Origin of the sequence: Bacillus sp. FSL E2-8887 (assembly GCF_038007205.1) — a bacterium.
Lineage (GTDB): Bacteria > Bacillota > Bacilli > Bacillales > Bacillaceae_G > Bacillus_A > Bacillus_A mycoides.
Genome location: NZ_JBBOWS010000001.1, coordinates 4,553,668 through 4,609,770, shown reverse-complemented (window position 1 = coordinate 4,609,770; position 56,103 = coordinate 4,553,668). Strand labels below are relative to the sequence as shown.

Below are 56,103 nucleotides of genomic sequence, written 5' to 3'. Positions count from 1 at the left end.
TCCGAAAAATGGTGGGTTGTATACGTATTTAGAGGAGATTTACGGAAGTTTTTGGGGGTATTTATCTGGCTGGATGCAAACAATTGTTTATGGACCAGCTATTATTGGAACGTTAGGTTTGTATTTTAGTTCTTTAATGATCAATTTTTTCTATTTAGATAAAGTCTGGAATTTACCAATCGCAATTGGAACAGTTGTGTTCCTAGGCGTTATAAATAGTTTTGGGACAAAATATGGGGGCATCGTCCAAACGGTTACGACAGTTGGGAAGATGATTCCAATTATATTAATTGTTGTGCTAGGGTTTTGGAAAGGGAATAGTGATATCTTCAACGTAGTTGTACCGATATCAGAAAATCAAAGTATCGGGATGGCAATTTTAGCAACTTTATTTGCCTATGATGGCTGGATTTTACTCGCTTCTATTGGCGGAGAAATGAAGAACCCAACAAAGTTATTACCGAAGGCAATGACAGTTGGGATTTTAATTGTAACAGCTGCTTACGTGTTAATTAACTTAGCGTTATTAAATGTATTACCAGCAGCGAAAATTGTAGACCTTGGAGAAAATGCAACAGCGACAGCTGCGGGTATGTTACTTGGAGAATATGGCGGGAAAATTATTAGTATCGGTATTATCATTTCTATTTTCGGTTGTTTAAATGGAAAGATTTTAACGTTCCCACGTATTCCGATGTCGATGGCAGAGCGTGGACACCTTCCGTTTTCTAAGTTTATTGCAAAAGAAAATTCGAGATTTAAAACACCAGCAAATGCGATTACTGTTGAAATCATTTTAGGAATTATTTTAATGCTTATTAGTGATCCGAATAAGCTATCTGAGATTTCCGTATTCATTATTTATATTTTCTACGTAATGACGTTTATTGGTGTCTTCATTTTACGAAGACGTAACAAGGATAAAGAGCGTGCATATAGTGTACCGTTATTCCCGATTGTACCAATCGTTGCGATTTTAGGGTCATTGTTTGTACTTGGAAGTGCGATTATTAACGATCCGGTAAGTTGTTTCTTATCAATTGGAATGGTATTTACTGGACTTCCGGTGTATTGGTACTTAAATAAGAAGAAAGAAACTGGAGTTTAATGATTGAAGGGCAGGCGTATAATACGCCTGCTTTTTTCGCTGTAAAAAAATTGTACTTGCGTCCACTTTCTCTTTTGGTTACTATAATGGTAGTAACCAAAAGAGAAAGTGTGGGGGAAGACTTGAATTTTCGTGTATATATTTTAGCTATTGCGGCTTTCGTAGTCGGAACGGTTGAGCTAATTATAGGAGGAACGCTTGATTTAGTTGCCAATGATTTAGGTGTGTCGATTAGTGCAGCTGGTCAGCTTATTACAATATTTTCAGTAGTATTCGCTCTATCAGGGCCAGTTTTATTAGCATTAACAGGCAAGTTTGAAAGAAAGAAATTGTATGTTGTGGCATTATCAATTTTCTTAATTGGAAATATCATTTCGGCATTTAGTGTGAATTACGGGATGTTAATGTTCTCGAGAGTAATTTGTGCAGCGAGTGGATCGCTTATTATTGCACTATCGGTTACACTTGCTTCTAGTGTAGTAGAGCCGCATTTTCGTGCGCGTGCAATTGGAATCATTTTTATGGGTATTAGTGGATCACTCGTACTTGGAGTACCGCTCGGTCTTGTGCTCGGAAATGCATATGGATGGCGTGCACCATTTGTATTAATTTCAATATTAACGGTTATGGCGATTGCTTGTATTTCGTTGTTCTTAACGAAAGTACCAGCGACATCGGTATTATCAATAAGAGAACAAATTGCTACGTTAAAGGATAAAAAAATTGTAAGCGCACAGTTAACATCATTTTTATTTTTAACAGGTCATTTAACGCTATACGCATATTTAACACCGTTTTTAAAAGATGTGATGCATGTTGAAGCAAATTGGATTAGTGTGTTTTACTTCATTTTCGGAATTGCAGCGGTACTTGGAGGTGGCCTTGGCGGCTTGCTTGCTGATAAATGGGGATCGAAGAAAAGTATTATTTCCATCATTATCGTATTTGCATGTGCAATCTTTATGTTGCCGATGATGACATTCTCATTCCCGCTTTTCATTATTATGATGGGGCTTTGGAGTATGCTGAGCTGGGCAATTTCGCCAGCACAGCAAAACTATTTAATTGAAATTGCGCCAGAATCAGCTGGTATTCAGCAAGGTTTAAATAACTCTGCACTTCATTTAGGAATTGCACTTGGCTCAACAGTGGGCGGAGTTGTTATTGAGAAATCATCTGTTATATATAACGCTTGGGTAGGCGGCGTTTTCATTATATTGGCACTGCTTTGTGCGGTTTTCTCTATTACGAGAGGACGCTCGAATCAGCTTACGAAAGAAGAATCTATCATTTGATAGGTTCTTTTTTGTGTAAAACATTGCAGGGGTTAGTAGAGAAATGGAGAAGGGAGTATATAGCGAGGTGATAGTATATGGAGTCTAATTTTTCAATTATTGGTTTTCTAATTTCTTTAGTCCCATTATTTCTTATTATTTTTGTATTTAGATGGATTCGTTTCATCTATCAAAATTCTGAGAAACAAGTAGAGCAAAATGAGAAGATTATTGAGCTTTTGATGGAGATAAAGGAGCAAAAGAAGTCGTGAAATGAACGTTCTGTATTTACACATCAAAACCATCCGAAAAACCAACTACATAAAATTAAATTAGCGAAAGCGTAAAAAAGAGCTGTACCAAATGAGTATGTAAAACTCCGTTTGATACAGCTTTTTTTGTATGAAAAATTATATTATCTATTCAAATGGTAGAATCGGTTTTGGGAATTGTTAATATCTCAACTTCATCAACAATTCCTTAATTTCCTCATCCTGCATAAAGAGATCATGGTGCTTCTCTGTAATCTTCGCAAGTGCAACGTCATGATAGAAGAACTCCGTAAAGAACTTCACGAAAGGTTGTGACATTGTTTTCATCGCTTGCCATGATTCTTGCTCTACACCAGCAAATAAAATTTCACTATCGTCAACGATGAGTAGTAAATAACGCTCTAATGCGTTAGGTTCTTGAGCTGGGATTAAAAAATGCATGTTTTCTAGGTCAGTTTCCACTTTTCCAACTATGAGGGACTCGACTTGGACGCCTTGTTTTTCTTTTTGTTCTAGTAAAGGAAGATATTCTAAAAGGGTATCGTTCCATGCGGAGATGCGTATGGATTCTTTCGCATCTTCTATAAGTTGCCTACTTTGTACTTTAATAGAAGACTGCATTTTTAAACTCCAAACGCGGTCATCTGTAAATGACTTTTTAGAAATATTATTTTCAAGTTCTTTAATATTAGATTGGAATTCTGTCGTTAACTTTTCAATTGCTAGCTTGAGTGGTAATGCTGTATACAATTTTTTCTTTTCAGAAACAGAATCCATTACCATCCCTTTATCAATGAGTCGTGCTAACACTTCGTATATTTTTGCTTTTGGAACACCTGAATGTTTAACGATAGTTGTTGCATCTAATGGGTCATTGCTTGATACGACAACTTCATAAGCTTGGCTTTCATATTGTGAGAAACCGAATTTTTGTAGCATAGTTCCCTCCGAACGAATGAGATTATATGTTAAGGATAATGAACTATTTGTTTTTACACAAGTGTTGAGATAACAAGTAAGTTGATTGAAATGAGAATAAATTTCAATTTTTTAAACTATATGGATTGAGCTTTCTAATTTATCTATTATACTTAATATAGTGATTAATACGATTAAATTTTACCGAGAAGGGGATGCTTGAGGGAATATGTTGAGAAGTTTACGTTTAAAAATTGCAGTAGTATTTTCGGTACTTATTTCTATGATGTTCGTAATATTAGGTACAGCTATGTATCAATTACAGAAAGAAAAGGAAGTGCGTTCCTTAGACCAGTATTCTCAAAATACGATGGACCTTGTGACAGAGCAACTTACGACATTTGTTCAAAGAACTGATGAAGATATGGGGTATTACGCGAACAGTGAGATGATTCGTAATATGATTCAAGATGGGGTTACTCCAGAAGAGGAAGCGTTTTTAACGAAAGAGTTTGCAGAGTATAAAAAGAATCATCCCGGTATTTTAGATTTATATATTGGTACGAAAGATAAAAAAACATTAAGTGCCAATCTTGCTGAAGGTGGGCAAGTGCCAGAAGGATATGATCCAACGACAAGAACGTGGTATAAAGATTCAGAGGCTGATGTGAAAAGGGTTCATTGGGGACAACCTTCTTATGAAATTGCGACAGGAAAGTTAAGTGTAGGGGTTTCTAAAGCAATTACAGCTCAAGATGGATCTGTATTAGGCGTTGTTGCGATGGATGTATCGCTCGGAACAATTCAGAAATTGCTTCACAATATTCAATACAATAATGACGGAGAAATGTTTATTATAAATGATAAAAATATGGCTCTTGTTTATCCAGAAAAAGTAGGGAAAGATGTTTCTAAAGAGCCACTTATGAAGAGTTTAAATAAAGAGGTAACAAAATATGCTGTCACTACATTAAAAGGTGAAGATGTAGTTGTTTATAGTCAGTCATTTGATGCGATGAAATGGAAGATAGGAATCTTTTATCCGAAACAAACGATTGATGGATTGTTAAGTAGTACGAGAAATACAGTTATTATAATGGCGTGTATTAGTTTATTAGTTGGAATAGTAGCATCATATTTATTCTCAAGAAGATTAGCAAGACCATTACAACTATTAACAAATCACGTTCAAAAAGTAGCGGAAGGTGATTTAACACTACAAATGAAGGTGACAAGTAAAGATGAGGTTGGTATGCTTACGACTCACTTTAATGATATGGTTGAGCAAATGAATGAAATGGTAAGTAAAATTAAAAATAGTGTATCGACAGTACAGAAATCGACTCACAATCTGCATTATTTAACGAATGAAACTGTAGCAGCTAGTAGAGAAGTTTCAGGTGCAATGGATGATGTGAGCGGAGGCGCGTCTACTCTTGCTAATAGTGTAGATGAAGTTTCAGAACAGCTCGAGAATATGGCGCAGTCAGTGGAACAAATGAATAACTCCGTTGGTGAAATAAAAGGAGTGGCTGGCAAAGCTGAAGAGGCATCTAAGCAGGGACTCAATACGATGCGTAATTTAGTTCGTACAAGAGAACAATCATCTTCTATCGTTGTTCATACGGAAGAAGCGTCCGGTAAGTTAGAGCAAAGGGTTGGATCGATTCAAAATGTGGTAGAACTTATAAAAGGTCTTTCGGATCAAACGAATTTACTGGCTTTAAACGCTTCAATTGAAGCAGCACGTGCAGGTGAGCAAGGTAAGGGCTTTGCTGTTGTTGCGGAAGAGGTTCGGAAATTAGCTGAACAATCAAAAGAGGCAACGGGTGAGATTACAATAATGATTAGCGATGTGCAGTTAGAAGTAAAACGAGTTGTGGAAGTTGTAAGTAAATTGAAAGACATTGCGGATATACAAAATAAAGTTACGACAGAGGCGGAGACAGAATTCCGCACAATTATGTCAGTTGTAAATACTATTAGTACCTCAGTTGAAAAAATTGTAGAAGAGGTAAATAACATAGGTCACGAGCAAGAAGAAATTACAGAAGTTATGCAAACAATTGGTAGCACGAGTCAAGAGAGTGCGGCTGTTTCTGAAGAGGTAAATGCAGCAACTGAGTCACAAGTGAATCATTTAGAAAAAGTAGCTCATACGATGGAAAGTTTGACAGAGAATATGCAGGACTTAGAAAGATTGGTTGAGCAGTTTAAAGTAGAAGAGTAACGTATTAGTAAAATGATGAGAATTTCGGTAAAATAGACAATGGATATATAAGAAGCAGTAATAGGAGGAAGATTATTATGGCAATTGTTGATGTATCGATTATTCCAGTAGGAACAGGTAATCCAAGTGTTAGTGAATATGTAGCAGAAGTACAAAAGGTACTAGAGAAAAATGCTGATCGCGTGAAGTATCAATTAACACCGATGAATACAGTAATTGAAGGAGATCTTCCTGTCATTTTAGAAGTCATTCAACAAATGCATGAAGTTCCATACACGAAAGGTGCACAGCGCGTTGCGACAACAATTCGTATCGATGATCGCCGTGATAAAGTAAGTACGATGGAGAAGAAATTAAACTCTGTTCGATCAAAATTATAAGAAAAAGCAGCGATCTTCGCTGCTTTTTTCATATAGGAGGAAAATAAGATGAGTGAAAAGTTTAATGAGCAGTTTGATGGCTTGCTAGAGAAATACACGGAACTATTACTTGGAGAGAGCAACGAAGAGCGAAAAGAGCAGGTACAGAAATGGGCACTTTATTCTTATATGGCTAAGACGATGCCAGCTTTAGTGAAACATTGGAATGAGACGTATCCAGATGCAAAAGAAGAGATGGTACAGTTAATTACGAATATTAAAAAGCTGAATGATGAGAAGCGAAATGAGAAGTAAGAAGGCTTGAGATAATGTTACCTCAAGTTTTTGTTATTAATATCCTTATATAATTTACATGAAATATAAATGGTTTTGTGAGCATGTCGAATATTTTCGGCATGCTCATTTTTTCCCTAGTAAACCCGTTTTTTCTGAATGTCGAAAAATAGTTTCTTCATATTTACAAACGAGAATATAGAGTTTTAAATGTTTTGATAGTATTTTATAAATTATCTAAATAATTATTTGTATCAAATAATTTTAAACAGTGATATAATTTCGAAGAGGGGTAAAAAACAGATAAATTATAGTCGTAGGGGTGAATTACATGGAACAATTAATGCGAAATTCGTTTCTTTTCTTATCTAAAAATAAAGCGCTAACAAAACTGGCTAAAAAGTACGGTTTACGCTTTGGTGCAGGTCGCTTCGTCGCAGGGGAAACGATTGAATTAGCGACAGCTGCAATTAAAGCATTAAATAAGCAAGGTCTTTGTGTAACAATCGATTATTTAGGTGAATTCGTTGATAACGAAGCGGAAGCAAATGAAATGGCTAGCGAATCGATTGAAGCGATTCGTGCAATTGGAAGAGAAGGTCTTAATTCACAGCTTTCTTTAAAGATGACTTCTATGGGATTAGATATCTCCGACGAAATCGTAATGAACAATATGCGCCGTATTTTAGAAGCTGCAAAAGAAAATGGTGTGTTTATTACAATTGATATGGAAGACTATACGCGCTGCGGAAAAACAATTGATATCTTTAAACAATTAAAATCTGAATACGATAATATTGGTACTGTTATTCAAGCTTATTTATATCGTACAGAAAAAGATATGGAAGATTTAAACGCTTATAATCCTAATTTACGTCTTGTAAAAGGGGCCTATAAAGAACCTGAAGAAGTAGCGTTCCCGGAAAAGAAAGATGTAGATGACAATTATAAAAAAATTATTAAAATGCACTTATTAAATGGAAATTACACTGCAATTGCTTCACATGACGAAGCGATTATTGAATATACGAAAAAACTTGCGGAAGAACACAACATTCCAAGGGATCAATTTGAATTCCAAATGTTATTTGGTATTCGTACAGAGCGTCAACTTGAGCTAGTAAAAGAAGGTTACAAAATGCGCGTTTACGTGCCTTATGGAAACGACTGGTATGGCTATTTCATGCGCCGTCTAGCAGAACGTCCAGCAAACGTTGCGTTCGTATTAAAAGGTATGATCAAAAAATAACCAAGGAGAAAATACTCCTTGGTTATTTTAATTGCTGAAATGCGTAGTGCGCCATTTTCTTCGTATCAGGATATAGCTGCGTACGAGTAGAAGATAACACGACGTTAATGACGCGTTTACCGTCTTTTTCATCAACTGTTACGACTGTGTATTTTCCGAGTGCTGATAAACCGCTTTTACTTCCAATCGCATATGAATCATCATATAGTTCTTCCCGTCCATAGTTTGCGATTTTCGGAGAACGCTCTGAAGTATGTAGTGTTGTATGTATTGAATTCATATATTCTAAAACGATCGGATACTTCAAGGCTTCTTTCGTAATAATAGCAATGTCATATGGTGATACTTTATTTCCAAGTGCATCAGCACCGCTTGCGTTTTTGAAAGTCGCATGTTTTGTCCCAAGTTCCTTCGCCCTAGCGTTCATCATTTTCACAAACTCATTTTTTGATCCTGCGATATGTTCTGCAATTGACTCAGCGATTGGGTCTGCACTAATAATAAGCATAAGTTTTAATGCCTCATCACGTTTTAATTTTTCACCCGCGCGAAGCTTAATCTTCTTACTTTGACTTTCCGTTTTAATCGCATTCTCTGTAACCGTAATTTCTTCATCTTCTTTCACATTTTCTAGTAAGAGTAAGGTAGTCATCATTTTCCCTATACTAGCCGGATAAGAGCGTTCATCTTCCCGTTTTCCATACAAAATTTCACCTGTGTCTGCATCGATTGTAATCCCGTATTGCCCAGTAATGTTAGGCTGATCTGCTCTTACAACTTGTTGCCTTTGTGCATAAGAGAAGAAAATCATCCCTGTAAATAGTGTGGCAATCATTACAATCATAATTATTGTTCGTTTCATCGTCGTTCCCTCTTTTGTTTTCCATATGTACAAATAAATTGGGCAGAAAAAGCAGCCATTAATCATTATGCCACGTTCTCTGCCCAAAAATATACCGTTATTTTTCGCCCATATTATGCTTCTTATATTGTTGGTTATTACTTTGACGCCCTTTTTCAACACCGTGATTATGCGGACCTGCATTTCCAGTTACACTTGCTGCGCTAATTCCAGCTTTTGAAGGGTTCTTCTTAAGTTTTGCCATATATATTCCTCCAGTTTCGTCAGATTATAAAAAGGAAAAGTGCATTTTGATGAAGAAAATACACATGTATAGCATAGCCAAATGAAAGAAATATATTTATTTCAGAAAATTTTATCAATAAATATATTGCGAAAATTCAAACTGTATCATATATTTATTAGTAGAGGCTCACTCATTGATTGCGACTTATGTCGAAAAATTGAATGAGCATTCATTCAAGAATAGGGGGAGAAATGGATGTTCCAAATTAAAAAGGCTGCTGTTCTAGGTTCAGGCGTAATGGGTTCAGGGATTGCGGCACACTTAGCTAATATTGGTATTCCGACATTATTGCTTGATATTGTACCACCTGCGCTTACGAAAGAAGAAGAGGCGAAGGGACTTACATTAGAACATAAAAGTGTGAGAAATCGTTTTAGTAATACGGCTGTGCAAAAACTATTAAAGCAAAAACCAGCTCCTCTGACAGTGAAAGGAAATTTAGCACTGATTGAAGCAGGTAACTTAGAAGATGATCTTGAGCGTCTAGCTGATGTAGATTGGATTATTGAAGTAGTAGTTGAAAACTTAGATATAAAGAAGAAACTATTTGAAAAAGTAGATGCTGTTCGTAAACCAGGCTCAATTGTGAGCTCAAATACATCAGGCATTTCCGTTGAAAAAATGGCAGAGGGTCGTTCAGACGACTTCCAGAAACACTTCTTAGGAACACACTTTTTTAACCCACCACGATATTTAAAACTTCTAGAGGTAATACCGACGAAAGAAACTGATCCACAAGTATTAAGCTTCATGAAACTATTTGGCGAAGACGTTCTTGGAAAAGGCGTTGTTATCGCAAAAGACACACCAAACTTTATTGGAAACCGCATCGGTACGTATGGATTGCTTGTAACGCTTCAAGAAATGATTAAGCGTGGCTATAGCATTGGAGAAGTTGACTCTGTAACAGGTCCATTAATTGGTCGTCCGAAGAGCGCAACGTTCCGTACATTAGATGTTGTTGGTTTAGATACATTTGTACACGTTGCAAATAACGTATATGAAAATGTACAAGAAGAAGAGCGTGATGTATTTAAAGTACCTGCTTTCATGCATGACATGCTTGATAAAAAATGGCTTGGAAGCAAAACAGGTCAAGGCTTCTTCTTAAAACAAGGAAAAGAAATTTTAGAACTAAATCCTGAAACGATGGAATACGAAGCTCGCAAGAAATTAAAAGCTGCATCTATCGAGTTAAGTAAACAAGAAAAAGGTTTATCGAATAAATTGAAAGCGCTTGTATACGCGAAAGACCGCGCAGGAGAGTTGTTATGGAACATCATTACACCAACTCTTTTATACTCTGCAAAACTTCATAAAGAAATTGCTGACGATATCGTTGCAATTGACCAAGCGATGAAGTGGGGCTTCGGCTGGGAGCAAGGGCCATTTGAAGTTTGGGATGCAATCGGCGTTGAAAAGTCCGTTCAAAAGATGGAAGAAAACGGCGTAGTTGTTCCGACTTGGGTGAAAGAAATGTTAGAGAAAGGTTTCACTACTTTCTACAAACACGATAACGGAGATAGCTACTATTACGATAATGGCGAATATAAGCTAATCGAACGTAATAAAAAGGCAATTTCTCTTAAACAATTAAAAGCGAAAAATGGCGTATTAAAGAAAAATAGCGGAGCGAGCTTAATCGATTTAGGCGATGGTATCCTTTGCTTAGAATTCCATTCGAAGAGCAATGCAATCGGTATGGATATTACGCAAATGATTAACTACGCTGTTGATGAAGTAGAGAAAAATTATAAAGGTCTTGTTATCGGAAACCAATCGAAGAACTTCTGCGTTGGTGCGAACCTTGCAATGATCTTAATGGAAGCACAAGACGACAACTACTTTGAAATTGAGTGGGTTGTGAAAAACTTCCAAGATGCAATGACGAAAATTAAGTACTCTTCTAAGCCAGTTGTAGCGGCGCCATATGGTATGACGCTTGGCGGCGGTACAGAAGTTTGTTTACCAGCAGCGAGCATTCAAGCTTCTAGCGAAACATATATGGGCTTAGTAGAAGTAGGTGTTGGCTTAATCCCTGGCGGAGGCGGTAACAAAGAGTTATACATTAAACACTTAAACAAAATGGCAAACGGTGTAGAATTTGACTTACAAAAAGTTGCGAATAAAGTATTCGAATCTGTAGCGATGGCGAAAGTTTCTACATCAGCACAAGAAGCTGTATCGAACAACTTCTTAGGCGATAAAGACGGTATTAGTGTGAATGGTGATCACTTACTATATGATGCGAAACAAAAAGCACTTTCTTTATATGAAGCAGGTTATAAAGCACCTATCCGCAAAAAGATACCAGTTGTTGGTGAGACAGGATATGCAGCGCTTGTACTTGGTGCAGAGGCAATGCATTTATCAGGTTACATTTCTGAACATGATCTGCACATTGCGAAGAAACTGGCATATGTCATTGCGGGCGGAAAAGTGCCGTACGGAACAGAAGTTGATGAGCAGTATTTATTAGATGTAGAACGTGAAGCATTTATTAGCTTAGTAAGTGAGATGAAATCACAAGCAAGAATGCAGCACATGCTTGTAAAAGGAAAACCATTACGTAACTAATAACGAGGGGAGATATCGTTCATGAGAGAAGCTGTCATTGTTGCGGGAGCAAGAACACCAATTGGAAAAGCAAAGAGGGGTTCATTAAAAACAGTTCGTCCTGACGATCTAGGGGCGTTAGTAGTAAAAGAAACGTTAAAGCGTGCGAATTATGAAGGACCAATCGATGATTTAATTTTCGGTTGTGCGATGCCAGAAGCAGAGCAAGGTTTAAATATGGCTCGTAATATCGGCGGATTAGCAGGACTTTCTTACGATGTTCCAGCTATTACAATTAACCGTTACTGTTCTTCAGGTTTACAAAGTATCGCTTACGGAGCAGAGCGCATTATGCTTGGTCACTCTGAAGCTGTATTATCAGGCGGAGCGGAATCAATGAGTTTAGTTCCAATGATGGGACACGTTGTTCGTCCGAATAGTCGCCTTGTAGAAGCAGCACCAGAATATTATATGGGTATGGGGCATACAGCAGAGCAAGTTGCTGTGAAATATGGAATTTCTCGTGAAGAACAAGATGCATTTGCAGTAAGAAGTCATCAACGTGCTGCGAAAGCATTAGCTGCAGGGAACTTTGCGGATGAAACAGTATCTGTAGATGTGACGTTACGCTCGGTTGGATCAAACAACAAACTGCAAGAAGAAACAATCATTTTCGCACAAGACGAAGGTGTAAGAGCAGAGACAACGCTAGACATTTTAGGTAAATTACGTCCAGCATTTAACGTTCGCGGTTCTGTAACGGCTGGTAACTCTTCACAAATGAGTGACGGTGCAGCATCTGTACTATTAATGGATCGTGAAAAAGCAGTGAGCGATGGCATGAAGCCACTTGCAAAATTCCGTTCATTCGCAGTAGCTGGAGTACCACCAGAAGTAATGGGAATCGGCCCAATTGCTGCAATTCCGAAAGCGTTAAAATTAGCTGGTTTAGAGCTATCTGATATCGGTCTATTTGAACTAAATGAAGCATTCGCTTCTCAATCTATCCAAGTTATTCGTGAACTTGGTCTAGATGAAGAAAAAGTAAACGTAAACGGCGGTGCAATCGCACTTGGACATCCACTTGGCTGTACAGGAGCAAAACTAACACTATCTCTTATTCACGAAATGAAACGTCGCAACCAACAATTCGGTATCGTAACAATGTGTATCGGCGGCGGAATGGGAGCAGCGGGAGTGTTTGAATTACTATAAAAAAAAGTGGAAGCGGCTCGCTCAGAATGTGAGGGGGATGGAGCTTCAGACGAAGAGGCGCTGTTTGCCTCGTAGGAAGAAGCGAAGCCATCGAACATTCTAGCCGCTGGAACTGGATTATATAAAAAGTGCAGGTGGCTTGCTTAGAACAGGAGGGCGTTGGAAGCCCTGACGAAGAGGCGCTTTTTGCCTCACAGGAAGGGGTGAAACGACCGACTGTTCTAGCCGCTGGAACTGGATTATAAAAAAAGCGCAGGCGGCTCGCTCAGAACAAGAGGACGCTAAAGCAAAGAATGGAAGCAACAAAGGTTTATAAAAAATAAAATTGAGAGCCAGCTTCTTTCAAAATGAGAGAAGCGGCTTATGAAAATATGAAGGAGGAAATTTTCATGGAAAAAACAGTAGGAAATGCGGTTAAAGGCGGTAGCTTTTTAGTAGAGGAAATTACAATTGATCAAGTGTTTACGCCAGAAGATTTTTCATCTGAGCATAAAATGATTGCAAAAACGACAGAGGACTTTATCGTAAATGAAGTTCTTCCAGAGCTTGAATATTTAGAGCAACACGAGTTTGATCGTTCTGTTCGTCTTTTAAAAGAAGCTGGTGAACTTGGTTTACTAGGCGCTGACGTACCAGAAGAGTACGGCGGAATTGGTCTTGATAAAGTAAGCTCAGCGTTAATCGCAGAGAAATTCTCGCGCGCTGGTGGTTTTGCAATCACTCACGGTGCTCACGTTGGTATCGGATCTTTACCAATCGTATTATTCGGTAACGAAGAGCAAAAGAAAAAGTATTTACCATTACTTGCAACTGGTGAAAAATTAGCTGCATACGCATTAACAGAGCCAGGTTCAGGATCTGACGCATTAGGTGCAAAAACAACGGCACGTTTAAATGCAGAAGGTACACATTACGTATTAAATGGTGAAAAGCAATGGATTACAAACTCTGCATTCGCTGACGTATTTATCGTATACGCAAAAATTGATGGAGAGCACTTCTCAGCATTTATCGTAGAGAAAGAATATGCTGGTGTATCTACAAGCCCAGAAGAAAAGAAAATGGGTATTAAATGTTCTTCAACTCGTACGTTAATTTTAGAAGATGCATTAGTACCGAAAGAAAACTTACTTGGTGAAATCGGTAAAGGTCATATTATCGCGTTCAACATTTTAAATATCGGCCGTTATAAATTAGGTGTTGGTACAGTTGGATCTGCGAAACGTGCAGTAGAAATTTCAGCACAATATGCAAATCAACGTCAACAGTTCAAACAACCAATCGCTCGTTTCCCATTAATTCAAGAGAAGCTTGCGAATATGGCAGCGAAAACATATGCAGCTGAAAGCTCTGTATACCGTACAGTAGGTTTATTCGAAAGCCGCATGAGCACATTATCTGAAGAAGAAGTAAAGGACGGTAAAGCAGTAGCAGCTTCTATCGCTGAATATGCAATCGAGTGCTCTTTAAATAAAGTATTCGGTTCTGAAGTACTAGATTATACAGTAGATGAAGGTGTTCAAATTCACGGTGGTTACGGATTTATGGCAGAATACGAGATTGAAAGAATGTACCGCGATTCTCGTATTAACCGTATTTTCGAAGGAACGAACGAAATTAACCGCCTAATCGTACCAGGTACGTTCTTACGTAAAGCGATGAAAGGTGAATTACCGCTTCTTCAAAAAGCACAAAAATTACAAGAAGAGTTAATGATGATGATGCCAGAAGAAGTAGGCGATGAGCCATTAGCACTTCAAAAATATTTAGTAACTAACGCGAAGAAAATCGGCTTAATGGTAGCTGGATTAGCAGCTCAAAAATACGGTAAAGCATTAGATAAAGAGCAAGAAATTCTTGTGAATATCGCTGACATCGTAAGCAACCTATACGCAATGGAGTCAGCTGTTCTTCGTACAGAGAAAGCAATTAAAACAACTGGTCTTGAAAAGAATAAACAAAAAGTGTTATACACTGAAGTATTCTGCCAAGAAGCATTCAACGAAATCGAAGCAGATGCGAAAGAAACACTTATCGCAGTTGAAAATGGCGACATGCTGCGCATGATGTTATCATCATTACGCAAATTAACTCGCCACACACCACTTAATGTAATTCCGAAGAAACGTGAAATTGCTGCGAAAATTTTAGAAGATGAGCGTTACACAGTTTAATAGCTGTAAAGAAAAGTAGTCGTATAAACGGCTACTTTTCTTTTTTTTTGTAAAAATGAAATTTTTAGTGACACAAAACTAATACCATTAGTATAATAAAACTAATGGTATTAGTTTTCGTGAAAAGGGAGATGAAAATATGAGAATGATGCATGAAAAAACGGTATATCAATTGTCATTTTTGCCAAGAGTGTTTCCTGTGAATTGTTACTTTGTGGAGGAAGAAGATGGTTTAACTTTAATTGATGCGGCTTTGCCATATAGCACAAAAGGTATTTTACAGGCGGCTGAGAAAATAGGGAAGCCAATTACTAAGATTGTATTAACACATGCGCATGATGATCACATCGGTGCATTAGACGCGTTAAAGGAAGTACTTCCTAATGTTCCAGTCTATATTTCTAAGCGGGACGCAAAGCTGTTAGAAGGAGATACGACGTTACAAAAGGATGAACCGAATATACCGATAAAAGGCGGTGTACCTAAAAAGGTAAAAACGGTACCTGATGTTTTATTGGAAGATGGCGACCGAGTTGGATCGCTTCTTGCGATTATGACACCGGGACATACGCCAGGATCCATGTCGCTTCTTGATGTACGAAATAAAGCTCTTATTGTCGGGGATGCCTTCCAAACAAGAGGGGGTATGGCTGTTTCGGGGCAAATGAAATTTTGGTTTCCGTTTCCTGCAATGGCAACGTGGAGCAAAGAAATATCATTACAAAGTGCAGAGAAGCTAAGCGAATATGAGCCTTCCTTACTTGCGGCAGGACATGGGAAAATGATAAAGGATCCAGGCACTGTCATAAAACTTGCTATTAAGGAACCTAAGCGGAATATAGAAAGTAGGAAAGAAGGTTAATTTATGTCACCGAGAATCGGACTTACATTACAGAAAATTGTAGAAACAGCGGCAGAGATTGCAGATATAAATGGAATACAAGAAGTAACGTTAGCTTCATTAGCGCAAACATTAGGGGTACGTTCACCCTCGCTATACAATCATGTGAAAGGTTTACAAGATGTACGGAAAAATCTTGGTATGTACGGAATAAAACAGCTGCATAACAGACTGGAAGAAGCTGCTGAGGGTAAATGTATGGACGAAGCAATTCATGCTTTAGGAGAAGCGTATGTCGCATTCGTACGCAAACATCCTGGATTATATGAAGCAACTTTTTTACGAGAGGAAGAAGTAAGAAAAGCAGGTGACGGAATTGTAAAGCTTTGTCTTCATGTTTTACAACAATACGGCTTAGAAGGAGAGAATGCACTTCATGCGACACGTGGATTCAGAAGTATTTGTCATGGATTTGCGTCGATTGAACAGCAAGGTGGATTTGGTTTGCCGCTAGATTTAGATACAAGTTTACATGTATTATTGGAAACGTTTATTAAAGGATTACATGTAATGAGAGATTGAATAGGAAGCAAAAAAACGTGAATTTGTTACTGATCATGCTTTTTGTATAGTAGGCTGCGGTTTGCTGGAGACAAGATTACAAAAGGATGTGAAGTGAACTGTTTGCAGGACATTTTGGCTTAGCGGCAGTAGTGAAAACAAAGTCACCTAAACTACCACTTTGGGCTCTCATGTTAAGCACACAATTATTGGATGTCATTTTTTTACCGCTTTATGTTTTAGGAGTAGAGACAATTGAACCTATTAATAGTAATGGTTATGGTGAAGCGATCATTCACGCGGATTATTCACACTCTTTAATAGGAGCACTGTTTATTGCTTTTGTTGCAGGAATGGTGGGTATGATGTTTTGGGGCAAGCGGAGTGGCTTTGTTGTTGGGGCTGTAGTTTTTAGTCATTGGATTCTTGATTTACTTGTGCACCGTGCTGATTTGCCGCTACTTCCAGGGAATTTCGGAGACTTACCTATGCTAGGTTTTGGGTTGTGGCGATTTCCGGCTATTAGTATCATATTGGAATGTATTCTTATTGCGGTGGGTGGCATATTATACTTCAGATTTACCGTTTCCAGTGCGGGCGAACAAAAGAAATTTATAGCAAGAGTAACCGGCGGATTGGTAGTTATATTATTAATTCTTTCGTTACTTATAAGTATGGCGTTTTGAGTATGAATAGTCAGAAACCTTAGAAGCGATTCTAAGGTTTTTTAGTGCATATGATTCCAAAAGAACGGTAGGCTTTTTCTCATTAAATGATATTATCTTGCAGGTTTGAAAAATGTGTATATGGCTAAGGAAAAGCAAACGAAAATAAATGCGATAGGGTCTTGATAGGGATTAGGTTCAGAGCCCTTCTGGATTTCTGTAAGGAAGTCATGTGTTTTCATGTTCATTTCTCCTTTAATTAATAAGTTTTATATGATGCGAGGGTTATGGTGGATAGATAAGAAATTTTTGGAATTCCATCTAATAATTATTCTATAGTAATCTAGTTCCAAAAACTATATAATACAAAGCTTTCATAATATGTAAAATTGCATATTATTCTTTTTGAAAATCTTGTTATATTATCTATATATTTGTATTAATAGTTTTTTGTTAAGGGAATGAAAACAAATGGAGGAATAGTATGAGAAAAACAGTGTTAGACGCGTATAATGCAGAAAGAGAAGTAGATAACATAACATATAAAAATCTAGTTGTAACGATTGCAAGCATTCTAGGGTTCTCACTCTTAGGGGGATTATTCCTTGCTTTAGCCCTTGGAATTTTTGGAGAAGAGGTATTACGTGCTAATTTAGAGGGATATTATTTACTTCTATTTGATGCAGCTGTTGTTACTATTGTTTTATTTGCTTATAAACCAGTGCTTCATTTTATTAAGAACATTTGGGATGTATCTGTTTTAAAAAATGGGAAAACCTACTTGTATTTATTAATAGGTTTTATCATCATTGCATTAACTCAGTATGTAATGTTAGAGTTGTTTAACTTTGAAAGTGCAGAGCAGCAACGAGATCAATTAGGGAGCTTAGGACTTCAAAATAGTCTACAAAGTATTATATATGTGTTAAGTGTTGCTATAATTACACCAATTAAAGAAGAAATTTTATATAGAGGTATTTTGTATCGATTTTTTGAAAAGAAATATAGTTTTCTAGTTGGTACCATTATTTCTTCCTTCATCTTTGGGATTCTTCATGGTGGTTTTCCGATTACGGCAATGATTATGGGGATTGTATTTGCTATGTTATATAAGAAAACACAATCTATTGTACCTAGCATCATTTTACATATTGTATGGAACCTACTTGTGAGTATAAGTATGATTGTTTCTTTATAAAATTGAATGAATATTTAGTAGAAAAGATGAATGGCCTAGCTATTCATCTTTTATTTTGTTTATATGTGGGAAAAGTTAATGAATACAATCCAAAAAGAACCAAATACTAATGATGAATGAACAAAGAAAGGCGGGTATGTTATATGCAAAATTTAACAGAGCTTGAAGTTGAAAACTTACGTCATTTAATTGGTGGACATGCGACGATTATTAACAAATTGGAACAGTATGCACAGGCTTGTACAGACCCACAGCTAAAGCAAATGCTACAAAAGGATGCACAAGATGCACGAAATACGAAACAACAATTAATGACTTTTCTAGGATAGGAGGAAGAGAGAAATGAATGAAAAAGATATGGTAAATGATTATTTAGCAGGGTTAAACTCAAGTTTAACAAGTTATGCAAATTATATTTCTCAGTCTGATAATGAACAGTTACATCAAACGTTAATTCAAATTCGTAATCAAGATGAATCCCGTCAACGTAATATGTATGAATACGCAAAGCAAAAAAGTTATTATAAGCCGGCAGCGCCTGCTAATCCAATGATTGTACAGCAATTGAAAAGTCAATTAAGTGCGGAATAGTGTGATGAAAAAAACGAGCGAATGGATTCGCTCGTTTTTTTGTTTGGTATATGTCAATAAATACATAAAAAATATTTTTCCGGTTGTAACAAATATGATGAAAATGTAATATAACAATTCACAAAAAGGACAAAAACTTTGCTCAATATTTCACAAAGTATCCATGGTTTTTATCGTGAGAACCTCTATAATTAGGGGTGTAAAGAACGAAAGAAATAGACTACATGATCAATTAGGAGAGATTGCTATGAATAGAAACACAAGAAAAATTGCAATTATCGGTACTGGATTAGTTGGATCAAGCTGTGCGTATTCCATTGTAAACCAAGGGATTTGCGAAGAGCTATTGTTAATTGATATAAATCATGAACGTGCAGTTGGAGAAGCGATGGATTTATCGCACTGCATTAACTTTACAAATACAAGAACAAAAGTATATGCAGGAAGTTATGAAGACTGCAAAGATATGGACATTGTCATTATTACAGCAGGACCAGCGCCGAAGCCTGGACAAAGTCGTTTAGACACTTTAGGAGCCAGCGCTAAGATTATGGAGGGTGTTGTTGGCGGCGTAATGGAAAGTGGATTTGATGGTATTTTCTTACTCGCATCGAACCCAGTTGACATTATTACATATCAAGTGTGGAAGCTATCTGGATTACCTAGAAATCGTGTGATTGGTACAGGTACATCACTAGATTCTTCTCGCTTAAGAACAATTTTATCTGAAATGTTACATGTAGACCCTCGTAGTATTCATGGGTATTCATTAGGAGAACATGGTGATTCTCAAATGGTTGCTTGGTCTCACGTAACTGTTGGTGGAAAGCCGATTTTACAAATTTTAGAAGAGAAAAAAGACCAATTTGGTGAAATAGATTTAGATGAAATTGTTGAGAAGACTGCAAAAGCTGGATGGGAAATTTATAAGCGCAAAGGAACTACTTATTACGGAATCGGAAATTCTTTAGCTTATATTGCGCGCTCAATTTTCAATGATGATCACCGTGTTATCGCTGTTTCAGCTATTTTAGATGGTGAATATGGCGAATACGATATTTGTACAGGAGTACCAGCAATTATTACTAGAGACGGTGTAAGAGAAGTGGTAGAACTAAACTTATCAGAAGATGAAGAAAGTCGCTTTGCAAAATCAAACGATGTTTTACGCGATTATATGAAAACAATTGGTTACTAAATTATAGGAGAAGGTGAAACAAATGAAGGAATATATAATGTCTCGTGTGTTTAAAGCTTCTGCCGGAATCGCACAGGGTATTTTCGTATCCCTTGGAATTGGTTTACTAATCGAAAATATAGGAAGAATTGTTGATATCCCATTACTTATTACAATCGGAGTTGTTGCAAAATCACTTATGGCACCAGCAATTGGAGCCGGGATTGCCTTTATGCTCGGTGCAAACGGACTCGTAATTTTCTCAGCAATGGTAGCTGGAGCAATTGGAGCAGGTTCCATTTCAATTACTGAAGCTGGTCTCATCATTAAAACAGGTGAACCAATCGGTGCATTATTAACAGCGACTTTAGCAGTTTATATTGGTAAACGATTAAGTGGAAAAACTGCTTTAGATATGATGCTCGTTCCATTTGCAGCAATATTAGGTTCTGGTTTAGTCGGTATTTGGTTAGCTCAAAATATTAGCCCAGTTTTAAATACAGTTGGAGCATTCATTAAAGATAGTTCAGCTGGTAGCCCGTTTATCGCTTCTATCGTGATTGCTGTAGTTTGGGGATTGTTACTTATCTCTCCAGCTTCATCAGCTGCGTTAGCGATAGCGCTTAGCTTAGATGGTGTTGCAGGCGGTGCAGCACTTGCAGGATGTGTTGCTCAGTTTATCGGATTCTCTGTTATTTCAGCGAAAGAGAATAATTTAGGTGGCATATTAGCTCAGGCACTTTGTACTCCAAAAGTACAGTTGCCGAACATTACTAAAAATCCAATGATTCTCATCCCAACTGTCGTCGCCAGTGCTATAGTGGGCCCAGTATCAGCATTAATTTTCCAACTGGAAGCAGGAAAAGAAATTGCAGGTCTTGGATTAAGCTCTCTTATCGCACCAATTAATTTAATTTCCAGCCAAGGGTGGGAAGTTGTCCCAGCGATGGTAATCACTTATATCATCATTCCAGTAGCTGTTTCTTATATACTGTACATTGCTCTTAAAAAAGCAGGTCGTATTCATTCTGGTGACATGACTGTACCACAATCTTAATTTGAAAATCTCCTTAATATAGAGAAAAGCAGACTGAAGCCACAGTCTGCTTTTTACATTTTTTGATTTTGTTTTACTGGAACACGTACGGTTTCTTTTGCTAATAACAACTGAACGCCGAAGTAAAGTACGCTTGCAAGCGTCATTCCAGAAATGGCGTCTACAAATGCATGCTGCTTCGTAAATAATGTTGATAAAATAATAAGCGTACCGAAGAAAGTAAGGATGTAATATTCCAAAGTATGCTGTTCTCTACGCTTAAAGGCAGCTAACATAATTACAAATGTCGTAAGGACATGAATGCTTGGGAAGCAGTTTACTGGATGATCAATACTATAAATATAGCGGACTAGTTCGGAAAATACATCTGTTCCAACGACGGTTGGGCGTGGTACAGTTGTCTGCCAAAAAAAATAAATCGAAAAACAAGCAAGTTTTCCAAGAATTACACTACTTAAAGTGACATAATATTGCTTTCGATCAGCAAAACAGTAATAAATAAGTGCACCGTATAAGTATGGAAACCAAAGTAAGTAAGGAATAATAAATGCTTTCACAAATGGAATCCAATCATCTACTACAGTTGTGACATCTACTGCGTGAACAGTAGATTTATTTAATACATCGTAAAGGGGACTTACGAGTACGAGTAGAAGTATATAACTTAACGGAAGAAGAGATGAAAGTTTAAATTTCTTCATGATAATCTCCTATGTTTTAGTAATGTAAATAAATTCAATTGATTATAATATAGAAAATCCAATTGGGCTATCGATTTTGCTTACATTTTCTTGAATTCACCTTACATTTTTGTCACTTGACTTAAAAGAGGGGGAGGGTGCTATATGAAGCGTTCATTTTATTTCTTAGTTTTTATATTGTTATGCCTAGTGAGTACTGGGTGTGCAAAGGATAAAGAAGGAGAGAAATTAGAATATAACGGGAGAGCACTCGTAATTGGAGTTGTTGGTGAAAAGCCGAAAGATACGTTTAGAAATATAAAGTTTGAAAATGTGAAGTTAGAGGAATTGGAAAAGAAATCTAAGGAAGTGGATGGTTTTCTAATAATGAAAGATCACTTTCAAGAAGCCTCAACAGAGCAGTATAAAGATGTATTTTCATCGCTAAAGAAACCAGTATTTTTTATTGGTTTACAAGATAAATCATATTCAACTTTTATTACAAAAGGGATAGAGTATAACAGTGCACGAAAAGATGTAAATGCTATGTATACGCAAGGTTTTGCAAATATCGGAAGTGGTGAAGGACAACAATGGGCAGTTGGTTTATCGAATGGTGGAAATACAGAAGAAAGTATTCATAATATGTATATCGTAGTATTTCAAACAATTGCAGATTATTTGAATAGATAATGAAGGAGCCTGTAAACGAGGCTTCTTATTTTTTTATGTAGAAGCATATAACAATGTGATTGAGAAGCTCACGCAAGCTTTACAACGTATGCCAGATGCATTCGCGGCTGTAATGATACCGATTTATAATTTTATATCAGCTATTGCAGATTTAATTATAAAATTTAATAAAGCGCATCGAGTATTAGCTCGTTTTATCAAGGGATGATAATGTTAGTTCCACATCTCCCCCCTTGCGATTGGTATTGGTTTGTGGGCAAGTATGCAAGCAGCTTTAGCTTTATTATGGTAGGTAGAGCCAGGAACGAGGATTCTCCTTTATTTTGCATGCAGGAATCGGTTATATAGTGGTTCAAATGATTCCATTGTTTATAAAATTGCTAAAGATATATAGATTACTTTTTTATTTGGAGGAATTCCCTAACTATCATGGAATACAATCATCAAAAATTCTAAATAATATAATTTTTACCTTGATTTTTTTGGGAAAAACAGTAATTATATGAATGTGTAATTCTAATGTTAAATTAGGAACCATAGAAATAAGGGGGGGTATAAATGGGAGAGATCAAGGTTACTCCAGAGGAATTAAGAAATAGGGCAAAAAATTTTAAATACGCTAGTGCTGAAGCAACTGATCGTCATAATAGGATTCTTTCAGAATTGTTGAATCTTCAAATGAGATGGATAGGAGCTTCGAGTTTATCTTTTTATAATGATTTGCCTACTTTAACCAAAGCTTATGAATCTTTTAATAGTCATTTGAAAAATATTGAAGAAGAATTAGTGCGTATTGCCCTTAAGTTTGAAACAACGGATAATAATGGAGTTAATATGACTAGTGGTGCTACTGGATTAAGTACTGCCGGATTAAGTGCTGCTGGATTAGGTGCTGGATTAGGGATTAATAATAAAGTTAATTTACAATCAATAACTGATTTGTTAAGTACCAAGTCTAAAGAAGGCTATTTATATAATGAAAGAAGTGGCCCGTTATATGCTAAAGCTATAGGTGGTGAATTGAAAGCTGGAGCAATTATTGGAGGCAGTGCCTCATATAACACTGTAAAAGTAGGTATTGAAGGTTCAGTAAATATTGATGGAAGAGATTTAAAAGGAGAAGCAAGTTTAAGCATGGCAAACGCGGAAGTTGCTGCTAAAATAGATAAAAATGGCTTTGAACTTGGGGCGGAGGCCTCTTTAGCAAAATATGAAGCGGGGATAGATATACCTATACCATTTACAGATCATGATTTACATCTTGGTGGTTCAGCCTCACTTGGACAAGCCGGTGGTTCACTAAAGGTAAGTTCAAGTGGATTTAAAGTGAATTTCCCTTGGGGACCTGGAGCTAGTCCTGTGGGTACAGGTGTTGAAGTAGAGATAAAGTAAAAAGGAGTATCTTTTATGACTTTAGAAAGTTTGAAAAAAATTTTAACAATTCTTTTTGTTATTTGTTTTTTTGGTACTATTATTCTTACAATGTTTGATGCTACATATAATTTAAAAGAAAAAGTAATCTTTTCATTGATATATTTAATTACAGTTCCTATTAGTTTTTTAATTTTATATAAAATAGGTAAATTTTTCATTAAATAAAGAGGTGAATTAAAATGGAGAAGGTAGAGAAAGACACATTACTTCCGATTGGTTCAGTTGTGAAATTTAAAACATGGGAACAGCCATTAATGATATATGGTAGAAAACAAGAAGATTCAAAAACTAAGAAAACTTGGGATTATGTAGCTTGTTATTATCCTATCGGAAATATTTCAACCGAATATAATATGTTTTTTAATCATGAACATATATCAGAGGTGATTTTTACTGGATATGTAAATGAAGATGAAATGAAGTTGCGTGAAGATTTAAAATAGCATTATTGATTTTACAACTATAATAATTATAATATATTCACTAGGGTATATTATAGTTATTATAGTTTTTTTGAATGTAAATAGGAGGATATTTATTGTGAGGATAAGGGGGAATGATGTTGAAAACTATTAAAAATACATTATTATTTATTCTATGTTTGGTAGTTCTTAGTGGTTGTTTTACAAGAGAGGGAACGATTGTTGGTGGTAAGGTTCATGGAGGTTCAAATAGTATAGATGGAAAGTATAAAAGTTTCACAGGTTTTGCCACTCAAGATATGGATGTAAAAAAAGGTGAAAGCTGGATATTTTCCTTTGATGATAAAACTAAGCAAGGAACCATAAAGGCTTATGTTTTAGATTCAAATGATAATACAATACTGGAAGTTAATAGTGGAAACAGTAAAAATAATATTAAAGTGTCTAAAGATGATACATATAAAGTTAAAATTATAACAGAAGAACATGGTGGAGAATTTGAAATATCATGGAAAAAAGAAAAGTAGTTAAGTTAATGAGTATCGGGCTATTATTATGTTCTTAGGATTCGGATATCTTCCAAAGAGATGGGGAAAAAGGAAATTTTCAGAAAAGTTTCTGCAAGCAAAATTTGCTGATGAAGGAAAAGGGATTTTGATTATTACTTATGCTATAGATTTATATGTAATATCTATTCCTTTAAAAGTAAAGAAATATAATTCACTTTAATTTCTATTGAATATAGAAGTGATTATGCTATGAAAGTCATGTTTATGCATGGCTTTTTCTTTGCAGTAATTTCTTACCTGTCGGTTCTATCGCATCCGTTGTAGCGTTATGTGGCGGGATATTCATTATGGGTGGTAGCCAGGAAAAGGGATTTCCCCTTATTTCAAGGACTGGGATTGGCTATATAGTGGTTCAAATGATTCCGTTATTTATGCGATTAATTGTCGGGATTGCTAAAGCTATTTTGTCCTACACTTGTAGGGCTTTTTTATTAACAGTAATTCCTCAATATTCACGAAATATGCAAATGTGCATATTGTATTTATTTGGATTTTATTCATGTTAAAATTACATATAAAGATTTTTATATGTAATGAACTGAAAGCAGAAATATCCAATGAATTTTGAGAGGTGTTACATGTTTAAAAATAAGAAATTGATTCAATTTGGTCTAACATTACTTGTATGTTTATGTGTAATTGATTTTACAATCAGTTATTTTCAAGCGTATCTTGAATCAGCCGCAGGTATTAAATGGGTAATATCAGAAACTTGGAGAACTATTTTGTTAGATGCCCCTGAAAGTATATTGGTTATTTTAGGCGCAGTTGCTTTATATGATTTCACAAAAGAAACATTGCCAAAAGACGCATCACTTTAAATGCGTCTTTTTTTATTTCATTCAATTAGCAATTTCATGGATAGTAGTCTTGCTGTAAAAGCGGAATAAGAAGCCCTAATTAGGGCTTTTTTCATTGCAGTAATTTCTTCAACATCATGGAATACTCTCACTATTACGGCCAAAATCGTTAGTTCCTTTTATCTGTACGCCTTTGTCATTTAAAGTGTTTCCGGGTTCTGTGATTATAGGCTGAAATGGTTAAATAAACGTTTGTTTAAGAGGTATGTTCGGTAGGAAGAAACCGATGCAACTCAAAGGTTAACAAAGAAAAGTAGGAAATTAATCAAACGTTTGTTTAAGATGTATGTTCGGTAAGAAGAAACCGATACAGCTCAAGGGCTAACAAAGAAAAATAGGTAGTTAATCAAACGTTTGTTTAAGATATATGTTCGGCGTGGGATGAGAAAAAATTTTAAAAAAATTATATATTTATTTTTTCTTAATAAATGGCGGAAAAATAAGAAAAATTAGCAGGATTATTAAAAATTATCACGAAATAAGTAAAAGTTTAGCGAATAATCGTTTGAAATAATAAAATGTTTTCTATATGATAAAGGTAAAGGTTAGTAAAAAAGTAGGTGAATTTATGACAGTAACATTTTATTCATATCCAAAATGTGGCACATGTCAAAAAGCAAAGAAATGGTTTGAGGCAAACGATGTAGCATATGAGATGATTCATATTGTTGAAAATCCACCGTCAAAAGAAGATTTACGTAATTTACATGAGAAAAGTGAATTACCATTAAAAAAATTCTTTAATACAAGTGGAATGCGTTACCGCGAACTTGGTTTAAAAGATAAGTTAAAGGATGCAAGCGAAGACGAAATGTATGAGCTTTTAGCATCTGATGGCATGTTAATTAAACGTCCAATTGTAACAGATGGAACGAGTGTAACACTTGGTTTTAACGAAGAGCAGTTTGAAAGTGTGTGGAAAAAGTACCAATAAGGTATTTTTACATAATTAATACATTCACTGGAGGTACAGTCATGAGCATTCCAAATAATTTACGTTACTCTGAAGAACACGAATGGGTAAAAACAGAAGGTAATGCGGTTGTTATCGGTATTACTCATTTTGCGCAAGGTGAGTTAGGCGATATCGTATTCGTTGAACTTCCTGAAGTAGGTGCAACAATCCAAGCTGACGAGCCATTCGGAAGCGTAGAATCTGTTAAAACAGTTTCTGAACTATACGCACCTGTAAGTGGTAAAGTTGTAGCAGTAAACGAAGAATTAAGTGACCAACCAGAACTAGTTAACGAATCTCCATACGAGGGTGCATGGATGGTTAAAGTTGAACTTTCTGATGCAAGCCAAGTTGAGAAGTTATTAACTGCAGAAAAATATGCAGAAATGACAAACCAAGACTAATTATAGTCGAAGAAAAAGGACAGCCTTTGTGCTGTCCTTTTTTATGTTGTGTACATAATGAATTTAAAAACATATATATTAATTATTATGTAGGAGAACGTTTTTGAAAAACTTTTTTCATGGAGGCTTCATGCTGATCGAGCGGCTTGCGCTTTTCGTTGTGATCCAGCTCCAGCGACTAGATTGTTCGGTGGCTTCGCTTCTTCCTACAAGGCAAAAAGCGCCTTTACGTCAGAAGCTCCATCCCCCTCACAATCTGAGCGAGCCGCTTGCGCTTTTCGTTGTCTAGCTCCACCTCCTAGCCCTTCATGTCTAAGAACCTTCCGTACGAGAAGACAAAAAGCGTCTTCTGTACGAAAGAACCTTAGCCAACAGGGCTAAACAGTCGGTTCCGCTTTTCGTTATTGTCCAGCTCCAGCGGCTAGATTGTTCGGTGGCTTCGCGTCTTCCTGTGAGGCAAAAGGCGCCTCTACGTCAGAAGCTCCATCCCCCTCACAATCTGAGCGAGCCGCTTCCGCTTTTCTTTTGCAAAAATAAACAGGAAACAACATGAAAATAACGAATATACTATATACTAAGTTAAAGGTTGTATAGTATATGGTGATCGGGTGATGACATATGATTTATGTGGAAAAAGTCATTATTGTAGAAGGTAAATCGGATAGAAGAAAGATTGAATCTATTATTCGTGAACCAGTGGAAATTGTTTGTACAAATGGTACAATTGGTTTGTCGAAAATGGATGAGCTCATTGATCAATTTTTTGATAAGGACGTATATGTGCTAGTGGATGCTGATGATGCAGGAGAAAAGTTAAGGAAACAATTCCGAAAAGAATTTCCGCAAGCAGAGCATATTTATATTGATCGCTCGTATCGCGAGGTGGCGACTGCACCTTCTTCACATTTAGCAAATGTATTATGGGGAGCAGACATTGACGTTTATACAGAATATTTACGGTAAGGAATGATAGAAGTGATTGATTGGACAGGTGCCGAAGCTACAGCCCTAATAGGAAATGAAGAAAAAACAGTGTTATATGTGTATACACCAATGTGTGGAACATGCCAATTGGCAAAGAAGATGTTAACGGTCGTTGAGATGACGATTGAAGATTTGAAAATTGGAATGTTAGATTTAAATTATGCCCCGCATTTAGCGAAAGAGTATGGGATAGAAAGTGTACCGTGTTTACTTATTTTTGAAAATGGGACACTGATGAAGAAAATATATGCATTTCATTCGGTTGAATATTTATATACGGAATTAAAGTAGGCGGCAAAGTTTTTGCCGCCTCGACATATTTCTTGGGAAATATGTCGACATGCGTGATAGATACAGTATTTGTCGAGCGAAAATAACAGGATTGCCCTTTAATAAGAGGGAATGGTATGTAATAGAAAGTGATATGAGGGATGTGGTTTAGGATGAAATTATATTCTTTGCTTCAATCATTTGTAAATTACGCTAATGGTCAATATCATTTAGAACCGCTTTTAAGGCAAGGAGAAAGAACTGTTAATTTTCGTTTTGGAGATGAATGCTGTTCGTTACAAATTTCAAGAGATTATATAGAACTTTTGAAAGAGGCGAGAGGAACGGAACAAATCGTTTGTTTAGAGGAAGAGGATGTACAAAAATTAGTGACTGGAAATATGAGGTTGCAAAAGTTAATGAGTGATGGACGGGTACAATATTCTGGAACGTATCGAACGATGTTATTAGTTGAATCGATGTTTCATATATGTAAACCGATGTCAGTCGGAGCTTAAAATTCTGAAGTTTCTTTTTTTGTGAAAATTTCTGTTGACAGAGCGTGTGGATATTGATACAATTCAATTCATAAAATATAGACAATTTCATAAATTTTAAATCAGACGAAAATTTAATCTGATTTCTCTTATTAAGAGAGGTGGAGGGACTGTGCCCTGTGAAGCCCGGCAACCGTCAACTTATGTTGAAATGGTGCCAATTCCTGCAAAGCAAATGCTTTGAGAGATGAGAGAGAGGGATAATGTTGTTATATACGCATATAAACCTTTCTGCTTCTCTAGAAGCGGAAAGGTTTTTTGTTGTTTGAATACGGAGGAAATTCAAATAATAAGAGGAGCTATAACGATGGACTACACGCATGAAAAATAAAAAAATGCGGAGTCTATCCAAAGTTTTATGAAATCTAGCTCCAGCGGCTAGAACAGTCGGTCGTTTCATCCCTTCCTATGAGGCAAAAAGCGCCTCTACGTCTGGGATTCCAACGCCCTCTTGTTCTAAGCGAGCCGCTTGCGCTTTTTATTTAAAAAAGGGGTGAACATCATGATTTTATTAGAAAATGTAAAGAAAATATATAAGGCAAAAAGCGGTGATGTCACTGCTGTAGATAACGCCAACTTACAAATAGAGAAAGGCGAAATATTTGGTGTTATTGGATATAGTGGCGCTGGGAAAAGTTCGTTAATCAGATTGTTTAATCAGTTAGAGAAACCAACTTCTGGCCAAATTACAATTGCGAATCGTGTGATTTCAGCGATTACTGGAAATGAACTTCGTAAGGCAAGACAAGAAATCGGAATGATTTTTCAGCATTTCAACTTACTTTGGTCACGAACTGTGCGTGAAAATATCGCATTCCCACTTGAAATTGCAGGTGTCGATAAGGCGGAGAGAAGAAAACGTGTCGATGAGTTAATTCATCTTGTTGGATTAGAAGGAAGAGGAGACGCGTACCCATCTCAGCTAAGTGGTGGACAAAAGCAGCGCGTCGGGATTGCAAGAGCGTTAGCAAATAATCCACAAGTACTTTTATGTGATGAAGCAACGTCAGCTCTTGATCCGGAAACGACAGATCAAATTTTAGATTTATTGTTAGATATTAATAAGCGTCTCGGCTTAACAATTGTATTGATTACGCATGAGATGCACGTTATTCGCAAAATTTGTAATCGAGTTGCTGTAATGGAGAAAGGGAAGATCGTAGAAACAGGTCCAGTACTTGACGTATTCCGTAATCCACAGCAAGACATTACAAAACGATTTGTACAGCAGTTAACTGATTCTGAAGATACGAATGAAACGATTGAAAGTTTAATAGAAAAGTATCCAGATGGAAAAGTAATTCGTTTGCAGTTTGTCGGTGAAGCGGTAGAAAGACCGGTACTTCAAAGGTTAATGCAGCGCGGTGATATAGAAGTTAGCATTTTGCAAGGAAATATCGCGCAAACGAATAACGGCTCTTACGGAAGTTTAGTCGTTCATTTAAATGGTGAAGAAACAGCGATCCAGCAAGCAATAGAAGGGATTCATCAAGATCAAGTAGAGCTGGAGGTGATTGCACATGGATAAGTTAATCGCAAATATTGATTGGAATCAAATGTTAGAAGCAACTGGTGAAACGTTATATATGACGGCAATCGCAGCGCTTGCCACATTTGTTTTAGGACTTATTTTAGGACTATTACTCTTTATGACAGCGAAAGATAATTTATGGGAAAATAAAGCGATTAATACGGTGATTGGAGCGTTCGTAAACATTTTCCGTTCTATACCGTTCATCATTTTAATTATTTTATTAATCCCGTTCACAAAGATTCTTCTTGGAACAATACTCGGAGCGAGTGCAGCGCTGCCAGCTTTAATTATTGGAGCGGCACCGTTTTACGCGAGAATGGTTGAAATCGCACTTCGTGAAATTGATAAAGGTGTAATTGAAGCTTCAAAAGCGATGGGAGCAAAAACAAGCACAATTATTTTGAAGGTGTTAATTCCAGAATCGTTACCAGCGTTAGTATCTGGTATTACGGTTACGACTATTGCTTTAGTCGGCTATACAGCAATGGCAGGTGTTGTTGGTGCGGGTGGTCTTGGAACACTTGCTTACTTAGAGGGATTCCAGCGTGGAAATAACGATGTAACAATCGTTGCGACAATTTGTGTATTACTCGTTGTATTTTTAATTCAGTGGATTGGTGATAGTTTAACGACTCGAATAGATAAAAGATAATGAAAACAGGGGGATATTTCAAATGAAAAAATTATTACTTACAGCACTTATTTCAACTTCAATTTTTGGGTTAGCTGCTTGTGGCGGGAAAGATAAAGATGAAAAGAAACTTGTTGTTGGTGCTTCTAACGTACCGCACGCTGAAATTTTAGAAAAGGCAAAACCGTTACTTGAGAAAAAAGGAATTGAGTTAGAAATTAAAAAATTCCAAGACTACGTGTTACCGAATAAATCGTTAGCAGATAAAGAATTAGATGCAAACTACTTTCAGCACATTCCGTATTTAGAAAAAGAGATCAAAGATAAGAAATATGATTTTGAAATAGCAGGAAAAATTCATTTAGAACCGATTGGTGTGTATTCTCAAAAATATAAGAGCTTAAAAGAACTTCCAAACGGGGCGACAATTATTATGAGTAATTCTGTTACTGATCATGGTCGTGGTTTAGCAATTTTACAAAAAGAAGGCATTTTAAAAATTAAAGACGGAGTAGAGCCAGTTAAAGCAACTCCAAAAGATATTGCGGATAATCCGAAAAACTTAAAGTTCAAAACAGATATCGAGCCTGGTTTATTGCCACAAGTGTATAACAATAAAGAAGGCGATGCGGTTCTAATTAATTCTAACTATGCAATTGATGCGAAATTAAACCCAGAAAAAGACGCGATTGCAATTGAAGGAAATGATTCTCCATACGCAAACGTAGTAGCTGTTCGTAAAGGCGATAAAGATAAAAAAGAGATTAAAGCTCTTATAGAAGTACTGCATTCTAAAGAAATTGAAGACTTTATTACTAAAGAATATAAAGGGGCAGTTGTTCCTGTAAAAGAATAATTGCGGAAAAAGGGCTGGTGTATGCCGGTCCTTTTTTTACTACATAATTATAGGGGAGAAGGGGACATCATATGAAAAAGATTCTATTGTCAGTTGTTACAGCACTGTCTGTATTTACATTAGCTGCTTGCGGGGGGAAAGATGAGAATAAGCTTGTCGTTGGCGCTTCTAATATACCGCACGCTGTTATTTTAGAAAAGGCACAGCCAATATTAGAGAAAAAGGGCATTAAGTTAGAGATAAAAAAATTCCAGGATTATGTTTTACCAAATAAGGCATTAGCTGATAAAGAAATCGATGCAAATTATTTTCAACATATCCCTTATTTAGATAAAGAGATTCAAGAAAAAGGATACAAAATTGTAAATGCAGGAAAAATTCATTTAGAGCCAATGGGCATTTATTCTAAGAAATATAAAAGCTTAAAAGAACTTCCAGATGGCGGAACAGTTATTATGAGTAATAACGTAGCGGAGCGTGGCCGTATGCTCGCATTGTTACAAAAAGGCGGCGTTATTAAATTAAAAGACGGTGTAGATGTTGTTAAAGCAACAGTAAAAGATGTTGTAGAAAATCCGAAAAATTTAAAGTTTAAAACAGATGTAGAACCTGGACTTTCACCGAAGCTGTACGAAAACAATGAAGGTGATGCTTTATTTATTAATTCAAATTACGCAATTGATGCGAAATTAAATCCAACAAAGGATGCAATTGCAATTGAAGGATCAGACTCTCCTTACGCAAATATTATCGCAGTTCGTAAAGGTGACGAGAAGAAAAAAGAAATTAAAGAGCTAGTAGAAGTGCTACATTCAAAAGAAATTCAAGATTTTATTAACAAAGAATATAAAGGTGCTGTACTTCCTGTGAACGAATAGGTGCTGGAAAGGGCTGGGAATAACCCAGTCCTTTTTTCTTTATATATATAAGAAGAAAGGTGTATCATAAGAGGATGTAAAGGAAATACTTATATACATTTGTGAAAAAATTGTTACATTTTCTTAGTGTTTGCGATATCATTTTATTTGCTATAAGATTAGAATGAGAATAAAATGAGAATATGAACGTTTTAGTAATTTTTAAAATGTATATAGAGGATTAATGGAGGTATTGAGATGGCTGGTTCTACATTAACGGTTAAAGACTTACACGTATCAATCGATGGCAAAGAAATTTTAAAAGGTGTAAACCTTGAAGTAAAAGGTGGAGAAATCCACGCAATTATGGGACCTAACGGAACAGGTAAATCAACTTTATCTTCTGCGATTATGGGTCACCCAAAGTATGAAGTAACAGAAGGTAGCATAATCATCGACGGTGAAGATGTATTAGAAATGGAAGTAGATGAGCGTGCGCTAGCAGGTCTATTCTTAGCAATGCAATATCCAAGTGAAATTAGCGGAGTAACAAACGCGGACTTCTTACGTTCTGCAATTAATGCACGTCGTGAAGAAGGCGATGAAATTTCTCTTATGAAATTTATCCGTACTTTAGATAAAAACATGGAATTCCTAGAAATGGATCCAGAAATGGCACAACGTTACTTAAACGAAGGTTTCTCTGGTGGAGAGAAAAAACGTAACGAAATTCTTCAATTAATGATGATTGAGCCAAAAATCGCAATCTTAGATGAAATCGACTCAGGTCTTGATATCGATGCATTAAAAGTTGTATCTAAAGGTATCAACCAAATGCGCGGCGAAGAGTTCGGTTGCCTAATGATTACGCATTACCAACGTTTATTAAACTACATCACTCCAGACTTCGTTCACGTTATGATGAACGGTCGTATCGTTAAATCTGGTGGCCCTGAGCTTGCACAACGTCTAGAAGCTGAAGGTTACGACTGGATTAAAAAAGAATTAGGTATTGAAGACGAAACAGCAGAGCAAGAAGCGTAAGAGAGGAGCATAAACATGACAATCGGTACATTACCTTTCGATCAAGAAACAATCCGTCAGCGCGCAAGCGAAGTAAACGAAGCTGCTTGGTTGACTGAGTTCCGCTTACAAGCTCTTGCACAAGCAACTGAACTTCCAATGCCAACGCCTGATAAAACGAAAATTGAAAAATGGGACTTTATCGGAAAAGGCGACGCTGCTAAGCAAGAGCCTGTAAGTTCTTTAACAGAGCTTCCAGAAGCAGTGAAAAACTTAATCGATGAAAATAACAGCGTATTAGTACAACGTACTGGTACAACTGCTTTCGTTTCTTTAGCAGACGAAGCAAAAGAAAAAGGTGTTATTTTTACAGACATCGTAACAGCTGCAACAGAGCATACTGAATTAGTACAAAAGTACTTAATGAAAGACGGCGTGAAAGTAGACGAGCATCGTCTAACTGCACTTCATGCTGCATTAATCAACGGCGGTGCATTCGTATATGTTCCGAAAAACGTTGTTCTTGAAACTCCACTTCAAGCTGTATTCTTAGTAGACGGCGAAGAAGCTAACGTATATAACCACGTATTATTCGTAGCTGATGCGAACAGTACTGCAACATATGTAGAAAACTACGTTGCAAATGAAAATGCTAAAGGTATTGCAAATATCGTAGCAGAAGTAATCGTGGAACAAGGCGCACAAGTGAAATTCGGTGCGGTTGATCTATTAGCAAAAGACGTAACAACTTACGTTAACCGCCGCGGAATTGTTGGACGCGACGGCCGCATTGATTGGGCTCTAGGCCTTATGAATGACGGAAATACAATCTCAGAGAACGTTACGAACTTAATGGGCGACGGATCATATGCTGATACAAAAACAGTAACAATTGGTCGTGGTAACCAAACACAAAACTTTACAACTAAAGTTGTTCACTTCGGTAAACACTCTGAAGGTTGGATTTTAAAACACGGTGTACAAAAAGATAGTGCAACATCTATCTTTAACGGAATTGGTAAGATTGAACACGGTGCATCTAAATCAAATGCACAACAATCTTCTCGCGTTCTTATGTTAGATGAGAACGCTCGCGGTGATGCAAACCCAATTCTTTTAATCGATGAAGATGATGTAATGGCAGGTCACGCAGCTTCAGTAGGCCGCGTAGATCCATACCAATTATACTACTTGATGAGCCGTGGTATTCCAAAACGCGAAGCAGAACGTTTAGTCATCCATGGATTCTTAGCACCTGTAGTAAATGAGCTTCCAATTGAAGGAGTAAAGGCACAGCTTGTTGAGGTAATTGAAAGGAAAGTTCGCTAATGAATATTCATGAAATACGCAAACAGTTTCCAATTCTTGATCAAAAAGTGAACGGCAAACAACTTGTATATTTCGATAGTGCAGCAACTTCTCAAAAACCAATTCAAGTCATTGAAACGTTAGAACGTTACTATAAAGAATATAATTCTAACGTGCATCGCGGTGTTCATACGCTCGGTACGAAAGCTACCGACGCGTATGAAGGTGCACGTGAGAAAGTTCGCAAGTTTATTAATGCGAAATCAATGGAAGAGATTATTTTCACGCGCGGAACGACAACTGCATTAAATACAGTAGCAGCTAGTTATGGTCTTGATAATGTAAAAGAAGGCGATGAAATCGTCATCTCTTACATGGAGCACCATAGTAACATCATTCCGTGGCAACAAGTTGCGAAGAAAACTGGTGCAACTTTAAAATACCTTCCGCTTCAACTAGACGGTACAATTTCTTTAGAAGATGTTCGTCAAACAGTTACACCGAATACAAAAATCGTTTCTATCATGCACGTTTCTAACGTACTTGGAACGATTAACCCTGTAAAAGAAATCGGAGCAATCGCACATGAAAACGGTGCAATCATGATCGTTGATGGAGCACAAAGTGCACCTCATATGAAAGTGGATGTACAAGATTTAAACTGTGATTTCTACGCATTATCTGCTCATAAGATGTGCGGACCAACAGGTGTCGGCGTATTATATGGTAAGAAAGAATTGCTAAACAATATGGAACCAATTGAATTTGGTGGTGAAATGATTGATTTCGTAGACTTACAAGAGTCTACTTGGAAAGAGCTTCCGTGGAAGTTCGAAGCAGGTACACCGATTATCGGTAATGCAATCGGACTTGGTGCGGCAATTGATTTCCTAGAAGAAATCGGTCTTCATAATATTGAAAAGCATGAACATGAATTAGCGCAATACGCTTTAGAGAGACTATCAGAAGTAGATGGCGTTACAATTTATGGTCCAAAGCATCGCGCTGGTCTAGTTACATTTAATATTGAAGACGTACATCCTCACGATGTAGCAACTGTATTAGATGTAGAAGGCATTGCGGTTCGCGCAGGACATCACTGTGCACAACCGCTTATGAAGTGGCTAAAAGCTTCTTCTACAGCACGTGCGAGCTTCTATTTATATAATACAAAAGAAGAAATTGATACATTTGTTGAATCACTAATCAAGACAAAGGAGTATTTCACAAATGTCATTTAATAATTTAGATACGTTATATCGTCAAGTTATTATGGATCATTATAAAAATCCTCGTAACCATGGCGTGTTAGAAGATAGTGTTACCGTTAACTTGAACAATCCAACTTGCGGCGATCGTATTCAACTTACGATGAAAGTAGAAGAGGGTATTGTACAAGAAGCGAAGTTTGAAGGCGAAGGATGTTCAATTTCAATGTCTTCAGCTTCAATGATGACACAAGCAGTAAAAGGAAAGAAAATTGAAGAGGCTCTTAAGCTTTCTAAAATTTTCTCTGACATGATGCTAGGAAAAGAGTATGATGACAGCATTGATTTAGGAGATATTGAAGCATTACAAGGCGTATGCAAGTTCCCGGCACGTATTAAATGTGCAACATTAGCGTGGAAAGCGTTAGAAAAGGGCTTAAACGAAGATAAGTAATGTTAAAGGTTCCTAAAAACGAGGTTATATAAGGAGGGACACACCAACATGGCGAAGCAACTGCCAGATATCGGCGATTATAAATATGGTTTCAAGGATAAAGACGTTTCGATTTTCCGTGCTGGACGCGGTTTAACAAAAGAGATCGTTGAAGAGATTTCACGTATGAAAGAAGAACCACAGTGGATGTTAGACTTCCGTTTAAAATCACTGGATAAGTTCTATGAAATGCCAATGCCACAATGGGGCGGCGACTTAAACGACTTAGATTTCGATGAAATTACGTACTACGTAAAACCATCTGAGAAATCTGAGAAGTCTTGGGATGAAGTACCTGAGGAAATTAAAGCGACATTTGATAAATTAGGTATTCCTGAAGCTGAGCAAAAATATTTAGCTGGTGTATCTGCACAGTACGAATCTGAAGTTGTATACCACAACATGAAAGAAGACCTAGAAGATCTAGGAGTTGTCTTCAAAGATACAGATAGCGCATTAAAAGAGAACGAAGATATTTTCCGTGAGCATTTCGGAAAAGTAATCCCACCAACAGACAACAAATTCTCTGCATTAAACTCTGCAGTTTGGTCTGGTGGATCATTCATCTACGTTCCAAAAGGTATTAAAGTTGATACACCACTTCAAGCGTATTTCCGTATTAACTCTGAAAATATGGGACAATTCGAGCGTACGCTTATCATCGTAGACGAAGGCGCACACGTACACTACGTAGAAGGTTGTACAGCACCTGTTTACACGACTAACTCACTTCATAGTGCGGTAGTAGAAATCATCATTAAAAAAGATGCATATTGCCGTTATACAACAATCCAAAACTGGGCGAATAACGTATACAACCTAGTTACAAAACGTGCGGTTTGTGAAGAAAACGCAACGATGGAATGGATTGACGGTAACATCGGATCTAAATTAACGATGAAATACCCAGCAGTTATCTTAAAAGGCGAAGGCGCTCGTGGTTTAACATTATCTATCGCGATTGCTGGTAAAGGCCAACACCAAGATGCTGGTGCGAAAATGATTCACTTAGCACCAAACACGTCTTCAACAATCGTTTCTAAATCGATTGCGAAGCATGGTGGTAAAGTAACTTACCGTGGTATCGTACAATTCGGACCAAAAGCGAAAAACTCTCGCTCTAACATCGAGTGTGACACGTTAATCATGGATAACCAATCTACATCTGATACAATTCCTTACAACGAAATCAAAAACGATTACGTTTCACTTGAGCACGAAGCGAAAGTATCTAAAGTATCAGAAGAACAATTATTCTATCTAATGAGCCGCGGTATTTCTGAGCAAGAAGCTACAGAAATGATCGTAATGGGCTTCATCGAGCCATTCACTCGCGAACTTCCAATGGAATACGCAGTTGAAATGAACCGTCTAATCAAGTTTGAGATGGAAGGTTCTATCGGTTAAATAGAAATGCGGAGCCGACTGTTCAGACCCGTTGGCTAAGGTTCTTTCGCACAGAAGATGCTTTTTATCTTCTGGTGCGGAAGGTTCTTAGACATGAGGGTCTAGGAGACGAAGCTGGACATATTTAAAGTGGAAGCGGCTCGTTCAGAATGTGAGGGGGATGGAGCTTCTGACGTAGAGGCGCTTTTTGCCTCATAGGAAGAAGTGAAGCCACCGAACAGTCTAGCCGCTGGAACTGGATAATATATGTATGAAGAAAGCGCCCTGCTGTGCAGGGCGCTTTTTTATGTTGTATATTCGGGTTCGGCTGTAAGATACCCAGGTGGGTGTTTAATGGAATATATCGGCGATTCGACAAGGAATATCGATTTGTCGACAAAGTAAGACAAAAGAAATCCCTCATATCCCCCTCAACATTTAAATACGAGAGGAGCACCTATATGGAAGTAAGACAAAGATACTGACAAATCTCCTCCCCCCACCAACTAGAATCATTTCACAAAAATTCTCCCTCAAACTAATCAACAGACTAGAAAAAGTAATATAAAGTTTTCCATATTAAAAGGGCAATCTTTGGCTTTTTCTTATAATGCGAGTACAATGTAGAATAGCAAGAAAAGACGAAAAGTATTTACAGGATTATTGCGTACGTATAGCGTAAATGGCAGTAAGGAACTGAGAGGAGGTTTTTTCTCTGAATATAAATAAAGAAACAATCATCCACCTTTATCATACAAACGATATACATAGTCATTTTGAAAATTGGCCGCAAATTTCTCGGTTTGTACTAGGGGAGAAAAGGCGAAGACAGGAGGCGGGAGAGACTGTTTTAACTGTGGATATTGGCGATCATGTGGATCGTTTTCATAGTATTTCGGAAGCGACAAATGGACTTGGGAATACAAAATTATTAAATGAGGCGTTATATGATTATGTAACGATCGGAAATAATGAAGGAATTACATTGGCGAAAGAGCATTTGAATCGTCTATATGATGATGCTGGTTTTGAGGTGCTTGTAGCGAACTTATTTGAAAAAGAAGGTGTACGTCCAGCGTGGGCGCAGCCTTATAAATTACATACAACGACAGATGGGATTACGATTGCCTTTATTGGATTAACGGTAGCTTATCCAGAGTTTTATCATATGTTAGATTGGCATATTGAAGATCCAATCATCCATTTAGAGTCTATTTTAGAAGAAGTTAAGGATACAGCTCATATTACTGTTGTGCTTTCTCATCTTGGAAAAAGTATGGATGAGTATATGGCGGAGCATTATGATATAGATGTTATTTTAGGGGCACATACGCATCATTTATTTGAGCGTGGCATTCTTGTGGATAATACCTTGCTTTGCTGTTGTGAAAAGTGGGGACATTACGTTGGTCACGTTCAGCTTACTGTGGATAAAGAGACGAAGAGACTGTTGAAAAAAGACGGTAGAGCGATTAAGACTGAACGGTTAGGTGCTTATAGCGAGCCGTTATCCACAATTGAAATGCTAAAGGAAGAAAGTAAACAGATAATGGCCGAGCCTGTCGTTCATTTAAAAGAATCATTGCCGGTTGATTGGTTTAAGGAGACGACGTTTTCTCATATGTTGGCAAGTGCACTTAAAGAGTGGTGTAATGCGGATGTTGGGATGGTGAATGCTGGTGTACTTCTTGAGGGATTAAATGAAGGTGTTGTGACGCGCGGAGATATTCATCGGATTTGTCCACATCCCATTAATCCATGTCTGTTAAAAGTACCAGGGAAAACGTTAAGAGAAGTTATTTTGAAAGCGCGCCGCCCGAATATGGAGAATCTTGAGGTGAAAGGATTCGGATTTCGTGGAAAAGTAATGGGGAAAATGATTTACGATGGTTTGGAAGTGATTCCAGATACGATTCCAGGGAATAAAATTTTACTAGAAGATGTATTGATTAACGGCGAATCGCTGGAATTAGACCGGATATATACGGTAGGAACGATTGATATGTTTACATTCGGATACTTATACCCAGAGCTATCCACACTTTCTGACAAACAATATTATATGCCGGAATTGCTTAGAGATGTGTTAACAGACATGTTGATAACTTATACATCTTCAGTCAAACTATAGGCTAGTTAACTTGTAACACTCATTTTTCTCTTGTCATAAAGATAAGAAAGAGAGGAGTGTGAACTATGGTTAATGTAGAGCCAATTATAATTGATAACTATACGTTCATTGCTGTTAGCGTAAAACTTCCAAAGACAAATTTGCTAGCTGTAATGAGCGATAAAGGATATATTATGTGCGGTGCTTTAGATGTAGGTCTTCTAAATGAGAAGTTAGGTGATCGAGGAATTATTGCTGGCCGTGCGGTTGGTGTAAGAACGATTGAACAACTTCTTGAAGCACCGCTGGAATCAGTAACGACTGGAGCCGAAGCTTTAGGTATTCCGGTAGGCACAATCGGAAAAGATGCACTATTAAAAATGAGATAAGCATATATCGTCCCTCTTTCTTGCATAGAAATAATATAAGAAGGAGGGTTTTCTTATGGGCATATTTCGTTCGAAAAATTCGCGGTTTCGAAGGGGACCGATTTCCTTTCGGTATATACTGCTTATTTCATTTATTATTTTTATCGTAATGGTAGTTCAAGGTTTATGGATTGTAAATAAAAGTATTCAGCCAACGTTAATTAAGTATGGGGAAACAGAGACTCATAAAATGGCAACAGCAGTTATGACGAAAGCGGTAAAAGACCGAATTAATGAAGGGTTTGATGTAGATTCATTAATGAAAGTACAAACGGATAGGAACGGGAAAGTATCTACAATTGATTTAAATACAAAACAAGTAAATGAAATATTAACATCGACTACCGCATACATAGAAAAATATTTACAACAAGTAGAAAAAGGGGATACGAAAGCACTTGGTATTTTTGAAGAGAATGGGGTATCTATGTCAGTTCCTTTTGGGCGCATAACTGATAATGCGCTTCTTGGTAATATAGGACCGGATATTCCGATTAATTTTACGCCAATTGGTCATGTGAATACGGATATTAAACAATTAGTTGAGCCTCAAGGAATTAATAATACAGCGATCAAAATTATTATGGAAGTGGAAGTGACGTTACAAGTTATGATTCCGTTACGCACGAAAGAAATTAAAGTGAAGCAAAACATTCCGATTGCGACGCGCATCGTTCAAGGTGAAGTGCCTACTTATTACGGAAGCGGGGGAGTTGTTGTACCAGATAAAAAGAAAATGGATAATTAGTCAGTAGTGTTCTATTGATTTATATTTATAAAAAATAACCGTAGCAATTTGCTACGGTTATCGTTTTGTATTTGCTCGTTCTTTTCGTTCCCAAAGGCTTAAATGCATGTATGGATCGAAAGCCCATTCTGTATAGCCATTGTCTTTATACATGCCGAAATGTAAGTGGGGCGGGAATTTTCCAGCTGTACCAGGAGGACCGTAGCCGGTACTACCGACAAATCCGATTACTTTTCCTGGTTCGACAATTTGTCCGAGCTGTATTTCTTTAGAGAACCCGCCTAAATGAGCGTAATAGTGGTAATTATTATGAAGGTCACGAATACCAATGCGCCATCCACCAAGACGATTCCATCCTTTTGTTTCAATAACGCCATAGCAAGTTGATCGTACTGGTACGCCATATCCAGCAAAAATATCGGTTCCTTCATGAATCCTCCTGCCGCCAAAGCTTCTACCAGCACCGAAAGTACTACGATAGCTATGGTCACTGCGAATCGGGAGAGGGAAAGCATTGCCTTCTAAATTAATGCGTCCATAATGTTTATAAATTCGGGCGTATTCTGTAATTAATTCAACTGTTTTTGCACGTCTATAATATTCCCAAAGCATAATGTTAATACGGTCTTCCGACGTTCCTTGTTTCTTTAAAATGGTTGCTGCTGTCTGCAGAAGATCACGGTCGTTATTTGCATTTGCAAATCCATCTTTGTCACCATCTAAACCCATTCCGCCAAATAGAGAAATTGTATGGGGGAGAGTATCATTACTATTAACAGGTCCAGCCCATATTTCAGGTTTGAAATAAAGGGAAATGATGGCATCTGGTTTTTTCGGAATATCTTTTCTTACGCTCCGTATGTTTCTTTCGTATTGATCCATTGCGGCTAAGTAATACCACGGAATACCGGAAGATTGCTCAGTTTCTTTATATAGTGCCATGCGCTTTTCATATATGCTTTGCTGATTATCTTCACCGTAAGCGATGTTTTGGTGGAGAAGAAAGCAAATCGAAAGCAAAAGAGAAATTTTTCGAAGCATGAAATAGACTCCTTTCACAACATCACTCTTTTTAGTGTGGGATATACGGAGTATTTCATTATAGGGAACGATTGGAAAAAATCTTAGAATCTTCATTTGAGCAAATCGCTTTCATACGTTAGAATAGATATGTTACATTGAAAGAAGCGAACACGGTAAACTATTTCATATTGTGCGGAGTTGATAACCATGACAAAACAAACAGAGTATAAGCGCAAGCCCGAATGGTTGAAAATTAAGTTAAACACGAATGAAAACTATACAGGCTTAAAGAAAATGATGCGTTCTAAGAATCTTCATACAGTTTGTGAAGAGGCGAAATGTCCGAATATTCATGAATGCTGGGCTGTAAGGAAAACAGCAACATTTATGATCTTAGGTGCGGTTTGTACACGTGCTTGTCGTTTTTGTGCGGTTAAAACAGGCTTACCAACTGAGCTTGATTTACAAGAGCCAGAACGCGTAGCAGATTCTGTAGTACAAATGGGCTTAAAGCACGTTGTTATAACAGCGGTTGCACGTGATGATTTAAAGGACGGCGGAGCAGCTGTTTTTGCTGAAACAGTACGCGCTGTACGTCGTGAAAATCCATTCACGTCTATCGAAGTATTACCATCTGATATGGGTGGGGTAGAAGAAAACTTAAAAATGTTAATGGATGCAAAACCAGATATTTTGAACCATAACATTGAAACAGTACGTCGATTATCTAACCGAGTTCGCGCTAGAGCAAAATATGACCGTTCATTAGAGTTTTTACGTCGAGCAAAAGAAATGCAGCCTGATATTCCAACTAAATCGAGCATTATGCTGGGCTTAGGTGAAACGAGAGAAGATTTAATTGAAGCAATGGATGACTTACGTGCAAACAATGTGGATATTTTAACTCTTGGACAATACCTACAACCATCTAAGAAGCATTTACCAGTTATTAAATATTATCCACCAGCAGAATTTGCAGAGCTAAAAGAAATTGCACTTAGCAAAGGATTTAGCCACTGTGAAGCTGGTCCACTTGTACGTTCTTCTTATCATGCGGACGAGCAAGTACGTTCTGCAAAAGAAAAAACAGCAGAAGCGAAATAATGAAAAAAGAGAGCTAATCATTAGCTCTCTTTTTTCTTATACTCTAAAACTTTATTTTGACATGTGGATAAAATCTTTTTTAATTCCTCTGTGGATAATTCAATTGTAAATTCAGGTACACCAGGTGTAATTAAAATTTTATCGTAAGTATAAATTGAACTGTCCACAATAATCGTTACATCTTGTGAATAACCGAAAGGAGCTACACATCCAGGAGTGCAACCAGTCTCTTCTCTTAGCTCATTAGGAGAACAGAGAGATAAGCTCTCTCCTGTTATTTCCTTCATCTCTCCTCGGTTGAGGCGAGTGCCTTCTAACGTAAAGAATACGTAATGCTCCCCGGATTTTGATTTTAAAAATAAGCTTTTACTTGGAGTGCCTTGCAAACCAAGTCTTTCACGAACGATACGATCTGTTTCATAGTCAAGTACTGGTTCGTGTTCAAATTTTTCATAAGAAGCATTTGTTTTATGTAGTAAAGAAAGTACGTCTTCGTACATATTGAATGATACCCCTCTCTATGTTTACTGCAGTTCTACCATATCTCCTCGCGGTGTCAACTGAATGTATTGGAAAGGGATATTACTTGGATGGTGCTTCCCATAATCGTTTTATGATAGATTGTTCATCAAGTGTAATTTCATAAATATCAGGATTCGTTAAAGTTTTCCATTCATTAAAGCCGATCGTACGATCAAAGTGCTTTAAAATGAGCGTAAGTAAGTTTCCATGTGTAACGAGTAGTGTTGTAGTATGGTTTAACTTTAAAACGTCTTGGATAAGCGATATAGCACGGTCCGTTGCTTGTTTTGTTGACTCTCCGCCTAAAAAGGCAATATCTATGTTTGTAAAAGTAGATTCTAGTTTTTGCATCCAATCATCCATCGGAACGTTGCTTAATATACGTTCAGCTAATCGTTCATCCTCTTCGATAGATAGGTTAGCTTTGAGCGCATAGGGCCGAATGGAATCGATAGCTCGGACAAATGGGCTCGAAATAATATGATCTATTTGTAGCTGATTTTCTAAGAGGAATGTAGCAAGGGTGTTAGCTTGATCTTTTCCGACAAACGTTAATTCGGCATCACGTTTTTGTCCAGTTGCGGAACAATGTCGTATTACAATAATTTTCTTCATAATTCATCCCCATCTTTCAAGTTGACGCTATATACTTCGACAAATGTGGAAATAATTCCTTTTTATTGGAAACGGAATAGTGATCTAAGTATGTGGAAAAGTAATGTGGATAAATGAACATTTGAGGTGTAATGATGAAAAAAATGATATGTATTGTATTCAGTATTTGTTTTCTCGCGCAATTGTCCACAACATATGCACAATCAAATCAAAAATTAGACTATCCAAGCAATCGAAATAAATTGTTTGTGAATGAAAATCTATTTTATGAACAGTTAGATAAGAAGGTCTATAAGGAATACAAAAATGCTTCGTATAGTGTTCGAAAGAAAATTTTATGGAAAGAAGTACAAGATGCAGAATTTATCTCCCGACAAAAAACAGCTGTCGGCTGTCGTAGTAGCGTGGTACTTCAAGATTTTTTTGTTCACCCTGATCGTCAAGTTTACCCCGCATTAACGGGCAGTAAGACTCCCACCGCAAAATTCAGTTTTAAAGAAAAGTAGTTAAATGGGAGATCAACTGCCCGTAAAAGCCCGATTGGTTCAACTAATAATCAGTGGATAAACCCCCACTGATTAAAGTTTCACTTTATTTTTTTGCTTCCTTTTCTCAAAATGAAGCAGATGAGTTCCATAAGTACATCGTTATAGATGCGGAAACAAAGAGGGAGCTGCAAGGGGAGAAAAGTTATCATCACTACGAAAATCCATATAAAAAATAACCCACCAACGGGTGGGTTATTTTTTATTCTGGCACACTTACTAATTTCTCTTTCATTTTACGAATAAGAATGAAACCACCAATCGCGAAGAGAAGAGTAATTCCTTCTGCAACAAAGATGTTAATTGTTTTTGTTTGGTAAAGTGCTGCGAAAAAGTCTACAAGTGCGTGGAATAGTATAGCGTATACGAGGAAAATGTATTTCTTTTGTTTTACTGCGTATACGACAAGCATTGTGAAGGCAATTTGCAATACAAGAGCCATAATTCTTTCCAAGCTGCCAAGGAAGTATAAATAAGCAGGTTGTTCTATTAACATATCCTTTACAAGATTTAATTGTGGTAGTTTTTCTGCCATTTGAGTGAAGCTACCATTGTTAATAGCATTAGCGAATATAAGTGTCTGCAATGCAGAGAATCCGCCAACTAAAATGGATTCAATCCCGCCATGACCAATTCCATAAGCGAAGCCATCTTTATATTCTAGATATTTTTTTAGTAGGAAGAAGAAGGCAACGAAGCGTCCTAATTCTTCAAAAATACCAGCAGTTAGTCCGCCATAAATTGCAAAGACATACGGATTTTCTAAAAATGGAGCGATTGCTGGATTACCACGCATAAATAGGTGGAACGGTGTTTCGAGAATTTGGGTAAATCCAATAAAGATAAGAACACCAACGCCGACCACTTTCCAATTAATATTATATTTTTTACGGAAATAAACGAGTACAATAATTGGGACCAGAACCGAAACAACGAGTTGAAATATGATGCTGGCAATTACAGTATTTGAAACCATACTTTCACCGCTTTCTAATATATGTACATATCTATTATGCATGAAATATGGGAGAGATGAAACTTTTAGAGATAAATGAATTTACTTATTGACTCTAACGTTGCGTCATACTTTATCGTATGTATTAAGGGGGAGATACGCATGACAATGAGGGTAAAAGAAGTAGCTAATTTAGTTGGGATTAGTGTGCGCACACTGCATCATTACGATGAAATTGGGTTGTTAACCCCAGATGAGACGACAGAGTCTGGATATCGTCTGTATTCCAATGGAAATTTAGAGACACTGCAGCAAATTTTATTTTTTAAAGAGCTAGGCTTCCCTTTGAAGAAGATTAAAGAAATTATCATGAGTCCATCATTTGATCATGAAGAAGCGCTACAGCTTCATAAGAAAATGCTTCTTGAAAAGCGTGCCAGGTTAGATAAGGTGATAGCGACGATTAATAAAACAATTCAGCATACAAAAGGAGAGATTGATATGACGAATAAAGAGAAATTTGAAGGATTTGATTTTAGTCATAACCCATACGAAGAAGAAGCACGTGAACGATGGGGAGATGAGGCTGTAGATAAAGCGAATAAAACAGCGAAGGGGATGTCTAAAGAGAAACAGGAGGAGTTTAATAATATTTACAGAAATCTAGCAACACTTCGAAATGGAGCACCTGATTCTAAAGAGGCGCAATCCGCAATCGGGGTATGGTACGATTACTTGCAAAACTTCGGTGAATATTCATTAGAGGCCTTTAAGGGACTCGGTCAAATGTATGTTGCTGATGAGCGTTTTACGAAAAATATTGATAAGTTTGGTGAAGGTTTAGCGCAGTTTATGTGTGATGCGATGGAGGTTTATGCGGATCGTAAGAAATAGTAAAAAGGTGGAGGTTTTCTCCACCTTTTTATTTTTTAATCATGTCATTTAAAGTTTGATCCCCCGTATTGTTCAAATGAGGATTATCGCTCATTTCACGTTTTAACATATCAAGACTTTGTTCATATTCTTTATCGTTTAAGCTACCAGATTGAAGACCTTGAATTTGAGAAATCAACTTTTGGTTTGTTGATACATATGCTTTATAATAGCGAGGAACGATGGACAAAGCAGTTTTATATACTTGATCTGTTACGAGTTTCGGATCCGTTGTGTTTGCACGGTATACAACGAACACTTCGTCGTCGGTAACGAGTGTAGCGGCATTGGTGACGTCAGGAAGTTTGACTGTCATGCTTGTAATCATTTCAGCGACTTTCTCACGGTTAATGGCGCCTACTTGTTTGTTAGATACTTCATGTTTTTGTTTAGATGAATAGCCCACCCTTGTGAGCCGTGTATTTGTATTTTCCGTATGATACATGTCGTTTTTGTTGGAAACAAGAACACGACTTCCTTCTTCACGCTCCATTTCGGCTTTATTAGTTGATTGGCAGCCTGCAAATAAGGAAAGAGTGAGAAGAGAGAGTATAATTTGTTTTTTCACGATGTAGCACCTCCTTCTCCATAGCATGCACTAATTTTCAATTTTTTGTATTTGAAATTGTTGGTTGTTATGCTTTGTGATACGATAAAAAGAAGAATGCTTAGAGAGGAAGTTCATAATGGAGCAAAAGCAAGAGATTCATACTACGGTGAGCGTTAATAATGTTCAGTACGAAGTAATTAAAAACTTTCGTGACGGTTTTAGTGAAGAAGCACTTAAAGAGCGCTATGCAGAAATTTTAAATAAATATGATTATATCGTTGGAGACTGGGGTTATGAGCAACTTAGATTGCGCGGATTCTTTGATGATAGTAATCAACGTTCGACATATGATACGAAAATTAGTACTTTATCAGAGTATTTATACGAGTACTGTAACTTCGGTTGTGCACACTTTGTATTACGAAAAGTGAAGAAATGAAAAAATCCTCTTACGATTGTAAGAGGATTTTTTCATAACAGTTATACCAATTATGAGGAGGCTGTTTACTTTTGAAATAAACAGCACCTCGGCAAATATAATTGTTTTTTTCATATAGGCCTAATGAAACGGGATTACCTGTAAAACAATCTAGGCGTATTCCTTTGTAGCTCATCTGCCTTGCTTCGCTTTCCCAAAAGGATAATAGTACTTTACTATATCCTTTGCCTTGCGCGAGCGGATGGATGACAAAAGAGTGGACGATAAGAAAGTGTCCTTCTGTTTCTGACCAGTCAATTAATTTGTATTCTGGAGACTCTGCTTCGTTTAAGACAACAGCGCCGACAAGTACTTGGTCTTGGAATAGACAATATAATTCGTCTTGTTCTAAATGATAGGAAATGTGTTCTCGCGTCGGATAAGAATCATCCCATTGATAAATTTTGTTCTGTAAGAGTGCTTCTTTACATTCTGCATACATCACATCTAATTCGTCCAATAAATCAATTGTGCCTTTTCTTATTTTTAGCATAATCGTCTCCTTTATAAACAAATTGAGATGAAATCACCTTCAGTGAGTGTTGTGTTTGGTTTCAGGTGTCGTCCGTTTAACTGAATACGACCATTTTTAATTTTATCCACAATGGCAGCGCGGCTCCAATCTGAAATATATGTGGATAACACTTTATCAATCCGGTGGGAACCGAAAACTATGTCTAATACGATCGTTATTTCGGCTATACCACTTTCTTTGTATTGTGTAATGGAAATGGTAGTACTTGTTTCCGTTTGTTCTTGCTGAGTCATCTCGACAGTTTCGACGTGATCAGTAAATGATTTATAAATATGAAGTTTTTGATTCCACGTATGATCTTTCGGACATTTATAAATTGCAAATCGGTATATGTTCTTTCCGTTTGCGTTATGCCTGCGAATGTTCGTGTCGGTAAAAAGGGTAGTACGCCTGCAATTTTTACAATATTTTTCTATTGTTGCTAGTTCGTTTTCATATAAACTCCAAGAAAGTTGTACTTTTTGCATTTTCCTTCACCTCTTATATTAGTGGCAAAGGAACGTAATACAGCTATTTGGATGTCTTGTAGTATGAAGACATAAGAAGTAGACAAAAATAAAAGGAGGTTCCCGAAAGAGGAACCTCCGTAAACATCATACTACAGATGCGTTACGTTCCTTCGTAATGGGAATGGGCAGACTACTCCCTTGAAAAAGCACGGTGCTTTTTTGAGAGTAATGCTATCCAATTGCTGATCCATTACAAAGTAAATGTTGGCATACGCAGATAACGTCCTTTCTATCCAAATAGATTTGTTCATAAGTATAACATATAAGATTGAAAATTCAAAATATAAATTGTAAAAAAACACCAGCTAACATAGCTGGTGCTCCAGATAAATTATATAAGTTCAAATAAAAATGAGCGTAATTCTTCTGCATTTTCTTCAGACATCGAAAATGCATGCTCTAAGTAGCCTTGTTCGTTTAAATCGTCAGGACCGATGATAGCAAATTTGTTGCTTTGCATATCAAGGACTATCGTTTTACCGTAATGACGGTCGGAGTATAGAAGCGCTAAATCATGACGCTCATTTTCCCCCAAAAAGCTAACGAAACGCGTTTTTGTAGCGACTGTATCGTCGTACAGAAAGAAACGTTCTTCCATACACATGGCTCCTTTATTAAATATCTAAGTTTAAGTGTGGTTTATGATCTAAATGGTGATGCGTTTTAATGAAACGTACTGTTCTTGTTTTGTAACGCATTACGATAGAATATGTTTCAGCTAAATCTCCGCCAAGGAATTTCACGCCGTCTAATAATTCACCAGCAGATACACCTGTTGCTGAGAAGATTGCATCATCACCAGATACTAAGTCATCTAACATAAGAAGTTGACGAGGATCTTCTAATCCCATTTCACGACAACGAGCTTCTTCTTCTTCGTTCATTGGAACTAAGCGAGCTTGCATTTCACCTTCAAGGCATTTTAATGCTGCTGCAGAAATAACGCCTTCTGGAGCTCCGCCAACACCTACGAATAAGTCGATACCTGTTCCAGGTAAAGCCGTTGCGATTGATGCACCAACATCTCCATCACCAAATAGTTTTACGCGTGCACCTTTTGCACGAACACGGTCAATAATATCTTGATGACGTTCACGTTCTTGGATGATAACCGTTAGGTCACGAATTTTTTTATTGTTTGCTTCTGCTACAATATCAATTGTTTTTTCAATTGGATCATCTAAGCTAATTTTACCAGCTGCTTTTGGACCAACCGCGATTTTTTCCATGTACATATCCGGAGCATGAAGAAGGTTTCCTTTATCTGCGATTGCGATAACTGCCATTGCATTTGCAAGGCCTTTTGCAACGATGTTTGTACCTTCTAATGGATCAACGGCGATATCTACTTCTGGACCGTTACCTGTTCCTAGTTCTTCACCAATATACAACATCGGTGCTTCATCAAGTTCTCCTTCACCGATTACAACTGTACCTGCCATGTTTACTGAATCGAACATATCACGCATAGCTGTAGTTGCTGCATCATCTGCTTCGTTTTTCTTTCCGCGGCCCATCCACTGTGCGGATGCTAAGGCTGCTGCTTCTGTTACACGGACAATTTCTAGTGCGAGTTCACGTTCCAAGGTTGCATTCCTCCAATTTCAAAAATCATACAAATATAACTATAACAAATAACGAGGAAAAGGTGAATTCGAAAAATTGTCGATTTTTTCAGAAGAAAGCGTTACAATTAAAATGTAAATGCTTTAATTTCCAGGTAGGTGACATTCATGTACTTCGTAGACAGAAAGAAAATAGAACAAATGCTAGTATGTTTAGAACGAGCAACAAATACATTTCAAGAGAAAAAGACATATGAAACCGAGTTTGAATTTTACGCATTAGAGCGCATGGCGCATCTTATTATCGATTGTATATTAGATGTAGGGAATGCGATGATTGATGGATTTATTATGCGCGATCCAGGAAGTTACGAAGATATTATTGATATTTTAATGGACGAGAGAGTTATAAGTGGAGAAGAGGGAGCGCATATTAAAGAAATTCTTCTTCTTCGAAAAATGCTTACGCAAGACTATATTCAAATGAATCATGATGAATTATATAAGACAATTCAAAAACATATCGCCGTGGTAGAGAAATACCCAGCGAATATTCACAGTTATTTAGAAAAGGAATTAGGACCTGTATCTGCATTTGTACCAGAATAATTGTGCTTATAAGATCCCCGGGAATTCCTTTGGGGATCTTATATTGTATAGGAGAAAGAAAAGGGAGAAGGGTGAGCTATGGGGGAAGCACGTACTACGAGAGAAGAGATTGTACAATTACTGAAGATAAAAGGAGAGCATACTGTAGCAGAATTAGCCGAAGCTTTAGAAATTACAGAGATGGCGATTCGTCGACATTTAAGTAAACTAGAAAATGATGAGCTAATTTATTCAAAGATGGTAAGGCAGCAAGTTGGACGCCCAACATATTTGTATGGATTAAGTCAAAAGGGAGAAGATACATTCCCGAAAGAATATAAGCAGTTTGCTATTGAAATACTAGATGATTTAGCTCGAATGGGCGATGAAAAAATGCTTCGTTACGTTTTACAAGCGAGAACGAAACGAATGGAAGAGCAGTTGCAAAAGAAGATAAGTAATCAAAGTAATTTAGCATATAAAGTACAGGAAATAGCTGCTATGCAAGAGAAAAATGGTTATATGGTTCAAATAAAGAGAGATGGGGAACGCTCTTTCATACTTGAAAAGCAAAACTGTCCGTTAAAGGAAATAGCGGAGAAATACCCGCAAGTGTGTGAAGATGAAAAAGATATGTACAAGCGGTTATTTACAGGTGCAAATGTGAAAGCGCTAACGAACATGTGCGTGGGCGATTGTAATTGTTCGTACCAAATAAAAGAGAAAAAATGAACGTTATGGGACGCTTTAGGGTAAAGCGTTTTTTTCTTTTGAAAAAGGGATTAATATAAGAGTGGTATGATAGGTGAGAACGTTAGCATAGAAGGAGAGACAAACAGATGTATAAAGGCTATTTAATTGACTTAGACGGTACAATGTATCGTGGTGAAGAACAAATTGAAGAAGCAAGCGATTTCGTAAAAGCGTTAGGAGAGCGCGGTATTCCATATTTATTCGTTACAAATAACTCAACTCGTAAACCAGAACAAGTTGCAGAAAAGCTTGTTCGTTTCGATATTCCAGCGAAAGCGGAGCAAGTATTTACAACGAGTATGGCTACAGCGAACTTTATTTATGAGCGTAAACAAGATGCGACTGTATATATGATTGGTGAAGAGGGCTTACACGCTGCTCTTGTGGAAAAGGGATTTGAAATTGTGGATGAAAATCCTGATTTCGTCATTGTTGGTTTAGATCGCGATATCACATATGAAAAATTAGCAAAAGCGTGCCTTGCTGTGCGTAACGGTGCAACGTTTATTTCAACAAATGGGGATATCGCAATTCCAACTGAGCGCGGATTATTACCAGGTAACGGTTCATTAACATCAGTTGTTGCAGTATCAACAGGTGTGGACCCAATCTTTATTGGTAAACCAGAATCAATCATTATGGAACAAGCGTTAAAAGTGCTTGGCATAGGAAAAGAAGAAGCTTTAATGGTTGGGGATAACTATGATACAGATATTTTAGCGGGGATAAATGCTAGTATGCATACCCTTCTTGTCCACACTGGAGTAACAACTGTGGACAAGTTAACAGAATATGAAGTACAACCGACGCAAGTTGTGCACAACTTGACGGAGTGGATTGAGAAGATGTAATGAAATGCAGGTAACCAGAAAAGGTTACCTGTTTTTTTATGCACAATTGCATATGTACTATAGGGATTTAAAATGTAAAATTTATATGTAATGATGTGAAGGGGGAAAATAAGAGTGTACTGGATGTCATGTATTATGTTTATTTTTACATTATGTGTTTTATTCTTTGTTCTATGGAAGATATATAAAATAAATGAAATGAAAAAAAGCGCGGGAAAGCTTATTGCAACATATCCTCGGGTGAAACGGCGTTGGATTGCATCACTTGGACCGGCGTATTTCATCGGACAATGTATGTATACATATGCTCAATACGTAAGTGGTGATATTGGTACATTTGAACAGTTTCTCATTCAGTCAGGTAGTTATGCTGTAGCAAGTTGTTTTATGATTTTAATAGCGATAAATCTGATTAAAAGTGTACAAATATATGAAAAAGGTGTAATAGACGGATTGAACTTTTATTCATACGAAGAATTAAAAGGCTATAAAACATCAACATGGGAAAATCCAAAAGAAAATATATTTTTATATCGCGGGCGAGAAAAAATGAATGATAATGTGAATTTACTTATTAGACAGGAAGATATGAATGAATTAGAAAGCATTCTTCAAAGATATATTCCGAAATTGATGATGAAATAAAAACTCCGGTTGTTATAACCGGAGTTTTTTTATTAAAACGCACGATTCACTACGTCTTTAACTTCTTCAAGATATTGTTTACGCACACTGTCATCCACAGAAGGAACACTTGTATAGAATGTATGCTCCAGTGTTTCAATGCCTGTAAATTCAAAAATACCAGCATCAGTTGTTTTTTTCATTGCATCAAACATACCGCCTGCTGTGTATACTTCTTTCGAATTTCCCATCGTAGATAATAATAATCCTTTTTTACTGCTTAATAACTTTTCAATACCATTCTCACCGTAAGCATAAGCGAAGCCGTGGCTAAATACACGGTCAACGTATCCTTTTAAAATAGCAGGAAGACCCGCCCACCAAACTGGGTAAATGAATGTAATACTATCAGCCCAAGAGATATGCTTTTGTTCTTCTTTAATATCTTCTGGTGTGTTTCCTTGGGAAAATGAGATGAAATCGGAAGCACCTAATACTGGATTGAAGTTTAATTCGTATAAATCACGAACGCGTACTTCATGACCTTTTCCTTCTAATTCACTTTTTACAGTTTCTAAAATTGCATGGTTAAAGCTTTCTGTATTCGGGTGTGCATAAACGATCACATGTTTCATTGTTCTTCCTCCTAATTGTGGATATGTGAATAGTTTTTATATATTCGTGTAATTATTATGGTTACTTCCGTTGCGAGAGTCAACTTTTCTGACGTGAGAAATAAAGTGAAATTTTAATAGGTGGGAGTCTTACGGCCCATTAATATAAATGTTAGTATGTGACAAAAAAATACAAAATAGTAGGGATTCTGCATTTCCGAATAGAATATATAGATTGGTAAATAGAGAGAAGGGGATATTGGGATGAATATTATTGAAATTGAAGGGTTAGAAAAATCGTTTGATATTGGGGATAGTAAAGTAAAGATCTTAAAAGATATTAATGTTCAAATTCAAAAAGGTGACTTTGTTTGTATTATGGGGGCAAGTGGATCGGGTAAAACGACTTTACTTCAGCTCTTAGGTGGTTTAGATATTCCATCGGTAGGTAGTATTCGAGTTGATGGTACGGAGATTTCAACATTAAAAGAAAAAGAGCTCGCTTTATTTAGAAGGCATAAAATCGGTTTTATTTTTCAGCAGTTTAATTTAATTCCAGTGTTTAATGCGGAGGAAAATGTAGGGTTGCCTTTACTATTAGATAATGTTTCGCAAAAGAAGGCAACTGTGACAGCAAATCGTTTATTAGAGCTCGTTGGATTGAAAGGAAAAGAAAAGCATTTACCAGCACAGTTATCAGGTGGGCAACAGCAAAGGGTTGCGATAGCAAGAGCTTTTGCAAATGAGCCGGCTATTATATTAGCAGATGAGCCAACAGGGGCGTTAGATTCAGAAAACAGCAAAAATATTATCGCGGCACTTCGCAATGCATGTGATGAATTAGGGCAAACAGCTGTCATTGTAACGCACGATCCGTTCGTAGCGGCCCATGCTGATAAAGTCGTTTTCTTATTAGATGGTGAGGTGATTCATGAGCATACTGAAAGTAAAGGGTGGAAATTTCGAAATATCCCGCAACAAGTTACTCACATTCAAGAGATTATGAATCGTCACTTTAAAGTAGGAGGTAAAGGTGATGCGATGGGTAATTAAGTATGCGGTAAAATCGATGAAACAAAATTGGTTGCGAAATATGTTGATTGCCCTCGGTGCAGCTTTAGGTGTTATGTTAGCGACGATGTTATTACTAGGTAATCAATCAGTAGAGCAAAGTGTGAAGGAACAAGTAGTAAGTCGGTATGGAGATTATAATTTACAATTTGGCTATATAAAAAATGACATGTATTTAAATAATGAAAGTTTAAAAGGAATAGATGGCTTAGAAAATGCTGAAAAAATATCAAAAGCACTTATACCGTATCCTTTTCCACATTATAAAGAACTATCGGGAAAGCCATCTTATTGGGGTGTTGAGCAAGATTCTCCAGAAATGCATTCTTATAAAATATTAGAAGGACGATATCCGAAAGAAGGTGCTGAAGTAGCACTGACAAAAGGGTATACAGATCGTGAAAATATACGGGTAGGAGATACGATTAAACTGCCATTCCCGCAGCATGGTGAAAAGGCTGTGAAAGTTGTCGGTATTTTAAATCCACCGTTAATGGCGTCAATGGGGCATAGTGCTTATTTTCCAATCCATTGGCTTCAAAAAGAATTAAATTTACTAAATCAATTCAATCTTGTTCAAGTGAAAGTACAAGATGTAAATGTGAAAAAAGCAATTGCTTTTGATGTACATAAAAAGATTGAAAATATAAAGGTGGACCAACGTACTTATGTAGATAAGGCATTTGAACGCCTAAATGTAATGAAGCCATTAATTTTTAGTTTAGGTGGTATTGCCTTATTTGTTGTAGCCCTTTTAATAATGGGAAGTTTCTTCTTATCTGTCAGAAGTCGATTTAAGCAATGGGCATTATTACGTGCACTTGGTAGTAATCCAAATCAAATTATATTAGTCGTTTTATTAGAGGCTTTATGTATTGGGGCAATCGGATCACTAGCAGGAGTTATTCTTGGAGCAGGTACGCAAACAATCGCCGCATCATCTATTAATAAATGGGTGAATATTGAGGGGG

General features: G+C 36.9%; 66 protein-coding genes, 1 pseudogene and 1 riboswitch (2 of these 68 cut by a window edge). Of the genes and pseudogenes, 53 read left to right on the top strand and 14 right to left on the bottom strand.

Translation table 11 applies throughout. The features are described 5' to 3' along the window. The 3 genes from NSQ08_RS23865 to NSQ08_RS23855 form a co-directional block, all read left to right on the top strand. Nucleotides 1–1,108: the 3' portion of an APC family permease gene (locus tag NSQ08_RS23865; RefSeq protein ID WP_340779234.1), read on the top strand. Its footprint begins 206 nt before the window's first position; only the last 1,108 of its 1,314 coding nucleotides appear in the window; its start codon lies off the left edge, out of view; it ends in the stop codon at nt 1,106–1,108. Continuing rightward, nucleotides 1,108–2,403 (top strand): MFS transporter, encoded by a 1,296-nt coding sequence (locus NSQ08_RS23860; RefSeq protein ID WP_113733854.1) that lies wholly within the window; start codon nt 1,108–1,110, stop codon nt 2,401–2,403. The genes NSQ08_RS23865 and NSQ08_RS23860 overlap by 1 nt, the downstream gene beginning before the upstream one ends. 77 nt (nt 2,404–2,480) lie before the next feature. Then, complete coding sequence (locus NSQ08_RS23855; RefSeq protein ID WP_002034605.1) at nt 2,481–2,654, top strand: hypothetical protein; 174 nt, start codon at nt 2,481–2,483, stop codon at nt 2,652–2,654. Nucleotides 2,655–2,834: 180 nt separating this feature from the next. On the opposite strand, the gene NSQ08_RS23850 is transcribed toward NSQ08_RS23855, so the two are convergent. Continuing rightward, nucleotides 2,835–3,593, bottom strand: coding sequence for a TrmB family transcriptional regulator (locus NSQ08_RS23850; protein WP_002034606.1), 759 nt, complete (start codon nt 3,591–3,593; stop codon nt 2,835–2,837). A 208-nt stretch (nt 3,594–3,801) separates the two neighbouring features. Here NSQ08_RS23850 and NSQ08_RS23845 point away from each other — a divergent pair, with 208 nt between their 5' ends. From NSQ08_RS23845 to NSQ08_RS23830, 4 genes are all read left to right on the top strand, one after another. After that, the gene (locus tag NSQ08_RS23845) at nt 3,802–5,802 is read left to right on the top strand and encodes a methyl-accepting chemotaxis protein (protein ID WP_340779226.1); all 2,001 of its coding nucleotides are present in this window, start codon (nt 3,802–3,804) and stop codon (nt 5,800–5,802) included. A 77-nt stretch (nt 5,803–5,879) separates the two neighbouring features. Beyond that, complete coding sequence (locus NSQ08_RS23840) at nt 5,880–6,182, top strand: MTH1187 family thiamine-binding protein (RefSeq protein ID WP_001018862.1); 303 nt, start codon at nt 5,880–5,882, stop codon at nt 6,180–6,182. A gap of 48 nt (nt 6,183–6,230) precedes the next feature. Beyond that, a complete protein-coding gene (locus NSQ08_RS23835; RefSeq protein WP_001290599.1) occupies nt 6,231–6,476 on the top strand; it encodes a YusU family protein in 246 nt (81 codons plus the stop codon). A 310-nt stretch (nt 6,477–6,786) separates the two neighbouring features. Then, nucleotides 6,787–7,704, top strand: a complete 918-nt coding sequence (locus NSQ08_RS23830; protein WP_002089421.1) for a proline dehydrogenase family protein — start codon at nt 6,787–6,789, stop codon at nt 7,702–7,704. 22 nt (nt 7,705–7,726) lie between these two features. Here NSQ08_RS23830 and NSQ08_RS23825 read toward each other — a convergent pair whose 3' ends face one another. Next, a complete protein-coding gene (locus NSQ08_RS23825) occupies nt 7,727–8,566 on the bottom strand; it encodes a D-alanyl-D-alanine carboxypeptidase family protein (RefSeq protein ID WP_002143652.1) in 840 nt (279 codons plus the stop codon). 97 nt (nt 8,567–8,663) lie between these two features. Next, nucleotides 8,664–8,810 (bottom strand): YuzL family protein, encoded by a 147-nt coding sequence (locus NSQ08_RS23820; protein WP_002034611.1) that lies wholly within the window; start codon nt 8,808–8,810, stop codon nt 8,664–8,666. Nucleotides 8,811–9,047: 237 nt separating this feature from the next. Between NSQ08_RS23820 and NSQ08_RS23815 the strand changes: the two genes are divergently transcribed. From NSQ08_RS23815 to NSQ08_RS23765, 11 genes are all read left to right on the top strand, one after another. Then, complete coding sequence (locus tag NSQ08_RS23815; RefSeq protein WP_002143651.1) at nt 9,048–11,429, top strand: 3-hydroxyacyl-CoA dehydrogenase/enoyl-CoA hydratase family protein; 2,382 nt, start codon at nt 9,048–9,050, stop codon at nt 11,427–11,429. Nucleotides 11,430–11,450: 21 nt separating this feature from the next. Beyond that, complete coding sequence (locus NSQ08_RS23810; protein WP_001206332.1) at nt 11,451–12,623, top strand: acetyl-CoA C-acetyltransferase; 1,173 nt, start codon at nt 11,451–11,453, stop codon at nt 12,621–12,623. Nucleotides 12,624–13,012: 389 nt separating this feature from the next. Next, nucleotides 13,013–14,797 carry an acyl-CoA dehydrogenase family protein gene (locus NSQ08_RS23805; RefSeq protein ID WP_016102228.1) on the top strand — a complete coding sequence of 595 codons (1,785 nt, stop codon included), beginning with the start codon at nt 13,013–13,015 and terminating at the stop codon, nt 14,795–14,797. 139 nt (nt 14,798–14,936) lie between these two features. Further along, nucleotides 14,937–15,659, top strand: coding sequence for an MBL fold metallo-hydrolase (locus NSQ08_RS23800; protein ID WP_340779217.1), 723 nt, complete (start codon nt 14,937–14,939; stop codon nt 15,657–15,659). 3 nt (nt 15,660–15,662) lie between these two features. Continuing rightward, the gene (locus NSQ08_RS23795; protein WP_002034616.1) at nt 15,663–16,220 is read left to right on the top strand and encodes a TetR/AcrR family transcriptional regulator; all 558 of its coding nucleotides are present in this window, start codon (nt 15,663–15,665) and stop codon (nt 16,218–16,220) included. A 98-nt stretch (nt 16,221–16,318) separates the two neighbouring features. Beyond that, nucleotides 16,319–16,885, top strand: a complete 567-nt coding sequence (locus tag NSQ08_RS23790) for a hypothetical protein (RefSeq protein ID WP_002129765.1) — start codon at nt 16,319–16,321, stop codon at nt 16,883–16,885. A gap of 463 nt (nt 16,886–17,348) precedes the next feature. Then, the gene (locus NSQ08_RS23785) at nt 17,349–18,062 is read left to right on the top strand and encodes a CPBP family intramembrane glutamic endopeptidase (RefSeq protein ID WP_002143644.1); all 714 of its coding nucleotides are present in this window, start codon (nt 17,349–17,351) and stop codon (nt 18,060–18,062) included. Nucleotides 18,063–18,205: 143 nt separating this feature from the next. Continuing rightward, nucleotides 18,206–18,391 (top strand): hypothetical protein, encoded by a 186-nt coding sequence (locus NSQ08_RS23780; protein WP_001180552.1) that lies wholly within the window; start codon nt 18,206–18,208, stop codon nt 18,389–18,391. 13 nt (nt 18,392–18,404) lie between these two features. Next, complete coding sequence (locus NSQ08_RS23775) at nt 18,405–18,653, top strand: spore coat protein (RefSeq protein ID WP_002034620.1); 249 nt, start codon at nt 18,405–18,407, stop codon at nt 18,651–18,653. A gap of 247 nt (nt 18,654–18,900) precedes the next feature. Then, nucleotides 18,901–19,851, top strand: a complete 951-nt coding sequence (locus tag NSQ08_RS23770) for an L-lactate dehydrogenase (protein ID WP_002034621.1) — start codon at nt 18,901–18,903, stop codon at nt 19,849–19,851. Nucleotides 19,852–19,873: 22 nt separating this feature from the next. After that, the gene (locus tag NSQ08_RS23765) at nt 19,874–20,887 is read left to right on the top strand and encodes a PTS transporter subunit IIC (protein WP_002143642.1); all 1,014 of its coding nucleotides are present in this window, start codon (nt 19,874–19,876) and stop codon (nt 20,885–20,887) included. Between the two features lie 53 nt (nt 20,888–20,940). Here the strand turns inward: NSQ08_RS23765 and NSQ08_RS23760 are convergent, their stop codons facing one another. After that, nucleotides 20,941–21,588 carry a phosphatase PAP2 family protein gene (locus tag NSQ08_RS23760; RefSeq protein WP_002129758.1) on the bottom strand — a complete coding sequence of 216 codons (648 nt, stop codon included), beginning with the start codon at nt 21,586–21,588 and terminating at the stop codon, nt 20,941–20,943. 144 nt (nt 21,589–21,732) lie between these two features. On the opposite strand from NSQ08_RS23760, the gene NSQ08_RS23755 reads away from it, so the two are divergent. From NSQ08_RS23755 to yunB, 25 genes are all read left to right on the top strand, one after another. Continuing rightward, a complete protein-coding gene (locus NSQ08_RS23755) occupies nt 21,733–22,260 on the top strand; it encodes a hypothetical protein (RefSeq protein ID WP_012261939.1) in 528 nt (175 codons plus the stop codon). 55 nt (nt 22,261–22,315) lie between these two features. Further along, nucleotides 22,316–22,468 (top strand): hypothetical protein, encoded by a 153-nt coding sequence (locus NSQ08_RS23750; RefSeq protein ID WP_002034624.1) that lies wholly within the window; start codon nt 22,316–22,318, stop codon nt 22,466–22,468. Between the two features lie 350 nt (nt 22,469–22,818). Continuing rightward, nucleotides 22,819–23,652: a WXG100 family type VII secretion target gene (locus tag NSQ08_RS23745; RefSeq protein ID WP_002143638.1), complete on the top strand. Its 834-nt coding sequence runs from the start codon at nt 22,819–22,821 to the stop codon at nt 23,650–23,652. A 15-nt stretch (nt 23,653–23,667) separates the two neighbouring features. Continuing rightward, nucleotides 23,668–23,859, top strand: coding sequence for a hypothetical protein (locus tag NSQ08_RS23740; RefSeq protein WP_340779206.1), 192 nt, complete (start codon nt 23,668–23,670; stop codon nt 23,857–23,859). A gap of 14 nt (nt 23,860–23,873) precedes the next feature. Continuing rightward, nucleotides 23,874–24,137: a DUF4176 domain-containing protein gene (locus NSQ08_RS23735; protein WP_002143636.1), complete on the top strand. Its 264-nt coding sequence runs from the start codon at nt 23,874–23,876 to the stop codon at nt 24,135–24,137. Nucleotides 24,138–24,253: 116 nt separating this feature from the next. Next, nucleotides 24,254–24,643: a hypothetical protein gene (locus tag NSQ08_RS23730; RefSeq protein ID WP_012261937.1), complete on the top strand. Its 390-nt coding sequence runs from the start codon at nt 24,254–24,256 to the stop codon at nt 24,641–24,643. A 620-nt stretch (nt 24,644–25,263) separates the two neighbouring features. Next, a complete protein-coding gene (locus NSQ08_RS23725) occupies nt 25,264–25,506 on the top strand; it encodes a DUF3937 family protein (protein ID WP_002143630.1) in 243 nt (80 codons plus the stop codon). 607 nt (nt 25,507–26,113) lie between these two features. Then, nucleotides 26,114–26,479: an arsenate reductase family protein gene (locus NSQ08_RS23720; RefSeq protein WP_002129756.1), complete on the top strand. Its 366-nt coding sequence runs from the start codon at nt 26,114–26,116 to the stop codon at nt 26,477–26,479. Nucleotides 26,480–26,520: 41 nt separating this feature from the next. Then, on the top strand, nt 26,521–26,904 hold the full coding sequence (gene gcvH, locus NSQ08_RS23715) for a glycine cleavage system protein GcvH (protein ID WP_000026895.1): 384 nt from the start codon (nt 26,521–26,523) through the stop codon (nt 26,902–26,904). Between the two features lie 103 nt (nt 26,905–27,007). After that, nucleotides 27,008–27,193 (top strand): hypothetical protein, encoded by a 186-nt coding sequence (locus NSQ08_RS23710; RefSeq protein WP_340779196.1) that lies wholly within the window; start codon nt 27,008–27,010, stop codon nt 27,191–27,193. A 329-nt stretch (nt 27,194–27,522) separates the two neighbouring features. Then, nucleotides 27,523–27,867 (top strand): toprim domain-containing protein, encoded by a 345-nt coding sequence (locus NSQ08_RS23705; RefSeq protein ID WP_000640865.1) that lies wholly within the window; start codon nt 27,523–27,525, stop codon nt 27,865–27,867. 3 nt (nt 27,868–27,870) lie between these two features. Continuing rightward, nucleotides 27,871–28,179 carry a thioredoxin family protein gene (locus NSQ08_RS23700; RefSeq protein ID WP_002015940.1) on the top strand — a complete coding sequence of 103 codons (309 nt, stop codon included), beginning with the start codon at nt 27,871–27,873 and terminating at the stop codon, nt 28,177–28,179. Nucleotides 28,180–28,331: 152 nt separating this feature from the next. After that, the gene (locus NSQ08_RS23695) at nt 28,332–28,676 is read left to right on the top strand and encodes a hypothetical protein (protein WP_002015939.1); all 345 of its coding nucleotides are present in this window, start codon (nt 28,332–28,334) and stop codon (nt 28,674–28,676) included. Between the two features lie 125 nt (nt 28,677–28,801). Further along, a riboswitch (SAM riboswitch) is annotated at nt 28,802–28,909 on the top strand. A gap of 308 nt (nt 28,910–29,217) precedes the next feature. After that, nucleotides 29,218–30,243, top strand: coding sequence for a methionine ABC transporter ATP-binding protein (locus NSQ08_RS23690; protein ID WP_061673671.1), 1,026 nt, complete (start codon nt 29,218–29,220; stop codon nt 30,241–30,243). After that, a complete protein-coding gene (locus tag NSQ08_RS23685; RefSeq protein WP_002129754.1) occupies nt 30,236–30,901 on the top strand; it encodes a methionine ABC transporter permease in 666 nt (221 codons plus the stop codon). Before NSQ08_RS23690 ends, NSQ08_RS23685 begins: the two co-directional genes overlap by 8 nt. Nucleotides 30,902–30,923: 22 nt before the next feature. After that, on the top strand, nt 30,924–31,736 hold the full coding sequence (gene metQ / locus NSQ08_RS23680) for a methionine ABC transporter substrate-binding lipoprotein MetQ (protein WP_002015935.1): 813 nt from the start codon (nt 30,924–30,926) through the stop codon (nt 31,734–31,736). A gap of 71 nt (nt 31,737–31,807) precedes the next feature. Beyond that, the gene (gene metQ / locus NSQ08_RS23675) at nt 31,808–32,614 is read left to right on the top strand and encodes a methionine ABC transporter substrate-binding lipoprotein MetQ (RefSeq protein ID WP_002089377.1); all 807 of its coding nucleotides are present in this window, start codon (nt 31,808–31,810) and stop codon (nt 32,612–32,614) included. A 237-nt stretch (nt 32,615–32,851) separates the two neighbouring features. Beyond that, entirely contained in the window at nt 32,852–33,637 is a 786-nt protein-coding gene (sufC, locus tag NSQ08_RS23670; RefSeq protein ID WP_002034576.1) for a Fe-S cluster assembly ATPase SufC, read from the top strand. A gap of 15 nt (nt 33,638–33,652) precedes the next feature. After that, on the top strand, nt 33,653–34,945 hold the full coding sequence (sufD, locus tag NSQ08_RS23665; protein ID WP_340779186.1) for a Fe-S cluster assembly protein SufD: 1,293 nt from the start codon (nt 33,653–33,655) through the stop codon (nt 34,943–34,945). Next, nucleotides 34,945–36,165 carry a cysteine desulfurase SufS gene (sufS, locus tag NSQ08_RS23660; RefSeq protein ID WP_002015930.1) on the top strand — a complete coding sequence of 407 codons (1,221 nt, stop codon included), beginning with the start codon at nt 34,945–34,947 and terminating at the stop codon, nt 36,163–36,165. The genes sufD and sufS overlap by 1 nt, the downstream gene beginning before the upstream one ends. Beyond that, nucleotides 36,155–36,586, top strand: coding sequence for a Fe-S cluster assembly sulfur transfer protein SufU (gene sufU, locus NSQ08_RS23655; RefSeq protein ID WP_002089369.1), 432 nt, complete (start codon nt 36,155–36,157; stop codon nt 36,584–36,586). The genes sufS and sufU overlap by 11 nt, the downstream gene beginning before the upstream one ends. Nucleotides 36,587–36,634: 48 nt before the next feature. Next, nucleotides 36,635–38,032 (top strand): Fe-S cluster assembly protein SufB, encoded by a 1,398-nt coding sequence (sufB, locus tag NSQ08_RS23650; protein WP_002015928.1) that lies wholly within the window; start codon nt 36,635–36,637, stop codon nt 38,030–38,032. Between the two features lie 694 nt (nt 38,033–38,726). Further along, complete coding sequence (locus tag NSQ08_RS23645) at nt 38,727–40,142, top strand: bifunctional metallophosphatase/5'-nucleotidase (protein WP_340780231.1); 1,416 nt, start codon at nt 38,727–38,729, stop codon at nt 40,140–40,142. 65 nt (nt 40,143–40,207) lie between these two features. Next, nucleotides 40,208–40,510, top strand: a complete 303-nt coding sequence (locus NSQ08_RS23640) for a YunC family protein (protein ID WP_002015926.1) — start codon at nt 40,208–40,210, stop codon at nt 40,508–40,510. Between the two features lie 55 nt (nt 40,511–40,565). After that, complete coding sequence (gene yunB, locus NSQ08_RS23635) at nt 40,566–41,297, top strand: sporulation protein YunB (protein ID WP_063218098.1); 732 nt, start codon at nt 40,566–40,568, stop codon at nt 41,295–41,297. A gap of 57 nt (nt 41,298–41,354) precedes the next feature. Here yunB and NSQ08_RS23630 read toward each other — a convergent pair whose 3' ends face one another. Continuing rightward, a complete protein-coding gene (locus NSQ08_RS23630) occupies nt 41,355–42,338 on the bottom strand; it encodes a M23 family metallopeptidase (protein ID WP_088040370.1) in 984 nt (327 codons plus the stop codon). Between the two features lie 189 nt (nt 42,339–42,527). On the opposite strand from NSQ08_RS23630, the gene lipA reads away from it, so the two are divergent. Further along, nucleotides 42,528–43,424: a lipoyl synthase gene (gene lipA / locus NSQ08_RS23625; RefSeq protein ID WP_002034580.1), complete on the top strand. Its 897-nt coding sequence runs from the start codon at nt 42,528–42,530 to the stop codon at nt 43,422–43,424. A gap of 20 nt (nt 43,425–43,444) precedes the next feature. Here lipA and NSQ08_RS23620 read toward each other — a convergent pair whose 3' ends face one another. Both NSQ08_RS23620 and NSQ08_RS23615 read right to left on the bottom strand, forming a co-directional pair. Beyond that, complete coding sequence (locus NSQ08_RS23620; protein WP_002034581.1) at nt 43,445–43,924, bottom strand: YbaK/EbsC family protein; 480 nt, start codon at nt 43,922–43,924, stop codon at nt 43,445–43,447. Nucleotides 43,925–44,006: 82 nt separating this feature from the next. Continuing rightward, on the bottom strand, nt 44,007–44,561 hold the full coding sequence (locus tag NSQ08_RS23615) for a histidine phosphatase family protein (RefSeq protein WP_340779174.1): 555 nt from the start codon (nt 44,559–44,561) through the stop codon (nt 44,007–44,009). 134 nt (nt 44,562–44,695) lie between these two features. On the opposite strand from NSQ08_RS23615, the pseudogene NSQ08_RS23610 reads away from it, so the two are divergent. Continuing rightward, a pseudogene (locus tag NSQ08_RS23610) lies at nt 44,696–45,007 on the top strand (hypothetical protein); the annotation flags it as partial. A gap of 301 nt (nt 45,008–45,308) precedes the next feature. Here the strand turns inward: NSQ08_RS23610 and NSQ08_RS23605 are convergent. Further along, nucleotides 45,309–46,124: a YhfC family intramembrane metalloprotease gene (locus NSQ08_RS23605; protein WP_201064060.1), complete on the bottom strand. Its 816-nt coding sequence runs from the start codon at nt 46,122–46,124 to the stop codon at nt 45,309–45,311. Between the two features lie 99 nt (nt 46,125–46,223). Here NSQ08_RS23605 and NSQ08_RS23600 point away from each other — a divergent pair, with 99 nt between their 5' ends. Further along, entirely contained in the window at nt 46,224–46,955 is a 732-nt protein-coding gene (locus NSQ08_RS23600; protein WP_087996409.1) for a MerR family transcriptional regulator, read from the top strand. 28 nt (nt 46,956–46,983) lie between these two features. Here the strand turns inward: NSQ08_RS23600 and NSQ08_RS23595 are convergent, their stop codons facing one another. Beyond that, nucleotides 46,984–47,562, bottom strand: coding sequence for a YhcN/YlaJ family sporulation lipoprotein (locus NSQ08_RS23595; protein WP_002015915.1), 579 nt, complete (start codon nt 47,560–47,562; stop codon nt 46,984–46,986). 118 nt (nt 47,563–47,680) lie between these two features. Between NSQ08_RS23595 and NSQ08_RS23590 the strand changes: the two genes are divergently transcribed. Next, on the top strand, nt 47,681–47,983 hold the full coding sequence (locus tag NSQ08_RS23590; RefSeq protein WP_002015914.1) for a YutD family protein: 303 nt from the start codon (nt 47,681–47,683) through the stop codon (nt 47,981–47,983). 10 nt (nt 47,984–47,993) lie between these two features. Here NSQ08_RS23590 and NSQ08_RS23585 read toward each other — a convergent pair whose 3' ends face one another. The 4 genes from NSQ08_RS23585 to glpX form a co-directional block, all read right to left on the bottom strand. Next, nucleotides 47,994–48,515, bottom strand: coding sequence for a GNAT family N-acetyltransferase (locus NSQ08_RS23585; protein WP_002160005.1), 522 nt, complete (start codon nt 48,513–48,515; stop codon nt 47,994–47,996). 11 nt (nt 48,516–48,526) lie between these two features. After that, entirely contained in the window at nt 48,527–49,024 is a 498-nt protein-coding gene (locus NSQ08_RS23580; protein ID WP_240380713.1) for a S4 domain-containing protein, read from the bottom strand. A gap of 373 nt (nt 49,025–49,397) precedes the next feature. Continuing rightward, nucleotides 49,398–49,664: a DUF3055 domain-containing protein gene (locus NSQ08_RS23575; RefSeq protein ID WP_002034592.1), complete on the bottom strand. Its 267-nt coding sequence runs from the start codon at nt 49,662–49,664 to the stop codon at nt 49,398–49,400. A 16-nt stretch (nt 49,665–49,680) separates the two neighbouring features. After that, nucleotides 49,681–50,652, bottom strand: a complete 972-nt coding sequence (gene glpX, locus NSQ08_RS23570; protein ID WP_002015911.1) for a class II fructose-bisphosphatase — start codon at nt 50,650–50,652, stop codon at nt 49,681–49,683. Between the two features lie 147 nt (nt 50,653–50,799). Here glpX and NSQ08_RS23565 point away from each other — a divergent pair, with 147 nt between their 5' ends. From NSQ08_RS23565 to NSQ08_RS23550, 4 genes are all read left to right on the top strand, one after another. Then, nucleotides 50,800–51,240, top strand: coding sequence for a DUF86 domain-containing protein (locus NSQ08_RS23565; RefSeq protein WP_193652087.1), 441 nt, complete (start codon nt 50,800–50,802; stop codon nt 51,238–51,240). A gap of 78 nt (nt 51,241–51,318) precedes the next feature. Further along, the gene (locus NSQ08_RS23560; protein WP_340779163.1) at nt 51,319–51,951 is read left to right on the top strand and encodes a helix-turn-helix transcriptional regulator; all 633 of its coding nucleotides are present in this window, start codon (nt 51,319–51,321) and stop codon (nt 51,949–51,951) included. 107 nt (nt 51,952–52,058) lie between these two features. Further along, a complete protein-coding gene (locus tag NSQ08_RS23555; protein WP_002129729.1) occupies nt 52,059–52,823 on the top strand; it encodes a TIGR01457 family HAD-type hydrolase in 765 nt (254 codons plus the stop codon). Nucleotides 52,824–52,937: 114 nt separating this feature from the next. Beyond that, nucleotides 52,938–53,468, top strand: a complete 531-nt coding sequence (locus NSQ08_RS23550) for an iron ABC transporter substrate-binding protein (RefSeq protein ID WP_340779161.1) — start codon at nt 52,938–52,940, stop codon at nt 53,466–53,468. A 32-nt stretch (nt 53,469–53,500) separates the two neighbouring features. On the opposite strand, the gene NSQ08_RS23545 is transcribed toward NSQ08_RS23550, so the two are convergent. Beyond that, nucleotides 53,501–54,082, bottom strand: coding sequence for an NAD(P)H-dependent oxidoreductase (locus NSQ08_RS23545; RefSeq protein WP_002129727.1), 582 nt, complete (start codon nt 54,080–54,082; stop codon nt 53,501–53,503). Between the two features lie 243 nt (nt 54,083–54,325). Here NSQ08_RS23545 and NSQ08_RS23540 point away from each other — a divergent pair, with 243 nt between their 5' ends. Next, on the top strand, nt 54,326–55,114 hold the full coding sequence (locus tag NSQ08_RS23540; protein WP_012261926.1) for an ABC transporter ATP-binding protein: 789 nt from the start codon (nt 54,326–54,328) through the stop codon (nt 55,112–55,114). Further along, nucleotides 55,098–56,103 carry the 5' portion of an FtsX-like permease family protein gene (locus tag NSQ08_RS23535; protein WP_340779157.1) on the top strand. Its footprint extends 1,568 nt past the window's final position, so the window shows 1,006 of its 2,574 coding nt (coding positions 1–1,006); the start codon lies at nt 55,098–55,100; its stop codon lies off the right edge, out of view. The genes NSQ08_RS23540 and NSQ08_RS23535 overlap by 17 nt, the downstream gene beginning before the upstream one ends.

Bases quoted from the DNA above. Each gene is read 5' to 3' on its own strand.
- NSQ08_RS23745 (WP_002143638.1), top strand. From the start codon at position 22,819: ATGGGAGAGATCAAGGTTACTCCAGAGGAATTAAGAAATAGGGCAAAA.
- NSQ08_RS23850 (WP_002034606.1), bottom strand. From the start codon at position 3,593: ATGCTACAAAAATTCGGTTTCTCACAATATGAAAGCCAAGCTTATGAA.
- NSQ08_RS23825 (WP_002143652.1), bottom strand. From the start codon at position 8,566: ATGAAACGAACAATAATTATGATTGTAATGATTGCCACACTATTTACA.
- NSQ08_RS23810 (WP_001206332.1), top strand. From the start codon at position 11,451: ATGAGAGAAGCTGTCATTGTTGCGGGAGCAAGAACACCAATTGGAAAA.
- NSQ08_RS23730 (WP_012261937.1), top strand. From the start codon at position 24,254: ATGTTGAAAACTATTAAAAATACATTATTATTTATTCTATGTTTGGTA.
- NSQ08_RS23720 (WP_002129756.1), top strand. From the start codon at position 26,114: ATGACAGTAACATTTTATTCATATCCAAAATGTGGCACATGTCAAAAA.
- NSQ08_RS23580 (WP_240380713.1), bottom strand. From the start codon at position 49,024: ATGCAAAAAGTACAACTTTCTTGGAGTTTATATGAAAACGAACTAGCA.
- sufD (WP_340779186.1), top strand. From the start codon at position 33,653: ATGACAATCGGTACATTACCTTTCGATCAAGAAACAATCCGTCAGCGC.
- NSQ08_RS23685 (WP_002129754.1), top strand. From the start codon at position 30,236: ATGGATAAGTTAATCGCAAATATTGATTGGAATCAAATGTTAGAAGCA.
- yunB (WP_063218098.1), top strand. From the start codon at position 40,566: ATGGGCATATTTCGTTCGAAAAATTCGCGGTTTCGAAGGGGACCGATT.
- sufC (WP_002034576.1), top strand. From the start codon at position 32,852: ATGGCTGGTTCTACATTAACGGTTAAAGACTTACACGTATCAATCGAT.
- NSQ08_RS23545 (WP_002129727.1), bottom strand. From the start codon at position 54,082: ATGAAACATGTGATCGTTTATGCACACCCGAATACAGAAAGCTTTAAC.
- NSQ08_RS23815 (WP_002143651.1), top strand. From the start codon at position 9,048: ATGTTCCAAATTAAAAAGGCTGCTGTTCTAGGTTCAGGCGTAATGGGT.
- NSQ08_RS23785 (WP_002143644.1), top strand. From the start codon at position 17,349: ATGAGAAAAACAGTGTTAGACGCGTATAATGCAGAAAGAGAAGTAGAT.
- NSQ08_RS23830 (WP_002089421.1), top strand. From the start codon at position 6,787: ATGGAACAATTAATGCGAAATTCGTTTCTTTTCTTATCTAAAAATAAA.
- NSQ08_RS23805 (WP_016102228.1), top strand. From the start codon at position 13,013: ATGGAAAAAACAGTAGGAAATGCGGTTAAAGGCGGTAGCTTTTTAGTA.
- NSQ08_RS23585 (WP_002160005.1), bottom strand. From the start codon at position 48,515: ATGCTAAAAATAAGAAAAGGCACAATTGATTTATTGGACGAATTAGAT.
- NSQ08_RS23600 (WP_087996409.1), top strand. From the start codon at position 46,224: ATGACAATGAGGGTAAAAGAAGTAGCTAATTTAGTTGGGATTAGTGTG.
- NSQ08_RS23695 (WP_002015939.1), top strand. From the start codon at position 28,332: ATGAAATTATATTCTTTGCTTCAATCATTTGTAAATTACGCTAATGGT.
- NSQ08_RS23845 (WP_340779226.1), top strand. From the start codon at position 3,802: ATGTTGAGAAGTTTACGTTTAAAAATTGCAGTAGTATTTTCGGTACTT.
- NSQ08_RS23840 (WP_001018862.1), top strand. From the start codon at position 5,880: ATGGCAATTGTTGATGTATCGATTATTCCAGTAGGAACAGGTAATCCA.
- NSQ08_RS23795 (WP_002034616.1), top strand. From the start codon at position 15,663: ATGTCACCGAGAATCGGACTTACATTACAGAAAATTGTAGAAACAGCG.
- NSQ08_RS23760 (WP_002129758.1), bottom strand. From the start codon at position 21,588: ATGAAGAAATTTAAACTTTCATCTCTTCTTCCGTTAAGTTATATACTT.
- sufB (WP_002015928.1), top strand. From the start codon at position 36,635: ATGGCGAAGCAACTGCCAGATATCGGCGATTATAAATATGGTTTCAAG.
- NSQ08_RS23565 (WP_193652087.1), top strand. From the start codon at position 50,800: ATGTACTTCGTAGACAGAAAGAAAATAGAACAAATGCTAGTATGTTTA.
- NSQ08_RS23860 (WP_113733854.1), top strand. From the start codon at position 1,108: ATGATTGAAGGGCAGGCGTATAATACGCCTGCTTTTTTCGCTGTAAAA.
- sufS (WP_002015930.1), top strand. From the start codon at position 34,945: ATGAATATTCATGAAATACGCAAACAGTTTCCAATTCTTGATCAAAAA.
- NSQ08_RS23780 (WP_001180552.1), top strand. From the start codon at position 18,206: ATGCAAAATTTAACAGAGCTTGAAGTTGAAAACTTACGTCATTTAATT.
- NSQ08_RS23615 (WP_340779174.1), bottom strand. From the start codon at position 44,561: ATGAAGAAAATTATTGTAATACGACATTGTTCCGCAACTGGACAAAAA.
- NSQ08_RS23620 (WP_002034581.1), bottom strand. From the start codon at position 43,924: ATGTACGAAGACGTACTTTCTTTACTACATAAAACAAATGCTTCTTAT.
- NSQ08_RS23755 (WP_012261939.1), top strand. From the start codon at position 21,733: ATGAAGCGTTCATTTTATTTCTTAGTTTTTATATTGTTATGCCTAGTG.
- NSQ08_RS23605 (WP_201064060.1), bottom strand. From the start codon at position 46,124: ATGCATAATAGATATGTACATATATTAGAAAGCGGTGAAAGTATGGTT.
- NSQ08_RS23835 (WP_001290599.1), top strand. From the start codon at position 6,231: ATGAGTGAAAAGTTTAATGAGCAGTTTGATGGCTTGCTAGAGAAATAC.
- NSQ08_RS23700 (WP_002015940.1), top strand. From the start codon at position 27,871: ATGATAGAAGTGATTGATTGGACAGGTGCCGAAGCTACAGCCCTAATA.
- lipA (WP_002034580.1), top strand. From the start codon at position 42,528: ATGACAAAACAAACAGAGTATAAGCGCAAGCCCGAATGGTTGAAAATT.
- NSQ08_RS23770 (WP_002034621.1), top strand. From the start codon at position 18,901: ATGAATAGAAACACAAGAAAAATTGCAATTATCGGTACTGGATTAGTT.
- metQ (WP_002089377.1), top strand. From the start codon at position 31,808: ATGAAAAAGATTCTATTGTCAGTTGTTACAGCACTGTCTGTATTTACA.
- metQ (WP_002015935.1), top strand. From the start codon at position 30,924: ATGAAAAAATTATTACTTACAGCACTTATTTCAACTTCAATTTTTGGG.
- NSQ08_RS23690 (WP_061673671.1), top strand. From the start codon at position 29,218: ATGATTTTATTAGAAAATGTAAAGAAAATATATAAGGCAAAAAGCGGT.
- NSQ08_RS23555 (WP_002129729.1), top strand. From the start codon at position 52,059: ATGTATAAAGGCTATTTAATTGACTTAGACGGTACAATGTATCGTGGT.
- NSQ08_RS23765 (WP_002143642.1), top strand. From the start codon at position 19,874: ATGAAGGAATATATAATGTCTCGTGTGTTTAAAGCTTCTGCCGGAATC.
- NSQ08_RS23705 (WP_000640865.1), top strand. From the start codon at position 27,523: ATGATTTATGTGGAAAAAGTCATTATTGTAGAAGGTAAATCGGATAGA.
- NSQ08_RS23630 (WP_088040370.1), bottom strand. From the start codon at position 42,338: ATGCTTCGAAAAATTTCTCTTTTGCTTTCGATTTGCTTTCTTCTCCAC.
- NSQ08_RS23855 (WP_002034605.1), top strand. From the start codon at position 2,481: ATGGAGTCTAATTTTTCAATTATTGGTTTTCTAATTTCTTTAGTCCCA.
- NSQ08_RS23640 (WP_002015926.1), top strand. From the start codon at position 40,208: ATGGTTAATGTAGAGCCAATTATAATTGATAACTATACGTTCATTGCT.
- NSQ08_RS23560 (WP_340779163.1), top strand. From the start codon at position 51,319: ATGGGGGAAGCACGTACTACGAGAGAAGAGATTGTACAATTACTGAAG.
- NSQ08_RS23740 (WP_340779206.1), top strand. From the start codon at position 23,668: ATGACTTTAGAAAGTTTGAAAAAAATTTTAACAATTCTTTTTGTTATT.
- NSQ08_RS23725 (WP_002143630.1), top strand. From the start codon at position 25,264: ATGTTTAAAAATAAGAAATTGATTCAATTTGGTCTAACATTACTTGTA.
- NSQ08_RS23575 (WP_002034592.1), bottom strand. From the start codon at position 49,664: ATGGAAGAACGTTTCTTTCTGTACGACGATACAGTCGCTACAAAAACG.
- NSQ08_RS23775 (WP_002034620.1), top strand. From the start codon at position 18,405: ATGAATGAAAAAGATATGGTAAATGATTATTTAGCAGGGTTAAACTCA.
- NSQ08_RS23800 (WP_340779217.1), top strand. From the start codon at position 14,937: ATGAGAATGATGCATGAAAAAACGGTATATCAATTGTCATTTTTGCCA.
- NSQ08_RS23735 (WP_002143636.1), top strand. From the start codon at position 23,874: ATGGAGAAGGTAGAGAAAGACACATTACTTCCGATTGGTTCAGTTGTG.
- gcvH (WP_000026895.1), top strand. From the start codon at position 26,521: ATGAGCATTCCAAATAATTTACGTTACTCTGAAGAACACGAATGGGTA.
- NSQ08_RS23540 (WP_012261926.1), top strand. From the start codon at position 54,326: ATGAATATTATTGAAATTGAAGGGTTAGAAAAATCGTTTGATATTGGG.
- sufU (WP_002089369.1), top strand. From the start codon at position 36,155: ATGTCATTTAATAATTTAGATACGTTATATCGTCAAGTTATTATGGAT.
- NSQ08_RS23820 (WP_002034611.1), bottom strand. From the start codon at position 8,810: ATGGCAAAACTTAAGAAGAACCCTTCAAAAGCTGGAATTAGCGCAGCA.
- NSQ08_RS23590 (WP_002015914.1), top strand. From the start codon at position 47,681: ATGGAGCAAAAGCAAGAGATTCATACTACGGTGAGCGTTAATAATGTT.